Genomic DNA, 57671 nt, shown 5'->3' on the forward strand with positions numbered 1-57671 from the left:
ATACATCATAGGGCCGAGGTAGCTCCTCATTATGAGCCCGCATATAAGTACGCAGTCTAACAAAATTAACGAAGGGTATTGTGCAATAGGAGGAGTCCATATAAGGCACTTTAGTGCCGAAAGTGTCTGATATGCCCTTCACACATAACCACTGACATTCACGGCTAAAGCCGTTCCCACGCTTTGTAATCACGATGTTCAATCACGCTTTCCATGTTGTTTAATCATGATGACAAGAATGAAGGGGCTCTAAAATGGGCTACTTCACTTTAGCTAACCAAATTAGCGCGTAGTAGGGGGTACTTTAGTGCCGAAGTATCTCATTATGCCCTTCACACATAACCACTGGCATTCACGGTTAAAGCGGTTACTACGCTTTATGATCACGATGTATCGATCAAAGGTGATGTTGTGCGACCTCTGCGTCTATCCTTAATGAAGGAAACTTCGGCATATTTACATCCTATTTGAGTATGTCGCTCTTTCATTCATCATTTGCACGATGCTCAGCTTGCTTTTGCTCTGCTTTAGCTAATTGGATGTATTTGTTTTCAACCAATTGTGAAAGAGGCACAAGCTCAAAACCTTGCTGTTGAAGTTCTGGCAGGGCGTGATGTAAAAACGCGACTGTTTCTGGGTAGGGATGTGCAATAGCAATGGCATAATTAAAATGCGTCGCTTTTAGCTTAAGTTCTTCTAGTTGGTGCTTAAGCTGGCTTTCAGTCACGATATTGTCTAGGAATACATGTCGAGAAACATTGGCAACACCATAAAGATTAGCGATATTTTGTGCTTCACTTTGGCTTGTTGTTCGGCTATCTAAAAAGTATAAACCTCGTTTTTTGAGGAGCTCCATCGTCCACTTCATAGGCTCTGTTAATTGCGTTAACTCAGAGCCCATGTGATTGTTTACGCCTTTGACTTGTGGCAATGATGCGAGTGCGTGCCCCAGTGTGGTTTGCAGCTGTGTTTTGCTCATTGAGTCTGTTAAAGCACCAGGACCTAAAGCTTTTGTTTTATCTAGCGCCTGCATGGGGATATGCAAGAGAAGTTCTTTGTTGGTTTTGCTCGCTCTCTCGGCAAAAATTTGTGAGTAAGGTGTATGGGGCAAGATTGAAAAGGTCACTTGCCCTGGTAAATTCAAGATATCAAGATCGCGTTGGTGGTTGCCTATGTCATCTATAACGATGGCTATTTGCTTTGCTTGGCAAAATAGTGGTAAGCAACACAGCGTCAGTAGTAAGCCTTTGCGTAAATTCACTTTTTGTAATTATTATATCCATTGTGTGTGCTTACTTACTGCATAATAATTAACTGCTTTGCAGTAAGTTGCTTTTTATCTTGTTTATCAAGGAGTGAGCTAAAAAGCGACAACCCTTGTATATTTTTTATTATAACGTCTTGGTCAATTTCTGAAAGCATTGTTTGATTTATACTCACATCGGGTGCGATCCCTTTACCATCAATAGATTGCCCAGCAGGTGTATAATAACGTGCTGTGGTAAGTTTGAGAGCTGTATTTCCATTTCCTAGTGGAATCAAAGACTGTACTGAGCCTTTACCAAACGAGGTCTCTCCAACCAAGGTCGCTCTTTGGTTATCCCTCAACGCTGCGGCTAATATTTCTGCTGCAGATGCTGAGTTTTCATTAATTAATACGGCGATTGGCGCGCCAGAAAGAATATCACCGCTATGTGCTTTATAGTATTGATTTGCCTCATTGAAGCGTCCTTTTGTAGAAACAATCGTACCACTATCTAAAAACAGATCTGCAACTTCAATTGCACCTTGTAGTGTTCCTCCAGGATTATCTCGTAAATCAATAATTAACCCTGATAACGGAAAACCATTATTAATTTGCATTTTAGCCACGGTTCGTGCGACATCATGCAATGTATGGTTATTGAAAGCATTAATACTCAATAGCGCAACGCCTGTATCAGCAAGGTAGCTTTGCACGCTTTCTAGGTTTATCTGTTGTCGCTTTATTGAAAAGTTGAGTTCGGTTACTTGCTCTCGTTTTACGGAAACATCAACGGCAGCTTGGCCACTTTCACGAATAAGCCTTGCAACTTCTTCTATGCTTTTATTGACAATCGGTTGTTGATTTATAGCGGTTAGCTCATCATTTACTTGCAGACCAGCTTGCTCAGCAGGGGAGTTTTTAATCGTATTAACAATATATACGCGACCATCGGTAACTTTAACCTCGATGCCAAGCCCAGTGTAACGCCCATTGGTACTACTAAATATGGCATCGAGCTCAGTTTCGTCTAAATATTTAGAATAGGGGTCTAAACGCTCAAATAATGCTTCTACTTGTTGATTCGTTGGCTGAGATTCAAAGCTATTATGAAGTTGAAGATCGTCAACATAGTAAGTATTTATATTAAACAAAATTTCATTGAGTTGCTGGTGATGTAGTGACTTTAAAGATGGTTTAGCAACCCCATTAAATGATTGCATTAATAAGCATAGTAAGGCTAAGAGTAAAATAAGATGTAGCCCAAAGAAACGCTTAGATGGGATGAAATGGATTTTGTCTATGTGATTGATATTTAGCATCAGCTGCTCCTCATAGGGCGCAGCTGATTTAATCAATTAAAAACGTCTGCACCATTTTACAGGATTTACTGCGCGTCCTTTGTGGCGTATTTCAAAGTATAGACCAGGATCTGTTTGTCCGCCGCTTTGACCTACTAATGCAATGACTTCACCTTCTCTGACAAGGTCGCCAACATCACGAAGTAGGGTTTGTGCATGCCCATATAAGCTCATAAACCCATCGCCGTGGTCAATAGCAATAACCCAACCAAAGCCATTGAGCCAGTCAGCATAAACGACCTGACCATTTTGTACGCTTTTGACGTTACTCCCTTCCTTCGCGCCAATTAACACGCCTTTCCAATCGATATTTCCATGTTTGCGTTGGCCAAAACTGTGACGGAGTTTTCCTTTGGTCGGCCAGTCGAGTTTTCCTTTACTGCTTTGTAGTCCGAGAAGTTCAACTTTTTCGCTTCGTTCTTTTTCTAACTCTTCGATGGCGGTAACGAGGGTTTTCTCGTTCTCTTTTAAATAATCAATCGAACTTTTTGTTTCTTTAAGCGCTGATTGTAATTTGTTGAGATTGCGTTTTCGTTGTTCTTGAGCGGCAATTAAAGCTTGCTGGCGTTTTTTCTGCTTGTTGTGTAATTCAACTAAACGAAGTTTTGTTTGTTCTAGTTCCGCTTGATTTTCAGCAATTTTTATTTGCAACGCTTTCAGCTCTTCGAGTTGCTCAATGCGTGCTTTGTTTAAATAGTTATAGTAACTGAGCGTACGTTCAATTTTGGCCGTGTCTTGTTGGTTCAGCAGCATTTTTGAGTAATCATGGCTACCTGCCATATACGCACTTTTTAATTGTGCTGCGAGGAGGGTTTGACGTTTTGTTTGCTCTGCTTGAAGTTGCTGAGCTTTGGCCTGTTGTTCGCGCTGTTGTTGTTCGTTTTCTTTGACCGATTGTGCTGCTAGGTTTAATGCCTTAGCATTTTTAGCAATATCGAGTTCGTGAGCACGAAGATCTTTGCGCATATCGGCTATCGACTTGCGTTGACCTTCAAGCTCGGCCTTGGTTTTTTGTAGGGCCGATTGAATATCAGATAAGTCTTTTTTGGTTTGAGCTTCATTAGCAACAACCGAAGTTGCTACTAATGAAGTCAGTATTAAACCAGTTTTGAGTAAGTGGTTAATACGTCTGCTCATCGTTTATTTCAGCGTCATAATTGGAGTGCCAGTCATTTCGCTTGGCTGTTCTAAACCCATTAAGTGCAGCATGGTTGGTGCTACGTCACTGAGTGTTTTTCCATCTTGTGGGGTTGCGTCACGGCCTACATAAATGAATGGCACTGGCTCGCTGGTATGTGCGGTGTGTGCTTGGCCTGTTGCTGGGTTAGCCATTTGCTCAGCATTACCATGATCCGCAGTGATGAGTGCTTCGCCACCGTGCTCTTCAAGTGCGTTTATAACACGGCCAATACAGTGGTCGACTGCTTCACACGCTTTTACAGCGGCTTCAAACACACCTGAGTGACCTACCATATCACCATTAGGGTAGTTACAAATGATTGCGTCGTACTTGCCGCTGGCAATAGCTTCAACGAGCTTATCTGTCAGCATTTCAGAGTTCATCTCAGGTTGTAAATCATAAGTGGCCACTTGCGGAGAAGGAATTAACTCGCGTGTTTCACCCACAAATTCGTCTTCTCTACCACCACTGAAGAAGAATGTGACATGTGCATATTTTTCTGTTTCAGAAATACGTAGTTGTGTTTTGCCTTGCTTTTCTAACCATTCCCCAAACACATTGGTTAGTGGCTCTGGTGCAAAGGCGACAGGGGCTTTAATATCAGCGGCGTATTCTGTCATCATTACAAAGCCGCTCAGTGCTGGAGATTTCTTTTTCTCAAAACCACTAAAATCAGCATCAACAAATGCGCGCGTCATTTCGCGTGCTCTATCGGCCCTGAAGTTAGCGAAAATAACGGTATCGCCATCATTAATTTCAGCTGCCGTTTGTCCCTCAGGTACGAGGGTTGTTGCCGCTACAAATTCATCATTTTCATCACGTTCGTACGCTGCTTCAAGTGCGGTTACGCCGTCTGTGTAAGTGTGCTGCGCGATACCACTTACCATTACATCGTAGGCAAGCTCAACACGGTTCCAGCGATTATCGCGGTCCATTGCATAGTAACGGCCAACAAGGCTGGCTAAGCGGCCACAACCTAATTTTTCAAATAAAGCTTCGATGCGCTCAATAGACGCTTTAGCGCTGCGAGGTGGGGTGTCACGACCGTCTAAGAAACCATGAAAGTAGACGTTTTTTGCGCCACGCTCTGCAGCCAATTCAATGGTCGCTACAATGTGGTCTTCGTGACTGTGTACACCACCTGGGCTTAATAAACCCATAATATGCACTGCTTTTTCTGCCTTAACGGCTTTGTCTATGTTATCTACTAATGCAGGGTTACTCGCGAACTCTCCATCTTCGATTGCTTTTGTGATGCGAGTGAAATCTTGATAAACAATGCGACCTGCGCCTAAGTTTACGTGACCTACTTCAGAGTTACCCATTTGTCCTGCAGGTAGACCTACATCAAGTCCCGAACCTGAAATTAAGGTATGCGGACGTGTTGCCCACAGGTTATCGAGTACGGGTGTATTAGCAGCGAGTATTGCGTTACTTTCTGTGTCTTCACGGTATCCCCAACCGTCTAAGATCATTAATACCAATGGTTTTTTATGCTCTGTCATTATAGCTCCTGAAGATTGGCACTTATATATCACTAGCATACCGTGTTTTAAGGTTTTGATCAGCTATCAATATGTCATATTAAAATATTTCACGCCCTAGCATTTTCGGTTCAAGCACGTATACTTGCGTGGCATATTTTAATAATCCCATGGCTATGCGCTGTGGTACCCAATTTCTTAGTGGAAAACGCATGGATCAATATATTGAATTTATCTCAAATCATCCGGTTTTAAGTATCATCTGGCTGGCATTGGTAGCGATGCTGATCAGCAGTTGGTTTAAAAGTAAATTTTCAGCGATTCGCCAAATTAACCCGCAGCAAGTTACGTTGTTAATTAACCGCGAAGATGGTCAGGTTGTTGATATTCGAGCGCAAAAAGAATTCAACTCAGGTCGTATTGCAGGTGCAACGCACTTAAATCCAGAAAAAGCCAAACAATCTGATTTCTCAAGCCTTGAAAAGTTTAAGAGTAAACCCATTATACTAGTATGTACCACGGGCATGACCGCCTCAGGTATCGCAACGGCTATGCATAAAGCAGGTTTTGAACGTGTTTATGTATTATCTGGTGGTATGGGAGCTTGGCAATCTGCAAGTTTGCCAACAACGACTGGCCGCTAACAACACGTAACAGCCCGATAGAGGAATTATTATGACGAATGTTGTTCTTTACACAAAAGCATACTGTCCATATTGTCAACGCGCTATGGCGTTATTAGATAGTAAAGGTGTAAGTTACACAAACATTGATATTGGTGTGCAGCCTGAGCGTCGTGAAGAAATGATCGATAAAGCTAACGGTGGATATACCGTGCCACAAATCTTTATTAATGATGAGCATATCGGCGGTTGTGACGACATGATGGCAATTGAAGCGCAAGGCCTTTTAGACGCAAAGCTTAACGCTTAATAAATTTAATTATAAAAACGAATACAAGTTAGGAATTACAATGAACGAAGAAAACCAAAACGCAGCAGCAGAACAACAAGCAGGCGCTCAATTCACTATTCAACGCATCTACACGAAAGATGTTTCATTTGAAACGCCAAACTCACCAGCTATCTTTCAAAAAGAGTGGACTCCAGAAGTTAAACTTGATTTAGACACACGTTCTAACAAGTTAGAAGAAGGTGTTTTTGAAGTTATTCTTGCGCTGACAGTGACAGCAACAATTGGTGAAGAAACGGCATTCCTTTGTGAAATTCAGCAAGCCGGTATTTTCACGATTGCGGAAGTAGAAGAAATTCAATTAGCTCATATGCTAGGTGCTTTCTGCCCGAATGTACTTTTCCCATATGCGCGTGAAGCGGTGTCTAACCTTGTTAACCGTGGTACTTTCCCACAGTTAAATTTAGCACCTGTGAATTTTGATGCACTGTTTGCTCAATACATGCAACAGCGTGCAGCGCAAGATCAACAGGTTACTGCAGACGCATAAGTTATGACTACAGCACAGTCAGCTGTTACAGTTTTAGGGGCGGGGTCTTATGGCACCGCCCTTGCTATTTGTTTCGCCAGAAATGGTCACCCCGTTACTTTGTGGGGGCGAAATAGCGATGACGTTGCCACGCTTGCAGCTGAGCGAAAGAACCAACGTTATCTTCCCGATGTCAGCTTTCCTGAAACGCTTCAATTAGAAGCCGATTTAGAAACCGCTGTAAAAGCAAGCCAAATAGTGCTGGTTGTCGTGCCTAGCCATGCTTTTGGAGCAACGCTTCAACAAATTAAGCCTTGGCTGAATGATAATGCAGAAGTGGCGTGGGCAACGAAAGGTTTAGAACCTAATACGGGGCGTTTATTACAAGAAGTGGCGGTGCAAGAGCTTGGGGATGATATTCCTCTTGCTGTGTTGTCTGGTCCGACGTTTGCGAAAGAAATGGCGATGGGCTTACCAACCGCTATTTCGGTCTCTGCCACATCGACAGAGTTTGCCAAACAACTTGCTGAGTTATTGCATTGCGGACGCTCATTTAGGGTGTATAACAATAATGATTTTATTGGTATACAACTGGGTGGAGCCGTAAAAAATGTCATTGCTATTGGCGCGGGGATGTCGGATGGCTTTGGTTTTGGTGCGAATGCTCGTACAGCGCTTATTACCCGAGGCTTAGCTGAACTTTGCCGTTTAGGTTGTGCACTTGGAGCGCGTTCTGATACCTTTATGGGAATGGCGGGATTAGGTGATTTGATCTTAACCTGTACAGATAACCAATCACGCAACCGTCGATTTGGTTTAGCATTGGGTAAGGGTGAAGGAGTCGAGGCTGCAATTGACTCTATTGGTCAGGTTGTTGAAGGTTATCGAAATACCAAAGAAGTGTATTTACTGGCACAACGAACCGGTATTGAAATGCCCATCACTGAGCAAATTTACAAAGTACTTTATGAAAATAAAGATGTAAAAGAAGCGGCGATGGCTTTACTAGGTCGTGAGCAAAAATCTGAATAGCCACTGCTTGCTGAGTAACTATTTTGAAAGCCTTGTTTGAAACAAGGCTTTTTATTTTACAGATTGTTTATCTACTTCATTTTTATTAATAAAATTGGCTACTTGCTCTGCTTTAAGTGGCTTACAGTAATAATAACCTTGTTGATAATGACACCCCATAATATGGAGCATATACGCTTGCTCTTCGGTTTCAACGCCTTCTGCAACAACATTAATGTCTAGGTATTTAGCCAACCGGACAATGGTGGCGGTGATATTTCTATCTTGCTCATTTTTATCAATATCTTTTACGAACGATTTGTCTATTTTTAATGTGTCGATAGGAAAACGCTTAAGGTAGCTCAGCGAAGAGTGCCCCGTACCAAAGTCATCCAGCGTAATATTGACTCCTAAGGCTTTTATGCGTTTCATTTGCTGCTCTGCAAATTCGGGGTTATTCATCATAGCACTTTCTGTGATTTCTAACTCTAAACAACGAGCAGGTACATTATACTTTGTTAAATAATCAACGAGCATTTCGATTAAGCTATTTTGCTGAAAATGCAACGCAGAGATATTAATGGCAACATTGCCAAAAGGCACATCTTGTTTTTGCCAGTTTGCAAGTTGTTGAAGTAATTGCTTCATTAATAATTGGGTAAGGGGGATGATTGCACCATTCTGCTCTGCAAGCGGAATAAATTCATCTGGGTAAATTAGACTGCCATCATCTTGTGGCCAGCGAACGAGTGCTTCAAAGCCATGTAAGCGATTGTGTTGTACATCGTATTTTGGTTGAAAATACAGTACAAATTCATTGTTGGTGATTGCTTTAAAGAGGGCGCTTTCTTTTGTTAGCTCGGTGGGGTCTAACGTGTGGCGTTCTTTATCAAAAAATTGATAGGTGTTTCGGCCCAATTTTTTGGCGTGATTAAGTGCGCTGTTAGCGCTGCGCATTAAGTTTTCACCGTTGTAAGCATTGTCTGGATAGATGGCAATTCCGCAACACGCTGACAGTGAGGTTTCAATACCATCGAGCATGAATGGAGTCTTAAATTGTTGTAGCACTATATCTGCGGTCTTTTTAGCAAAGAAAATGGTTTTGCCAGCATAGAGATAAGGCGGCACTAAAATAGCAAATTCATCAGCTCCAAGCCGCGCAATAGTAAAGCCTGAATTAAGTGATGAAGTTAAACGACATGCCACTTCTTTTAATAATACATCGCCTAAAGTATGGCCGAGGGAATCATTTATCTTCTTAAAATTGTCGATGTCGATAAACATAATAAGCAGGCTAGGGTATTCGTCATTACAGGCTTTAATCGCTTTATCGAGCGATTCAATAAAAATGGCTCTATTTGAGAGTCCAGTTACAGAGTCGCGAGTTGTTAGCGTGAGCATGGTACGTTCGTTATTCTTACGAGCGGTGACATCACTAAAAAGCCCTACATAGTTAACAGCTCGTTTAGTAAATCGCGGTGTTGAGACTTTTGTGATTGATAAATCAAGTGCATAAGGCTGACCATCCTTGCGCAAGTTCCAGATTTCACCAGACCAATACCCATCTTGTGCGAGCTCTTGTTGGATTAGTGTTTCGAGTTGTCGATCGCGGCCATCTTGTGTGAGTGCTTTAAATTTTTTCCCTATAACATCCCCTCTTTTGTAGCCTGTTATTTCGCTGAAGGCACTGTTGATGTCTAGTATTCTAAATTGTTCATCGCAAACCCATATCGCATCTTTCGATTGTGATAAAAGAGCATCAATTAACATCATTTTTTGATTCTTCTGGTAATAAATAACCGCAATGAACAGTGCAATAATGACAAGTAAAATGAGAAAGAACAGCGGGGTTGGGTTGTGTGGTTGCGCTAAATTAAGGTCAGCTGTTGTTGCAGCGCCCACAGAGTGCTGCAAAAGTAAAATGAGACTGTATACAAGGGTTAAAAAGCGCATTAATAATCATCATTTAGAACAAAAAGCCATCTATTTAGATTAGTTCATAAAAAAAGGCCGTGCTAAATAATTATAAATTATTTATTTAATGCGCATTTTCAATGAGTTATTGACCGTTTACAAAACCAAGCTGACGCCATGATTCATAGACAAAAACGGCGACAGAATTTGATAAATTCATGCTTCTGCTGTCTTTTTGCATCGGAATACGCACACGCTGCTCTTTCGGTAATGACTGAATAAGCTCATCGGGTAGGCCGCGTGTTTCAGGGCCAAATACTAAACAATCGCCAGGTTGATATTGTGCTTGATGATGAAATTGGCTGCCTTTGGTCGTACAGGCATAGACTTTTTTTGGCTTGCACTTAGCAAGGTAATCTTCGAATGATGCATGACGTTGTACGTGGCTAAATTCATGATAATCAAGCCCTGCACGCTTTACGCGTTTATCATCCCACTCAAATCCTAATGGTTCAATTAGGTGTAAGGCATAGCCTGTATTGGCACATAAGCGAATGATATTACCTGTATTGGGCGGAATCTCTGGTTGGTATAAAACGATATCAAGCATGTTTGTCTCATTGTTAGCATTATGATCTGCGGCAGATTATACACAACTGCAGCGTGAGGATCTTGCAGGATTTAAGTTTGTTTACCGCCGATAGCTGTGCTTTATTTATTCTAAATAGCGCTATGTAACATGGGGTAAAACCCTCTAATATGATGATATACTAAAACCTTGTAATGTCTGAAGGTAAAATGTTGTGCAACATCGCAGTTATGAGTTTTGGGTAAAAACCGCCAGCATAGTCACCATTGCTATGGTGAGTTTAATGATTGCAGCAAAAAGTTGGGCATGGCTTGCTTCAGGCTCTGCATCGATGTTGGGCTCGCTCACCGATTCTTTAATGGATATTACCGCATCTTTAATGAGCTTTTTAGTGTTAGGTTATGCGCTACGCCCTGCTGATGATGACCACAGGTTTGGTCATGGCAAAGCGGAAGCTCTTGCTGGGCTTGCTCAAGCTGCATTTATCGCTGGTTCTGGTTGTTTTTTAGCGTTTCATGGTGTTGAACGTCTTTTTAACCCTGTGATACTTAAGCATTCAGACTTAGGTATTTGGGTGAGTTTATTTGCTATTGTTTGTACTTTGGTGGTGGTGTTTGTGCAAACCAAGGTTATTAATCATACCGAATCAATTGCAATAAAAGCGGATTCAGTTCACTACAAAGGCGACCTTATTTTAAATTTAGCTGTTTTGCTTGCCATCCTATTGGCAAAGTACGGCATGACGTATGCGGATCCTATTTTTGCTATTGGGGTGGCTGTTTACTTATTGTATAACAGTTGGGATATTGCCCGTGATAGTGCCGACCATCTGATGGACAAAGAGCTGCCAGAGGATGAAAAAACAGAAATTTTAACCATCGTTAACAGTCACCAAGATGTCTTTGGGGCCCACGATATCCGCACGCGACAAGGTGGTAAAATTAAGTTTATTCAAATGCACTTGGAACTTGAAGACAGTCTCTCGTTAATTCGTGCCCATCAGGTGGCCGATGAAGTTGAAACAATGATACAAACTCACTTTGCCTGCGAACTGGATATACTGGTGCACTTAGATCCACTTTCGGTGGTTAAAAAGTCTCGTCAGAGTGCCTCAAAAAACTGATATAAGTCACTCAATACTGCCTGCCTGATTTCATCTCGCTCGAAAAATAATTCGTGGCGAGCATCAGGGTAACTTTTTAATTTAGCCTGTGTTTGTTTATGCGCAAGCGCATGTTGCGCCGCATTATCGACAACAGTATCGCGCCCGGCACTGGCGATAAAAAGTGGAATATCTACTTTTCTATCGACCAATGAGGCGATAAATTCAAACGATGCATTGAGCCAGCCATACGTCACACCACCAAGTTGTAAGTCGGGCTCTGCAAGATAAAGCGCTCTAAATTGCTGGTACCTTATCTCACTGCTGGTTAATTCATTAACCGAAAAATCAACGGGCAAGTAGTCTGTTTGACCAAATGCATAACGATGACTTAAGCCTAATTGTGAGGCTATTTTCGCGGCTAGTTTTGCAATTGGTTTTGGTGTGCCTTTGGTATAAATATCAAACATGGGGGCAGATAAAAACGCGCCCGAAAAAGAATGTGTGTAGCGAGACAAGTAATCATAGGCAATTGCACTGCCCATTGAGTGTCCGAGTAATACTCGTTGGCCCTGCCAATGAGCATTGACTACCTGCTCGTTAAAAATGGCAAAGTCATCAGCATAATCAGTGAAACGTGTGACATGGCCTTTATGAGCGTTTTTTAAATGGCGATACGAACGGCCTTGACCTTGGTGATCAACAATAAAAACGGCATAACCATTTTGGTAAAACTCCCACAGTAACTCTTTGTATTTGAATAACGACTCAATTCTGCCACTACTAATAACAATGGCTTTTTTAGCTTGCTCTGGAATGGCAAAGCCATAATACAAGGTACCATGTTCAGTGCTTAAGAAATCTTGTTTTAATTGCTGATTAAAAAATGCATTTATCTGTTTAGCATTTATAGTAAGGTGTGCTTCATCGCTGTAAAACATTTACTCACTCTTTATTGGTAAGCGGATTTTAACGCAGAGTCCGCCATGTTCTTGGTTTTCGAGTGTTAGTGTACCATCATGTGCTGAGATCGCATTCTTTGCAATAGCCAGTCCTAAGCCTGTGCCACCCGAATTTCTATCACGAGCATGCTCTTGACGGAAAAATGGCTCACACAGTCTAGCTAAGTAGGCTTCTTTAACCCCATTTCCATCATCACAAATGGTGATATAGAGCGCATCAGACTCAGCTAAGCTCAAAGAGATATGATGGTGTGCATATTTAATCGCGTTGCGTAGTACATTTTCGAGTGCACTGGCGATTAAACTCTCGTCGCATGGTATATCTGTGTGTAATTGGCCATTAATCGTCAGCTCTTTGTGACATTGTTTGGCCTCAAAGCGAGCATCATTTAATACATGATCAACAATAACTTGAACCGATTGCTTGCTTAAGGATAAAGCTTGGCTTCGGGCTTCAAGCCTTGATAGTTGCAATACATCGGCAATCATTTTATCAAGCTGGTTTGCTTCTTTTTCTATTCGTTCGAGGTATGCCTGCTGACTATCATCAGCTTGCATTTGTGCCAGGCCTGTTGCCATTTTTAAGCGTGTAAGTGGTGAGCGTAGTTCATGAGAAATATCTGCAAGTAAGCGTTTTTGTGCTGTTATAAGCTGCTCAAGCTGGCTCGCCATTGTATTAAAGTCACGTCCTAACACCCCCAGTTCATCTTCGCGAGCCGTTGAGAAAACTGCTCGTGCGGTTAAGTCACCGTGGGAAAGTTTTTTTGCAGTTTCTTTTAAACTATTGATAGGGGCAATTAAGTTTCGGCTAAAGAAAAAGCTCAGCATAAGAGAGGCAATTACGGCAATCAATAACTTGAGCCAAGTAGGCATTAACCACAACCCGACAAAAAAAGGCTTTTTACGTTTTTCGTCAATTTCATATAAGTAAAACTTACCCTCGGGTACGTTAATTTCTACAGGACCATACGCTTGGTATTCATCAGTAAAAATAACTTGTGGGCGCATGTGCTTTGTAAAATTTAACAAGCTCAAATCAATCTCTTTCGAGATGGGTTCACTGAGCATTTCGACGCCATGAACTTCGCCATTTAAATACAGTAACTTATGTTTAGATAAGCGAGGGTGCGATACAATTTCTTGAGTCGGTTTACCATGCTTTGCCACAATACGTTCTATACTTTTCGCGGTGTATTCTAGGTTTTTAAGCATGGGGCCGCGTAACTCATCATTCCCTACATTGCTGGTTAATTGGCTTAAAAAGACTAGCAGAGTAATGGTTGCTATGACTGTAACCCAAAACCATGCAAAGATTTTTAAGAACAAATAATGATGTGGCTTTTTTATCCAACTCGGAAAGGTCATATTATTCACCTTGAATAAGTACGTAACCGCTACCACGCATGGTTTTGATACGCTCGCTATTTATAAACTCAGCAATTTTCTTTCGAATATTACTCACATGCATGTCAATGGAGCGGTCGAAAGGGGCTAGTCGTCTGCCAAGAACTTGCTCACTAATTTGCTCTTTACTGATCACTTCACCGGCATGGCGGACTAGCATGGCCAGTATTTCATACTCAGTTCCCGTTAAACTTAATACATTGCCACTGACAGACGCTTCACGAGTCGCAAAGTTAATGTGAATACTATTGACACTGAGTGAACTTGTTTGCTGGCTCGATAGACTATTAATATGTTCGATACGACGGGTTATTGCTTTAACTCGCGCCAGCAGTTCTCTGTGATTAAATGGCTTTGGTATGTAGTCATCTGCACCAAGCTCTAAACCAAAAATACGGTCAAAGTCTTCCCCTTTGGCTGTGAGCATAATGACAGGCGTGAGTTTATGTTGTCGAAGTTGCTTGAGTACTTCAAAGCCATCCATCGACGGTAGCATGACATCAAGCAAAATTAATTCGTAGTTGTATTTTAAGGCCTGATTTAGGCCTTGTGCGCCATCATGATAACAATCAACTGTAAAGCCTTGTGCTGTTAAATACTCGCTTAACAGCTCGCACAGCCCTGTATCATCGTCGATCATAAGTAATTTCATTGTGGCACCTATTGCACTGTTTCTTTAAGGCTATTCTACTCAGTAAATTGTGTAAAAGTGAATCTTTACACAACCTTTACACTGGTTTGCGTTCCTTTGCATTGAAGTGAGTATAGTGAATCCATCAGTTAAAAATAACGACAGAACACAACACCCAACAAAAGGTAATGACTATGACTATTTCAAATAAGCTTTCTAAATTCGTACTTGTTTGTGGTTTAGCTGCAGCAAGTGTTGGCGCAACATCAGTAATGGCAAAAGGGGATATGCACCGAGGCATGAATCCGCAAGCCGGTTTTTTATTGTCTGAGCGTGGAATTAATAAATTACAATTAACAGAAGCACAGCAAGTCCAGCTTAAAGCTATTTTTGCTGAGCAAACAACACAAATGAAGGCTCTTCGTGGTGATAAAGCCAGCATGAAAGACAATAGAATAGCCTACAAAGAGAAAATGGATGCACTCTTAGCGACCCACGCATTTGATGAAAATGCAGCACGCGAACTAATTAAAGCCCGCCAAGAAAAAGGTGAGCAATTTGCGTTAATTAAAATGAAATCAGAGCATGCAATCTGGCAAGTTCTTAACGCAGAGCAGCGTGAAAGCTATCAAGAAATTAAAAAACAGCTGCGTAAAAAAGGTCACAAAAAGGGGCTACACAGAGTTGATGGTGAGCGTAATAAGGCTGAAAGAACACATAGCTAATATGTTCCAGTGCATTCGTTAAACTAGAAAGCGCGGCTAATGAAGCCGCGTTTCTTAATACTTATTCTTTGAAAAATGAATCATCATTCTTAGCTAGCATAGCCTCGATATCTTCTATCATATCTTGGTTAAGTTCGTTTGCACTGGTGATGGGTGAAGAAATCTTGTTATTTTCAAATGACCACTCACCTAGATCGATCAGCTGACAGCGTTTTGAACAAAAAGGGCGATACGGGCTTTGTTCTGACCATTCTACTTTTTCTTTGCAGGTCGGGCAGTTTACAACGGTTGGCATGGTGTGATCTCTATTAAGCAATTTTAGCTGATCTTACTAAAGCTCAGCCTAAGAATCGAGTCGCGAGTTAAAAACTCGTGACCCGATTTATTTCAGCTAGCGAGGTGACACCATCCGCCGCTTTTTTTAATCCCGATAGACGTAAGTTATTAAATCCTGATTTTAAAGAAACCTCAGCAATTTCGAGTGAATTACCTCCACGCATAATAATTTGCGCAATTTCAGGGGTAATTTGCATGACTTCGTAAATACCTACTCGTCCCTTATAGCCATCGGTACAGCTATCACAGCCTTTTGGAGAAAACAGCGTGAGTTTACTCAATGTTGCGGGGTCAAAGCCTTGGCGAATAAGTTCTTCATCGGGCAGTTTTTCTGGGGTTTTACATTTCGGACATAAACGTCTGGCCAGTCGCTGTGCAATGATAAGACTAATTGAACTTGCAACGTTGTATGCCGGAACGCCCATGTTTAACAATCGAGTCAGTGTTTCTGGCGCTGAATTTGTGTGCAGCGTCGATAAGACTAGGTGGCCTGTTTGCGCTGCTTTAATGGAAATTTCAGCTGTTTCTAGATCTCGTATCTCACCGACCATGACGACATCGGGATCTTGACGCAAGAACGCTTTTAACGCGTTGGCGAACGTCATATCTGCTTTTGTGTTAATTTGTACTTGGTTAATGCCTTCAAGGTTGATCTCAACCGGATCTTCCGCAGTACTAATATTGCGCTCAGGTTGGTTCAAAATATTCAAGCCGGTGTAAAGAGATACTGTTTTACCAGAGCCTGTAGGACCTGTCACTAGTATCATCCCTTGCGGCTGTTCGAGCGCATCCATGTAGAGTTTTTTCTGTTCAGGCTCATAACCCAATACATCGATGCCAAGCATAGCACTTGATGAATCAAGAATACGCATTACAATTTTTTCGCCCCACAGCGTTGGCAGGGTACTGACACGAAAGTCGATACTTTTACGTTCAGTAATTTTTAATTTAATGCGACCATCTTGTGGTTTACGTTTTTCGGCGATATCTAAGCGTGACATAACTTTTATGCGCGCAGATAATCGACTTGCTAAGCTATTCGGTGGGCTTGCCATTTCGTGTAAAATGCCATCAATCCGAAAGCGCACTCGATAACGATGCTCGTATGGCTCGAAGTGTAAATCTGATGCCCCTTTTTTGATTGCATCCATCAAAATCTTATTGATGTAGACAATAATAGGCGCATCGTCTTTGTCTTCATCACTACTTGGCATATCGCGTGGTTTATCGGTGTCGAGATCGCCAAGCTCTTTAAATTCGTCATCCGTTAAATGTAAGCTACCGGCCGCATCAAGCAGCTGCTCTATTTTATTTTCTAGCTGGTTGTAATCAACCACAACAACTTCACAAGACAGACCTGTACTAAATTCAAAGTTTTCAAACGCTCCGTAATCAGTAGGGTCCGATGCCGCTATATAGAGCTTACGGCCTTTCTTTATCAGCGGGAGGATATGATGCTCGCGAATGAGCTTTTCTTTAACTAACTCATCAGAAATAAGTGATACATCGAAGTCTTTGATATCAAAATAGGGAACACGGAACAAGTCAGTGCATTGCTCTGCTAATTCATGCGCGTCTATACCGCAGCTCTTAGAAATGAGCTCAGCTGTGGAGTTATATTCTCGTTGCTTTAATTTGACGGTCTCTGCATCAATGCGACCTAATGTGATAAATTTTCTCAGTAACGGTGAGTTAATATTCATTGCGCACCTTAATTTGATCCTTTCTATGCCAAATCTATCAGAAAAAAGCAGGGTATAACATCAGTCTTGTCGATTTAGGCAAAATTGCAAAATAAATTCACCCTTTAACTCAGGTATTTATAATCTGTATTAATGTTTTTGTATTAGATGGATATGTGTTTTTTAGCATATAGTTTAAGCATGAGTTAAATATTTTTGATGCAGCTTTTTCACATCAATCGCAACTTCAGATAGAGCGCGATCATTGTCTAAAATATCATCGGCTTTTAGCTGTTTATCGGCACGAGACATTTGTGATGTAATAATTTTTTTCGCTTGAGCCTCAGAGACATTGTCGCGTGCGCTGGTTCTAGTAATTTGAGTTGTGACGGGGACATCGATGAGCAACGTATGGTTGCACAATTTTTCTAAACCGTTTTCAAATAATAAGGGCGCAACTAAAATTACATAGTCGCTGGTGGCTTGTTGCAGTTGCTTAAGCATGGATTCCCTTATTAACGGGTGTAGTAAAGCATTGAGCCATGCTTTTTCTGTTTCATTATCAAAAATAATGCCCCTAAGCTTCGCGCGGTCAAGCACTCCCTCGCTGGTGAGAATAGTTTTGCCAAAATGCTCAACAATTTTTTTAAGACCTGCACTGCCTGGCTCGACGACCTCTCTTGCGACGATGTCGGCATCAACAACAGTGATCCCTAACTTTTCAAACATCGCACTCACAGCACTTTTGCCAGAGCCAATACCACCCGTTAAGCCTAAAATCCAGTTTGCCATATTTAATGACCTAAATAGCTAAAATAGATAGTTTGAATTTGCTCACCCCACAATAAGGTTACCCAACCGGCTATCGCAAGGTAGGGGCCAAAGGGAATAGGCGTGGTTTTATCTTTGCCTTGAATAATAATTTGCAGCATACCAATAAGAGCGCCAACGACACTCGAAAGCAACACGATAGTTAAAATAGCCTGCCAACCAAGTAACGCTCCAAATACGGCGAGTAATTTAAAATCGCCATACCCCATGCCTTCTTTGCCAGTAGCAAGTTTAAAGAGCCAATACACACTCCATAAACTTAAATAGCCAATTGCAGCGCCAATAATCGCATCAGAAGGGGCGATTGTGATGTTCATCACGGCTGCAATCAATGCTAGCCAAACAAGCGGTAAGGTAAGTTGGTCAGGCAGCAGCATATGATCAATATCAATGAACGTAAGCGCAATGAGCACCCATGTAATTACAATATAAAGTAAGGCAAGTTCAGATGCGCCAAATATAATTGCAACCGCGAGGCTTAAGCTGGCTGTTAGCATTTCAACAATAGGGTAGCGAACAGAAATTGGCGCCTTACAACTTGCACAGCGGCCTTTGAGTATTAACCAGCTGATAACAGGAATGTTCTGCCAAATCTTAATCGGTGCCTTACATTGTGGGCAGGTTGAATTGGGTGTGACTAAATTAAAGGGAGTAGGCTCTTCAGTATGGTTAATTGTTAGCTCATCGGCCAATAACAGACGGCACTCTGATTGCCATTCTCGTTTCATCATCAGTGGTAACCTGTAAATAACGACATTTAAAAAGCTACCAATACACAGACTCACAAGTCCTACAGTTAACAAATAAAACCACTGTTGAGATTGCATCACGGTGGCTATATCAAGGAAAAAATTTTGCATTAAACTACCTAAAATACAACATTGAACTAAGAATCAAGAGCTTAAAGCTTGATTGCTTAAAATTACATGTTTGGGTTATACAACAGAGCCTAACTGGAAAATAGGTAAATACATGGCAATAATTAAACCACCGACCAGCACGCCAAGTACAGCCATGATCAGCGGCTCTAATAAGCTTGAAAGACCATCGACCGCATCATCAACCTCTTGCTCGTAAATAGTAGCTACTTTGGCAAGCATGCCATCTAATGAACCTGACTCTTCACCAATTGCAACCATTTGGATCACCATATCAGGAAAAATTTTTGTATTTCGCATTGCCCAGTTCATCAAATTACCTGAGCTTACTTCTGCTTTAATTTCTAAAATAGCGTAACGGTACACCGCATTACCTGAGGCTCCAGCGGCTGAATCGAGCGCATCAACCAAGGGTACACCCGCAGCAAAGGTTGTTGAAAGAGTTCGTGCATAACGAGCCACTGCTGCTTTATTTAAAATCATACCAATAACAGGCAGCTTTAATATAGCTCTGTCGTTGGCATCTCTGAGCTTTTTGCTTTTAAGCAGGGCTTCTTTATAGGCATAACCAAAAGCAATAACAGCAATCAGCATCATCCACCAATATTCTTGCATAAATTCAGATATACCTATCACCATTAAAGTAAAGGCGGGAAGCTCAGCACCAAAGCCACTAAAAATATCTTGGAATTGAGGCACCACAAAAATAAGTAAGATTGAGGTAACAATTAAGGCCACAACTAATACCGCAATCGGGTAAAACATTGCTTTTTTGATTTTAGACTTTAATGCTTCGGCTTTTTCTTTATAAAGTGCGACACGGTCGAAAATTTTATCAAGGGCACCCGATTGTTCACCCGATGCAACGAGGTCGCAATATAAATCATCAAAATAACGGGGGTGTCTGCGTAAAGCTTGCGAGAGTGGCACACCCGCTTTTACTTGGTCGCCAATTTCTTCCATCAGCCTAGCAACACTTTTATTCTTAGCGCCAGAGCCTATCATTTCAATAGATTGAATGAGGGGGACACCTGCCATCAGCATGGTCGCTATTTGGCGTGTAATTAAAGCAATGTCTTTAGCAGAAACTTTTTGCGTACGAGTACCAAACAAGGGTTTTGGTTTTCGTTTTACCTTTGAGGGGGTTATTCCTTGCTTTCTGAGTTGGGCTTTTACAAGAGCTATACTAACTCCTGATATTTCACCTTCCAATTTTTTGCCACGGCTATTAACACCTACCCATAGGAAAGTGTCTAGTGATTCTGAGATAGGGGTTGATTTCATAGGATATAGGATGCTGAGAGAATTCTCTCAGCATATATTTAAGTTATTAGCGACAGCTTGCTGGAAGGTATTTTGTTTCAATACCATTAGTCGTTGAAGCTTGACACTTCCAACTGCGAACAGGTGCAAGAGTCGAACTATTAAAGTCAGCAGCTGTAGAAGCTACAGTTCTGTTAGCGTCAGAGTAAGGTTTAAATTCTAAATTTACATTAGTGCCCAGTTGAGATATATTTCTGGCAGTCACTGTGATTGTGCCATCAGCAGCAGTTGTAATAGTTTGTACGTACTGAGAAACAGGGCCAACTGCATCTTCACCACACCCAAAACCATTTGCTGCAGCATCGGCAGAGAAGCCTGTTTGAGAGGCTTCAGAAATTGCTGTTCTACAAGCGGATGCAGCAAGAGTAACTTCTGAAACTTTAGCTCGAGCAGTATAATCTTGATACGCTGGCAGTGCTACTGCGGCCAAAATACCGATGATTGCTACTACAATCATTAATTCAATTAGGGTGAAACCCTGTTGCTTTTGTTGTGTCATTTTGTTCCTCTCCTAAAGGATATGATGTTATGTAAGTTTAGCTGTTAGATCAGCATTGTAAAATCGATGCTAAACATACAGGACTATTCTTACAGTTTTACTTAAAACTTCTGTTAAAAATCGTGATTGTTAACAAGTTGATTTTAAACTTTTGTTCATTAAGTGTTTGTTAATTTACTTTAGCATCAATTAATGTATTTGAAAGCAATTTTCCGGCTAGATAACTGGTTTTTCAGAAGTTTCCTACTTTAGTTTGAGACAGATCAAGCTTAAAAATCCATAATTGAACTATTTATACACATGCATCCTTGCTGGAACTTATTGAATTAATTGTAAACTTACGTAAGTCATTAGGACACAATGATACTAAAGAACTAAAAGCACTGAAAAGTTATTGATTTTTTGTTACCGATTCAGGCTTTTTACGTATTTAATGCTTTTTTTATTTCTTTGTCAACGAATTAGGTAAACATTAAATACGCAAAAATGGGGTGGGGTTACGCGTTAAAGCGCATCGATAGGTCGATTGATTGTAAATTTTTTGTAAGTGCGCCGCTTGAGATAAAATCAACACCTGCTTGCGAATAAGCTTTTAGTGTTTCAAGGGTCATATTGCCAGACACTTCTAATTTTGCTCGCTTATCAGTAAGGATGACGGCTTGCTGTATTTGCTCCACAGTAAAGTTATCAAGCATGATGATATCAGCACCGGCATGAATGGCTTGCTCAAGCTCATTTAAAGATTCAACTTCGACTTCTACAGGTTTTGATGGATGATTAACTTTTGCTTGTGCCACGGCTTTATCAATGCCACCACATGCTGCAATGTGGTTTTCTTTAATTAAGAATGCATCGAATAAACCAATACGATGGTTCGCGCCGCCGCCGCATTTGACAGCGTACTTCTGCAACGCACGTAAGCCCGGAATCGTTTTACGGGTATCAAGTAACTGCGTGGTTGTTCCTGCAAGTTCTTTAACGTAGTGGGCTGTGGTTGTTGCTGTACCCGAAAGCGTTTGCACAAAATTAAGCGCTGTACGCTCTGCGGTTAAAATGGCACGTGCAGAACCAGACGCTGTAAATAAGGTGGCATTTGCAGCGACTTTATCACCATCGTTTACTAATACATCAACTTTTACCGTTGCATCTACTTGCTTGAACACTTCTAAAATAATGTCTTTGCCACAAAATACACAGTCTTCACGAGTAATTACTTTGGCATTCGCTTGCTCGTTTTCAGGGATGAGTTGAGCCGTGATATCACCGTCGTTTGCATTTTGGTAATCCAAATCTTCATCAAGGGCGAGTTTAACCAGTTGGCTAATTAAAGAGTGAGGGACTGACATGTCGAAAGCTCATTGTTTATTAATAAATTGGCTAAATTTTACTATGTTTGACCTTGTATTAGAAGTTAAAGATTTATCGCTAACGTGGATTAAAAGTCCTTGTGGGTGGCTACACAAATGAATGCAGCTAGACCCTGAGTAGCGAACCATTTACACTGTTTAACTTTATTGTCATTGTTAGTTTTTAATATGCATATAAACGAATTAGGCCAGTTAAACAGTGTGTTACAGCGGCCATGCAGGCATCATGATGCGCGTCCTGATAATGAAGTATCATTACTTGTGATTCACAATATTTCGCTACCCGCAGGGCAGTTTGGCACGCGATATGTGGATGATTTATTCATGGGTTGCATAGACTGTGAGGCACACGATAGTTTTGTTGACTTAAAGGGGCTTAGAGTATCTGCGCATTGTTTTATTCGTCGCACGGGTGAAGTGATTCAATATGTGCCATTTGAAAAGCGTGCTTGGCATGCCGGTGTGTCTGAGTTTAATGGCCGCCAGCAATGCAATGACTTTAGTGTAGGTATTGAGCTTGAAGGTACTGATACTGAGCCGTATACCCAAGCACAATATAATGCATTACACTTAGTGACAAAGGCACTTATGGATAAATACCCAAAAATAACTCGCTCTCGTATTGTCGGCCACTGCGATATTGCACCCGGTAGAAAAACGGATCCGGGCGAGAGTTTTGATTGGCCATACTTTTTTGATTTAGTGTTTTAATTTAAAGGATATAGGTAACAAGCATGATCTTGATTTCAATTATAGTTGCGCTAGTCATTGAGCGTCTTGGCGCGCGGGCTGATTACTGGCAAATTGGTTTTTATGCCGATCACTACCTAAAGCACTCTAAAAAACACTTATCAGATAAAGGCTTATTTAATTCGCCCGTTGGTTTTCTGATCTGGTTAATGTTACCAGTGATTGCTATTGCCTTAGTTTATAAGTTATCAGATTTTATAGTATGGCAATTAGCGGTTAACACCGTGGTGTTATTAACGTGTTTTGGCTGTGCTAAGCAACGAGCACTGTATAAGTCTTATCTCAATGCCCTAACGCGAAACGATCAAGAAGCTGCGACATTATTTGCATTACAAATGGGCCAAAAGAAAACAGAAGCTGAGCCCCAAGGGGAAACATTCGGGCAAACACTCGCGTGGCTTAATTTCCGCTTTTATTGTGCTGTTATTTTTTGGTTTGTGATATTGGGTGTACCGGGCGCAATACTCTATGCCTTAGTGCGTACTTACGCTGACAAGGTAAGAGAAAACCATAATATGGTGTATGCAAAACGCTTTAAACTAATTCATACCTTATTATTTTGGTTAGATTGGTTACCTGCGCGCATTGCAAGTTTTGGTTATCTTGTTATTGGCAACTTTAATAAAGGAACCAGTTGCTGGTTGAAATACGTGTTGGACTTTTCAGTAAGCAATCGCAAAGTTGTTACTCAAACAGCTTTGGCTGCAGAGCAAATTGAGCAGCAGTTTGTTGGTTGCACTTATGAGGCAACCTGTATGATGAAACTCGTAAAACGTAATGTGTTGTTCTTTTTAGTCATTATTGCCGCACTCACTCTATTTGGTGGGTTGGCGTAGTATAGTTAGCGAGTTGCAAGGGCTGGCTTTAGCCGAGAACGGCTTTTAAAGTCAGCAAGTTGCAAGAGTAAAGCTTGTAGGAATGATTTCAGTCATGAATCATTCTGTTAATGTACGTCGTTTGAGTTTTGATTTTTCAGCACTGAAATGCTTCCTACTTTGCCTTTCTACAAAGCCACTCAAATCAGCTAACATCGAATAGCTGACTTCTAAGAGCGTGCTTGTTAATCTGGTCTGACCATTTATTTTTTATTGTTTTCTTCTTCCGAAATAGCGACTTTCTTCCATACTGTTTAATCTTTATGCAAAATGGAGTACCGTGTCAGTTGGCGCTGAGCGCAGTGAAATTGACAGAAATACCGGTTTTTGATAACGTATGCTACAAATTTGGTATGACCAATTTACCTTTTGGTTGAGTCTTATGGCTAAAAACCCTGTGTTTAGCGGGCTTGGCCGAAACAACGCGGACGTTGATAAATGTCTTTAAAGATAAAAGCAGCAAAATTATCTGATGTAATTTTACAACAACTTGAGAATATGATTCTTGAGGGGTCGTTAGCGCCAGGCGAAAAATTACCTCCTGAACGTGAGTTAGCGAAACAGTTTGAAGTATCGCGTCCATCACTTCGAGAGGCTATTCAAAAGCTGGAAGCTAAAGGCTTAGTCACGCGTCGTCAAGGGGGTGGCACGTTTGTAAAAAATCAGCTTGAAGAGGGGCTTACTGATCCACTCTTTGATTTGATAAGTAAACATCCTGAATCACAATTTGATTTACTTGAATTTCGTCATGCTCTTGAGGGAATCGCAGCTTATTATGCTGCAATGCGTGGTACGACGAATGATTTTAAAAAAGTAAAACAAAGCTTTGACAATATTGCGCTTGTAAATGATGACATTGTGCAAAAAGCAAAAGCAATTAATGCATTTCATTTCAGCGTAGCTGAAGCGTCTCATAATGTCGTGTTGCTGCACTTAGTGCGTGGTATGCAAGCATTGCTTGAGCAAAATGTATTACAAAATTTAACTGTACTGTTAAAAAAGCCGCAAATCAGCCAGCAGCTCGCAGAGCATAGACGACTGTTAATGGATGCGGTTATTGAAGGAAACCCAGAGCAAGCACGCCTTGCTAGTAATGCTCACTTGGCCTTTATCGAAGAAGCCTTACTTGAGGCTGGCAAAGAGCATTCGCGGATTGAACGTAGTTTAAGACGCACCAAACAACATTAAGCAAGTGATTAGCTAAGTTTAGTTAACTACTTAATTTAAGATTTATTAAAATAATTAGTATTTTAAACATAAGGAAACCTCCATATGTCTGAAGTCAATAAAATTGACGTAGACGCGCTAGAAACACAAGAGTGGTTACAAGCCCTTGAGTCTGTTGTGCGTGAAGAAGGTGTAGAACGTGCTCAATTCTTACTTGAGCAAGTGTTAGAGCAAGCCCGTTTAGACGGTGTTGATATGCCTACTGGCACAACTACTAACTACGTTAATACCATTCCAGTAGATCAAGAACCAGCCTACCCAGGTGATGTGAATGTTGAGCGTCGTATTCGTTCAATCATTCGTTGGAATGCGATTATGATCGTATTACGCGCGTCGAAAAAAGATCTCGACTTAGGCGGCCATATGGCGTCTTACCAGTCTTCAGCGGCTTTTTATGAAGTTTGTTTTAATCACTTCTTTAAAGCGCCAAACGATGTAGACGGCGGTGACTTAGTTTATTATCAAGGTCATATTTCTCCAGGTATCTATGCGCGTGCATTCGTTGAGGGTCGTTTAACAGCTGAGCAGCTTGATAACTTCCGTCAAGAAGTTGATGGTAAAGGTCTTCCTTCGTACCCACACCCGAAATTAATGCCTGAATTCTGGCAGTTCCCTACGGTATCGATGGGTCTGGGTCCAATTGCTTCAATTTACCAAGCGCGTTTCTTAAAGTACTTAGATGGTCGCGGCTTAAAAGACACTAAAAACCAACGCGTATATGCTTTCTTAGGCGATGGTGAGATGGATGAGCCAGAATCACGTGGTGCAATCTCATTCGCTGCACGTGAAAAATTAGATAACCTATGTTACCTAATCAACTGTAACTTACAGCGTTTAGATGGCCCAGTAATGGGTAATGGTAAAATCATTCAAGAGCTTGAAGGCCTATTTAAAGGTGCAGGCTGGAACGTGATTAAAGTTGTATGGGGCAGTGGTTGGGATATCTTACTTGCTAAAGATACAACCGGTAAGTTACTACAGTTAATGAACGAAACTATTGACGGTGACTACCAAACATATAAAGCAAAAGACGGTGCCTACGTGCGTGAGCACTTCTTTGGTCGTTATCCAGAAACAGCAGCACTTGTTGCTGATATGACAGACGAAGAAATCTTCGCACTTAAGCGTGGTGGTCATGAGCCATCAAAGCTTTACGCAGCATTCAAAAAAGCAGAAGAAACGAAAGACCGTCCAACTGTTATCCTAGCGAAAACGGTTAAAGGTTACGGCATGGGTGAAGCGGCTGAAGGTAAAAACATCGCACACCAAGTTAAGAAAATGGACATGACACACGTAGCACACTTACGTTCGCGTCTTGGTTTACAAGATCTTGTGTCAGATGATCAATTAGCTGATCTTCCATACTTAACACTTGAAGAAGGCTCAGAAGAGTACAAATACTTACACGCTCGCCGTGAAGCACTTCAAGGTTACACACCGAAGCGTATTGCTAAATTCTCTGAAAAGTTAGTCTTACCAGAAGTAGAGGCATTTAAACCATTACTTGAAGAGCAAAAGCGCGACATTTCTACAACAATGGGCTTTGTTCGTGCACTTAATGTGTTGCTTAAAGACAAAGGTATTGGCAAAAATATTGTGCCTATCATTGCTGACGAAGCACGTACATTTGGTATGGAAGGTTTATTCCGTCAAATCGGTATTTATAACCCACATGGCCAAAATTACACGCCTCAAGACCGTGACATCGTTTCTTACTACAAAGAAGCTACATCAGGTCAAGTATTACAAGAAGGTATCAATGAGTTAGGTGCAATGTCGTCATGGGTTGCTGCTGCAACATCATACAGCACCAACGATTTACCTATGATCCCATTCTATATCTACTATTCTATGTTTGGTTTCCAACGTGTTGGTGATATGGCATGGATGGCGGGTGACCAACAAGCACGTGGTTTCTTATTAGGTGCCACTGCAGGTCGTACAACGTTAAATGGTGAAGGTTTGCAGCACGAAGATGGTCACAGCCATATTCTTGCTAACACAGTGCCTAACTGTATTTCTTATGACCCAACTTACGCTTACGAAGTTGCAGTTATTATGCAAGACGGTATTCGTCGTATGTACGGTGAAGATCAAGAGAACGTGTTCTATTACCTAACACTGATGAACGAAAACTACCATCAACCAGCAATGCCTGAAGGCGCTGAAGAAGGTATTCGTAAAGGTATCTATAAGCTTGAAACCGTGGCTGGCGATAAAGCGAAAGTACAGTTGCTAAGCTCGGGTACTATCATGATTGAAGTACGTAAAGCTGCCCAAATCTTAAGTGAAGAGTACGGTATTGGTTCAGATGTATTCTCAGTGACTTCATTCAATGAATTAACACGTGATGGTCAAGATGTTGAGCGTTTCAATATGCTTAACCCAGATGCAGAGCAAAAGACTGCTTACATCACTGAAGCATTGTCAGACGCTGTAACAGTTGCCGCAACGGATTACATGAAGAACTACGCAGAGCAAGTTCGTTCATTTGTACCAAGCAGTAACTACAAAGTACTTGGTACAGACGGTTTCGGTCGTTCTGATAGCCGTGAAAATTTACGTCGTCACTTTGAAGTTAATGCAGGTTATGTTGTTGTTGCAACATTATCTGAACTTGCTAAACGTGGTGAAGTTGAGAAGTCTGTGGTTGCAGAAGCAATCAAGAAGTTCGACATCGACACTAACAAAGTTAACCCGCTATACGCATAAGAGGTTCCAATGAGTATTGAAATTAAAGTACCAGATATCGGTGGCGATGACGTTGAAGTAACCGAAATCCTTGTTAGCGTTGGTGATAAGGTTGAGGTTGATCAGTCGTTATTAACGGTTGAAGGCGATAAAGCATCAATGGAAGTGCCTGCTGCACAAGCAGGAACGGTTAAAGAAATTAAAGTAGCCGAAGGGGACACTGTTACGACGGGGTCACTTATTATGATCTTCGAAGGTGAAGAGCAAGCTTCTGCATCTTCTGAAGCAAAAGAAGAATCAAAGCCAGAGCCTGCTAAGCAACCTTCAGGTTCAGCGACGCAAGACGTAACGGTACCAGATATCGGTGACGACGAAGTTGAAGTGACTGACATCATGGTTGCTGTTGGTGATACGGTTGAAGAAGAGCAATCTTTATTAAGCGTTGAAGGTGACAAAGCGTCAATGGAAGTACCTGCACCATTTGCGGGTACCGTTAAAGAGATCAAAATCGCGACAGGCGATAAAGTTAAAACAGGCTCTTTAATCTTTGTTTTCGAAACAGCATCAAGTGACTCTGACGCTCCGACAGCAGAGTCTGCACCTGCTGACGAAGCGGCCGCTGACACTGCATCAAGCACAAAAGAAGTTAACGTGCCTGATATCGGTGGTGATGAAGTTGAAGTAACCGAAGTCATGGTTGCTGTTGGCGATAGCGTGTCAGAAGATCAATCAATCTTAAACGTTGAAGGTGATAAGGCTTCAATGGAAGTACCAGCACCCTTTGCTGGTACGGTTAAAGAAATCAAAGTTGCTGCAGGCGATAAAGTTTCAACAGGTTCTCTTATCTTTGTATTTGAAGTTGCGGGCAGTGCAAAAGCATCAGCGCCTAAAGCGAAAACAGAGTCGGCACCTGCGCCAGCAGCAAAAGCAGAGGCAGCCCCTGCGGCTAAGCCAGCTTCAGCACAAGCTAGCAAAGAAGAGTTTGCCGATAACAACGCGTATGCACATGCATCGCCAGTTGTTCGTCGTTTAGCGCGTGAGTTTGGTATTAACTTAGCAAACGTTAAAGGCACGGGTCGTAAAAATCGTGTTGTTAAAGAAGACGTGCAAAACTACGTTAAAGAACTTGTGAAGCAAGTTGAATCAGGTAATGCAGGCAAAGGCAATACAGGCGGTGGTGAGCTGGGTCTTATTCCATGGCCAAAAGTTGACTTTAGCAAGTTTGGTGAGATTGAAGAGAAGAAATTATCACGTATTCAAAAACTGTCAGGTGCTAACTTACACCGTAACTGGGTGCAAATCCCACACGTTACACAGTTTGATGAAGCTGATATCACCAGTCTTGAAGCATTCCGCAAAGAGCAAAATGCACTGGCTGAGAAGAAAAAGCTGGGTGTTAAAATCACGCCACTTGTGTTTGTCATGAAGGCAGCAGCGAAAGCTCTGGCTGAGTTCCCGACATTTAACTCTTCGTTGTCTGAAGACGGTGAAAGTTTAATCTTGAAGAAATACATCAACATTGGTGTTGCAGTCGATACACCTAATGGTTTGGTTGTGCCAGTATTCAAAGATGTTGATAAGAAAGGCATCATTGAGCTTTCTCGCGAGCTAATGGACGTGTCGGCTAAGGCGCGTGATGGCAAACTAACGTCATCTGACATGCAAGGCGGTTGTTTTACAATTTCAAGCCTTGGTGGTATCGGTGGTACCGCATTCACGCCTATCGTAAATGCACCAGAAGTGGCTATTTTAGGTGTCTCTAAATCGGAGATGAAACCTAAATGGAATGGCAAAGAGTTTGAACCTAAGTTAATGGTTCCATTATCAATGTCATACGACCATAGGGTTATTGACGGTGCACTAGCAGCACGCTTTACTGTGACGCTAGCAAGCTATATGAGCGATATTCGCCAATTGGTGATGTAATCGCGTCATAATTTATAAGAATCAAATCCCAGCAAGGTGTTTTTTGCTGGGATTTTTACCATTGGCAATGATACAATCTTTGTCATAGAACAATCTTTGTATAGATATCTGCTCTCACTTTCTGCCTTGCAGAAACATGGCAGTTTAACTTAGGGGCAGTGTTCCCGTTCAAACATTTAAGGTAATAGCATGAGCAACGAATTAAAAACTCAAGTTGTTGTACTAGGCGGTGGTCCTGGTGGTTATTCTGCAGCTTTCCGTGCTGCTGACTTGGGCTTAGAAGTCACATTGGTAGAGTCTCGCAACACATTAGGCGGTGTATGTCTAAACGTGGGTTGTATTCCTTCAAAAGCACTTTTACACGTAGCTAAAGTGATTGATGACGCAGCAGAAATGTCATCTCATGGCGTTACTTTTGGTAAGCCTGAAATTGACCTAGACAAAATCCGTGATTGGAAAGAGTCTGTAATCGGTCAATTAACTGGCGGCCTAGACGGCATGGCTAAAATGCGTAAAGTGAAAGTGGTTTATGGTTACGGTAAATTCACTGGTAGCAACACCCTGGCTGTTGAAGGTGAAGAAGGTACAACAACAATCACATTCGACAATGCTATTATTGCTGCAGGTTCACAACCAGTAAATCTACCTTTCATCCCTGAAGATGACCGTGTAATTGATTCGACTGGTGCGCTTGAGCTTAAAGACGTTCCTGAGAAACTACTTGTACTAGGTGGTGGTATCATCGGTCTTGAAATGGGTACGGTGTACCGTGCACTGGGTTCTGAAATCGACGTTGTTGAGTTTGCTGATCAATTAGTACCCGCTGCTGATAAAGACGTTATCAAGATTTACCAAAAATACGTTAAGAACAAGTTTAACGTAATGCTATCTACTAAAGTAACTGGCGTTGAAGCAAAAGACGACGGTTTATATGTAACATTTGAAGGTAAAAACGCACCTGCTGAGCCTGTACGTTACGACAAAGTACTTGTTGCTGTTGGCCGTACTCCAAACGGTAAACTACTTGATGCAGATAAAGCGGGCGTTAACGTTGATGAGCGTGGTTTCATTAATGTTGATAAGCAACTTAAAACAAACGTTGATCACATCTTCGCTATCGGTGATATCGTTGGTCAACCAATGCTTGCGCACAAAGCGGTTCATGAAGCACACGTTGCGGCAGAAGTTATCTCTGGTCAGAAGCACTACTTCGATCCTAAGTGTATCCCTTCAATCGCTTACACAGATCCAGAAATTGCATGGGTTGGTGTAACTGAAAAAGAAGCGAAAGAGCAAGGTTTAAGCATCGAAACAGCTGTATTCCCATGGGCTGCGTCTGGTCGTGCAATCGCTTCAGCACGTACTGAAGGTCAAACTAAGCTTATCTTCGATAAAGACTCTGGTCGTGTTATCGGTGGTGCTATGGTGGGTATCAATGCTGGTGAGATGCTAGGCGAAATCGGCTTAGCAGTTGAAATGGGCGCAGACGGTGAAGACCTTGCGTTAACTATTCACGCTCACCCAACGCTAAACGAATCAATCGGTCTAGCTGCTGAAATCTTCGAAGGTTCAATTACTGACCTTCCAAACAAAAAAGCAGTTAAAAAGAAGTAAGTTCTTTTGACTAATCGTTTTAAAAACCCAGCTCCGGCTGGGTTTTTTGTTATTTATAGGGATTAAGTATTAGGAATTAGAATTTAGAGGTTAGAAATTAGAAGTTAGAGATTAGAAGTTAGAGATTAGAAGTTAGAGATTAGAAGTTAGAGATTAGAAGTTAGAGATTAGAAGTTAGAGATTAGAAGTTAGAAGTTTGATCTGACCCCGATAAAGTAGAAGGTAGATTACACACATAAAAAATGTGGGGTTATTTTTTCTAACCACTAACCACTAACCACTAACCACTAACCACTCGCATTGATTTCTATTCCTGCTATTTTTAGCTACAATACGCGCCGTTCAATTTTCTGGTAAACACAGTGGCTACTATCTCAAATAACTCCGTCTTGGTACTTCGTGCTAAACAATTGGGCGAATCTCGCCGAGAATTTAAAGCCCGAGGAGCAAAACTCACACGCTGCGAACGGTGCTTATTAGCAGAACACTACTGCATTTGTGAAGGTGTTCAACAGGCTGAATGTGAAGCCGCTGTATGCCTATTGATGTATCATAACGAGAGTTTTAAACCCTCTAATACAGGGCGCTTAATTGCCGAAATCATTCCCGATAACCACGCATTTAAATGGGATCGAACAAACCCTGATGCCGCGCTTCTAAGTTTATTGGCCGATCCTCAGTATCAGCCGATGGTTATTTTTCCTGCCAGTGATGTTGAGGACGAAAACCGTGTGATTACCGAGGTGATACCTGAACAAGGCAAGCGTCCGCTTTTTATCTTTTTAGATGGCACTTGGCGTGAAGCTAAAAAGATGATCCGTAAAAGTCCTTACTTAGATCACTTACCCGTGCTGTCTATCACGCCTGAAAAGTTGTCTGATTATCGTTTACGTGTCGCTCCCCATGAACACCAGCTAGGAACGGCTGAAGTCGCTATTATGGTTTTGGCACTTGCCGGTGAAGAAGAAGCAACCAACAGGCTAGAAGAGCACTTTATTAACTTTAGAGATGCCTATTTGCTTGGTAAAAGAAACAAAGGTCGCCCAGAGTAATTCTTGTATCAATTTGATTTATTGAGCGCTCTATTTTGAGGCAATAAAAGTTGAGGCAATAAAAGTCAGAGGTAAAAAAGCGCGTCGGTAACAAGGTATCAGTTTTGTGATTAGGTTTTATTAAATGAGAAACTTTTAACGTTGTTTACGTCAGCTTTTAATCCTTCAAAATGATTGAGTATTATTGCGGGTAGGTAGTATGCAAAAGAAAAGCGCGAACTATCTCTAGTCGCGCTTGCGGAATCTTCTTAATTTTCTGCATCCTGCAATTGAATCTAATCAACTCCATAAACTTTGCAAATCCATGCCATTACACTGTACTTAGTTGTTCTGTGTAATAAAGACTCTCCGGGTCTATATCCTGTCCATTCCTTTACATCCGTGCTGGTAAATACTTTACCTTTCCATTACGCATCATCGTGATGCTATCCCTTTATTAGCAATTCCCTTGCGTTGTCCTTACGACCTGTCCTTTATTCCACTTTTTGAACTCCTGTATAACAACACCCTGTTGTTATTCCATTTCACATCATCCTGATGCTGTCCATAAGCTGTCATTCCCTTGCGTTACTCTTCCTGAGCCTGTCCTAATATCCTTACTATCCTAATGAACCTTATCCGAGGTTTGATATGAGTAATGCTTCCCTATCCATCTACTCATAAAGCTTCATGCTTAGCTGATAAGTTAATTATAGAGAAATTGCCAAGCGCGAGTAGGTCAAAATCGTGCTTAAAATAGCGGTCATTTTATTGTCATTTTAATTAAATTGTTTATTTTCAGTTTGTTATGGGTTTTTATGTGGTTTTTGCTGTCTGCTTTTACTCAATAGCTGCCATGTAGGTAAGATATCTCTCACAAGTAACTTCCTAAATGGCAGCTAACATGATTGTTTTATGACTATTAACAGGTGCACTTTGCCTTAAGTGTAGGTAAAATATTTTGAGAATTGTTTTTATTTAGGTGTTAAATAATGAAAAAAACAGCGTTAGTCTTATTCACGGCTTTACTAAGCACACCTGCACTTTCAGCGGATGTCGTTAATATATATTCATTCCGACAACCTTTTTTAATTCAACCAATTTTAGATGATTTCACTCAGCAAACGGGCATAAAAACCAATGTTGTTTTTGCTAAAAAGGGCCTGATTGAACGCGTAAAGCGCGAAGGTAAGCATAGCAAGGCTGATCTCGTTTTGACGTCAAATTTTAGTGCGCTTGTACAGTTAGAAGAGCTTGGTTTAACGCAATCAATTAACAGTGATATTGTTAATGCAAATGTCCCCAGTACTTTTCGTGATGAACAAGGGCAGTGGATTGCACTTACTAAACGAGTGCGCAATGTCTACTCAGCAAAAGAGCGAGTTGGCGCGTTACCCACACTGAGTTATGAAGACTTAGCCGATCCAAAATACAAAGGCAAATTATGTACGCGCCCTGGTAAGCACCCTTATAACTTAGGCCTAGTAGCGTCTATGGTGGCGCATCACGGTGAAGTAAAAACAAAAGAATGGCTTGAAGGCGTAAAATCAAATTTAGCTCGTAAACCACAAGGTAACGACCGTGCACAAGTTAAAGCGGTAAAAGAAGGGCTGTGTGATATTGCCTTAGGTAATAGTTATTACTTTGGTAAAATGTTGCAGGATGAGCAGCAAAAGTCATGGGCTGAAGCGGTGCATATTAACTTCCCTAATCAAACAAACCGAGGCTCACATATTAATGTATCGGGGGTGGTGATGACGAAATATGCCAAAAACCCTGAAAATGCCTTGAAACTGATTGAGTATATGACCGACAATAAAGCGCAAAATATGTATGCCTCAGTTAATATGGAGTACCCAGTAAAACAAGGGGTTGCTTTATCTGATATGGTGGCATCATGGGGCAAATTTAAAGAAGATACTTTGTCGCTTGATGAAATTAGCAAATATCGCCCTGTGGCACTTAAGCTAATTGATGAAGTGAAGTTTGATTTATAACGCACAAAGCGTTATTCCAGCTTAAAAATTTGAAAAAGCTGTTTAAGCGGCATTGCTTAAACAGCTTTTGTTTTATATCGCCCTGTTATTAATGAAGGAATAACAGCCTCGTATGCATGTGAAGTTTTCGTTGTCTCGCTGGCAGTTAATAGCTTGGTTTATCGGGTTATTGCTTGTAACACCTCTTGGCTTTTTATTAGTGGAGTCTCTGCAAGGAGGCTCTGATGTGTTTCAGCACTTGTTTGATACTGTGTTGTGGGATTACACCCGCAATACTCTATTCTTGATTGCTGGAGTCGGGCTTTTAAGTTGCCTCATCGCGCTGCCATTAGCGTGGTTGACTGCGTATTGTGAGTTTCCGGGGCGAAAGCAATTTGAGTGGGCGCTCATGCTGCCACTTGCCATGCCGACCTACTTAATTGCTTATGTTTACACGGACTTACTCGATTATGCAGGTCCCGTACAAATTGCGCTACGTGATTGGTTTGGTTGGCAATCGCCGGATGACTATTGGTTTTTCGATATTCGTACCTTAACAGGAGCAATTGTGATGATTGCCCTTGTGTTGTATCCCTACCTGTATTTAATTTTCAAAACAGCACTGAGAGAGCAATCATTTAAACTTGTGCAAGCCAGCCAGTTAATGGGGTTGTCCCCTTTGCAAAGCTTCTTACGAGTAAGCTTGCCACTTGGCCGCGGCGCTATTGTGGCGGGTATTACCTTAATTAGCATGGAGGCGATGGCTGACTTTGCAACAGTGAATTATTTTGCTGTGAGTACATTGACGACCGCCGTTTACGATACCTGGTTGGGGTATTACTCTCTCACTGCGGCTGCAAAAATTTCTGGCATTATGTTGCTCATTTTATTCTTAACCCTGATGCTTGAGCGCTACAGCCGAAGAAACCAAGCCGTATATGAGCGCCAATCAAGTGTTAATAGTGCGACGTTATACAGCTTAAAAGGCAGCGCAGCCTGGGGGGCAACAATAGCCTGTAGCCTTACTTTGCTGCTGGCGTTTTTATTACCCGTGGCAGTGCTTGTGAAGTACGCTATTGTGTATGCGGAAGATGCGTGGAATGGTGCATTTTTTAATTATGCATGGCAAAGCCTCAAGGTTGCTGTCGTCGTGAGCCTGGCGACTATTATACTGAGCTTATGTGTGCTGTTTTATCAACGCATAAGTAAAGACCGTTACCCCCTTATTCCTGGACGTCTAGCGAGTACAGGGTACGCACTACCAGGCACGGTGCTTGCTATCGCCGTTTTACTGCCTTTAACGCAGCTTGATGACTTACTGAATGCATGGTTAGAGCCGCACGGTTTTTCGTTAGGCCTAGTATTAAGTGGTACTCTATTTGCGATGGTTTTTGCTTATATAGTGCGTTTCTATGCAATTGCGCATGGAGCGCTTGAAAGTAGTTTCTTACGTATCAGCCCCTCACTCGATATGGCGAGTCAATCAATGGGCAAAGGGCCTTTTACAACCCTGTATAAAGTTCATTTACCCTTGCTAAAACGCGGTATATTAACCGCAGGATTATTAGTATTTATTGAATGTATGAAAGAGCTACCCGCCGCATTGCTCTTGCGTCCATTTAACTTTGAAACTTTGGCCACGCATGTTTTTCAGTATGTCAGTGATGAACAATTAGAGTTAGCGTCTATTTCGGCCTTGTTTATTGTTTTAGTAGGACTAATTCCTTTGTATTTCGTTAATCGTTCGATGGAGCACAATCACTCATGAGTCATTTGATAATTAAAGACTTAGCCTACCAATATAATGGCACTAAGGTATTGAGTGAGCTTACTCTAAATGTGAAGCAAGACGAAATAGTCTGTTTATTAGGCGCCAGTGGGTGTGGTAAAACCACCACGTTAAAAGCAATTGCAGGTATTTTACAGCCATCGCAAGGATACATGAGTATCGACTCACAAGTGGTCAATGACAATCATCATTTTATTGCGCCAGAAAAACGAAATATCGGCATGATGTTTCAAGATTACGCTTTGTTTCCGCATCTAACAGTAAGCGATAACATTGCCTTTGGTTTGAGCAATATGAGTAAAGCACAAAAACGTGAGCGCGTGAGTGAAATGCTCAGGTTGGTTAAACTAGATGGCTGTGCAAAACGATACCCACATCAACTCTCCGGTGGGCAGCAACAACGTGTCGCAATAGCGAGAGCTTTGGCATATAAACCCAGTTTATTACTACTTGATGAGCCATTTTCGAACATTGATACCCAAGTGCGTTTTGAATTAATTGCTGATATTCGTCGGATTATAAAAGACCAACAAGTTTCCGCTGTTTTTGTGACGCACTCAAAAGAAGAAGCGTTTGCCTTTGCTGATACGCTTGCGGTGATGCACGGTGGAAAAATAGCGCAACAAGGCACTCCCGAGCAGTTATTTAGCCAACCTAACTCAAAGGAGGTTGCAGAGTTTCTTGGTACGGGCATATACTTAACGGCAAAAGTCTTAACGCCAACTGAATATGAAACGACGTATGGTGTCATACATTCGCTAACCGAAAGCAAGCATCAAGGTCAACACGGTGTGGTGTATGTACGACCTCATCATATTAAGTTATGTGAGGCAGAGCACGGCGATGTAAGTAGTCAAGCCATACTAAACAGACGTTTTATCGGTACGCGTTATGTGTATAAGGTACGTATTGCTGGGCAGGAGCTAGAAGTTGCTGCCGAAAATGATCGTGTACTAGCGGTCGAGCAACCAGTAAAAATAAAAATAATGCCACATACGGTCAATTTTTTCGAAGATTAAACAGAACGTTATAATCCTGAATTCCTTGTCTGTATGTTTGATAACGAGTAGCTAAGGATTCATTATGGCGCAAGCGCAATCTGGGATTTGTGCTGAAGCAAACTTACACGGTTTGCACCTGTTTTTTAATGTTTATGATGGTCACGATGAGTCATTACGCAAAAAACTTAAACGCGTAAGCGTCATTCAAGACGAGTTTGCAGACCAATTCTCTGAAGCCATGTTGTCATGTGTGGTTGCGCTTGGTGCGCAGTACTGGCCACATATACTGCCAGAGTTTATTCCAAGCCAATTACAAAGCTTTCCAAATGTGACGCACAGTGAGCACGTCATGAGTGCGCAGCCATTCGATTTGTTTGTGCAAATTCGCTCTGATCGTGAAGATGTAAATCACCTTTTTGCTCTACAAATCATTAAATTATTTACACCTGATGTTGAGTTGGTGGAACAAGTTCGTAACTTTCGCTTTTTAGATGGCCGCGATTTTAATGGCTTTATTTATGCGGGAGACACTCCGCATGGGCGACAAAAGCGAAGCACCGCACTGATTGATAAGCCGGGTCATTTTGAAGATCAGGGAAGTTATATTCATGTGCAGCGTTTTGTGCATGACCTAAGCGTGTGGCAACATTTGTCGTTATCTGAGCAAGAGCAAATCATGGGGCGTACACGTCTTGATAACACGTTAATAATGCCAGCTGTTGAAACGAGTCATGCAGTACGAAGTGAATTAAAAGATGAAAAGGGTCAGCCTCTCATACTCAATCAAAGCATGCCGTTTGGTGACGTTCATAAACAGGGCATTTTAATGGTGTCGTGTGCAGCGCAAGGTGATGCGTTTGAACAGGTACTCAAAAGCCGATTAGGGCAGGGCGAATGTTATGACCATTGGCTCGATTTTACACAAGCCGACATGGGGTCTGCATTTTTCGCCCCGTCAGTAAACTTTTTGAAGCAGCTTTAACGTTAAACTGTATCGAATAATGTTCTAACGCGGTCTAGCGTGACATCGATTTCAGAAATTTTTGCAGGGGCGATAAAAATAGTGTCGTCGCCTGCAATTGTACCCAGTACACCGTCTGCCTTACCTAATGAATCAAGTAATCGGGCAATCAGCTGTGCAGCCCCTGGGCTGGTACGAATAATAATCATCATTTCGTTGTGCATGATGTCGATAACAAGCTGACGAAGAGGGCTCTTTGCGGTTGGCACACCCATTTCGGCAGGTAAACAATACACCATCTCTTGTTTTGCATTGCGTGTGCGTACAGCACCAAATTTACTCAACATGCGTGAGACTTTACTTTGGCTAATATTATCAAAGCCTTGGTCTTTTAATGCTTCGACAATCTCACCTTGTGAGCCAAAGTTTTCTTCTTTTAATAACGATTTAAACGCTTTGATCAGTGCTTCTTGTTTGTCTTGTGGTTGCATGTTGTCGTTTCTTTTATTCATCAAATATGAAGTAATTCTACACAATTCTGCATAGTTATGCAGTATTTGTTTGCATTTGTCGTCCAAATACCGTCACGTTACAGCTAAGTTTACAACTATGGTCGAAATTATACGCGAAATAAGCAGGATAAATTTGTTTTTAGTCGCTAATTTCATTATCTTTAGGGCCACAAATATTTCCTACCTCAAATTACGGAGAATTCCAATGAAAGTTGCTGTTTTAGGCGCAGCTGGCGGTATCGGCCAAGCATTGTCTTTATTATTAAAAACAAGTTTACCTGCAGGTTCTGAATTATCGTTATACGATGTTGCCCCTGTTGTTCCTGGTGTAGCGGTTGATCTTTCTCACATCCCAACTGACGTTAAAGTTGAAGGCTTTGGTGCAGACAGCTTGGACGCTGCATTAGTAGGTTGTGATATCGTTCTTATTCCAGCGGGTATGCCACGTAAGCCGGGCATGGACCGTGCGGACCTTTTCAACGTAAACGCAGGTATCATCAAAACATTAGCTGAAGGCATCGTTAAAAACTGCCCTAAAGCGTTAGTAGGTATCATCACTAACCCAGTAAATGGCACTGTGCCAATCGTTGCTGAAGTATTCAAAAAAGCGGGTACTTACGATGCTAGCCGTGTATTCGGTATTACGACTCTTGACGTGATCCGTTCTGAAGCGTTTGTAGCTGAGCTTAAAGGCTTAAGCGCAACTGACGTTAAAGTCCCTGTTATTGGTGGTCACTCTGGTACAACAATTCTGCCACTTCTTTCACAAGTTGAAGGCGTTACTTTCACTGATGAAGAAGTTGCAGCACTTACTCCACGTATCCAAAATGCAGGTACTGAAGTTGTTAACGCTAAAGCTGGTGGCGGTTCAGCAACACTTTCAATGGGTGCCGCAGCGGCTCGTTTTTGTATGTCTTTAGTGAAAGGCTTACAAGGTGAAGACGTGGTAGATTACGCATACGTTGCTGTTGAAAATGGTGATGCTGCTTACTTCGCACACCCAGTACGTTTAGGTAAGAACGGTGTTGAAGAAATTCTTTCTTACGGTGAGTTAAGTGCATTCGAAGAGCAAGCTAAGAACGACATGCTAGCGACACTTAACAAAGACATCCAAGAAGGTGTTGATTTCATCAACGGTTAATCTCGATTGATGCTAAGCGCTTCACATGCATGTTGAAGCGCTTAAAACAAAAAAGCCTGCAATTGCAGGCTTTTTTAATGGCTCGAATAAAGTATCGCTTAATGATCGCGGGCGACCGCAATCCGCGCTAAGCTTTCTAATGCTTGTTTGTATGGCGTGTCGGGTAAAAAAGCAATGCATGCAATGGCTTTATCAGCTTCTTGCTCTGCTTTTTGCATTGTAAACTCAAGGGCTTTGGTATCAGCGAGCGTCGCTAGAATGCTGTCTAAGTGATCCATACCATTGCCTAGCTCAATGGCTTCACGAACTAGTTTTACTTGCGCTGGTGTGCCTTTTTGTATCGCGTAAATAAGCGGTAAAGTTGGTTTACCTTCAGCTAAGTCATCACCAATATTTTTGCCAAGTTGCTGTGCATCAGCATTGTAATCAAGTACATCATCTACTAGTTGAAAAGCAGTTCCTAAATGCATGCCGTATAGGTTTAATGCGTCGAGGACTTTTTCGTCTTGCTCGGTAATGATAGCGGCAAGACCCGTTGCGGCTTCGAAAAGCTTGGCGGTTTTGCTGTAAATAACCTGCATATAGCTTTGTTCGGTGGTGTTAGGGTCATTACAGTTCATAAGCTGCAACACTTCACCTTCAGCAATGACATTGGTCGCATCAGCTAAAATTTGCATGATCGGCATTTTGCCAAGCCCAACCATAAGCTGGAATGAGCGAGTGTAAATAAAATCACCCACGAGCACACTGGCTGCATTGCCAAACTCTGCGTTTGCGGTAGGTGTACCTCGACGCAAATTAGACTCATCAACCACGTCATCATGCAGCAAAGTTGCTGTGTGAATAAACTCAATGATGGTTGCTAGGGTAATGTGATCTTTACCCTCATAGCCTAAAGCTTTAGCTGCTAAAATAGCCAACATGGGGCGAACACGCTTGCCACCACTGTTAACTATGTATAAACCAAGTTGATTAACCAACGCGACATCTGAGCGCATTTGGGCATGTATAAGTTGATTGACGTCATCCATTTCATTTTCGATTAACGCCTGGATAGCTTTTATATCCATTGATCTCCGAGCCAATTTTTATGGGTATACGAGGCTGATTGTACATCAAAAATTGCGCTTGCTCGATATTTTGTGATGATTCAATAAAAAAACACGTTAAAGTTTCTGTTTTCGGCTCAATTATAACGACTTAATTTTATCTGCTTGTTTAATAAGTGAACATTCTAGACTGATTTATTAGCTATATTTGTCTCGGTCATTTAATTGTCACAAGATCGCAAAAACCGCTTGGCAAGCGGTGTTTTTAGGATAAAATAAGGGAAAATATTGAATTGCCCTTAATGCAGCTATTTTTTATTCATTTTATCTAAAAAGAGGCTTGCTAGTTTTTGCGCATTAGCGTAAACTTCGCGCCCTATTGAAGAATATTTTAGTTGCGTCGATTTGAGGGCGCACAGACGGAGTTAATTATGTACGCGGTTTTCCAAAGTGGTGGTAAACAGCACCGTGTGACTGAAGGTCAAACAATTCGTCTTGAGAAATTAGACGTTGAAACTGGTGCAGCAGTTGAATTTGATTCAGTACTTTTAGTTGCTGATGGTGAGAAAATCGAGATCGGTGTACCGTTCGTAAACGGTGGTAAAGTGACAGCTGAGGTTGTTTCACACGGTCGCGGTGAGAAAGTGAAGATTGTTAAATTTAGACGTCGTAAGCATTCTCGTAAGCAAATGGGCCATCGTCAATGGTTCACTGAAGTTAAAATCACTGGCATTAGCGCTTAATTAGAGGTACTTAGAAATGGCACATAAAAAAGCAGCTGGTAGTACTCGTAACGGTCGCGATTCAGAAAGCAAACGCCTAGGTGTTAAGCGTTTTGGTGGCGAATCAGTTCTAGCGGGTAGCATCATTGTTCGTCAACGTGGTACTAAGTTCCACGCTGGTGCAAACGTAGGTATCGGTAAAGACCACACTATCTTCGCAAAAGCAGATGGTAAAGTTCAATTCGAACAGAAAGGTCCTTTAAACCGTAAATACGTAAATATCGTAGCTGAGTAATCATCTCGATATTTGAAAAACCCCGCCTTTGCGGGGTTTTTTGTTTTAAGGCACTCGATTATATAGCTAAGCATCTTCGGCACTGTACGAAGATGCTTAGCTATATAATTAGGTGTATAATACAGTTATTAACAAGCCAATCTTAAAGTGAGTAATCATGAAGTTTGTAGATGAAGTGGAAATTCGTTGTGACGCGGGTGATGGCGGCAGCGGTGTCGTATCTTTCCGACGTGAAAAATATGTGCCGGATGGCGGTCCTGATGGCGGCGATGGCGGCGATGGTGGCAGTGTCTATCTACAGGCCGATGAAAACTTAAATACCTTAATTGATTATCAGTTTGAGCGTTTTCATAAAGCAGAGCGTGGCACCAATGGTCACGGTCGCAATATGACCGGTAAGAAGGGCAATGATTTAGTCCTTAAAGTGCCTGTTGGAACCCGTATTACAGATGTTGATACTGAAGAGTCATTAGGTGATTTAACGATGCATGGCCAGAAACTGGTTGTTGCAAAAGGAGGCTTCCATGGCTTGGGGAATGCACGCTTTAAATCAAGTACGAACCGTGCTCCGCGCCAAAAAACATTAGGTACGCCTGGCGAAGTAAGAAATTTACGTTTAGAACTGATGTTACTTGCTGATGTTGGCTTACTGGGGTTACCTAATGCGGGCAAATCAACATTTATTCGCAGTGTATCTGCGGCTAAACCTAAAGTTGCTGACTATCCATTTACAACGCTTATTCCTAATTTAGGGGTTGTGCGTCCTGATGCTAATAAGTCATTTGTCATAGCCGATATTCCAGGATTAATCGAAGGTGCCTCTGATGGAGCGGGTCTTGGTATTCGCTTCTTAAAACACTTAGAGCGTTGTCGTGTGCTGTTACATATCATCGATATTATGCCTGTCGATGGCACTAACCCAGTGGACAATGCGTTTGCGATTGTTAATGAGCTTCATCAGTACAGCCCTAAACTTGCTGATAAGCCGCGTTGGTTAGTGTTTAATAAAATAGATTTGCTGCCAGAAGACGAAGCTGAAGCACTTTGCCAACAAATAGCTGAAGAGCTGGGTGAAGAAACCAATGTTTACCGAATTTCTGCCGCAAACAAGCAAAATACCCAAGCACTTTGTCACGATATCATGGCGTTGCTTGATAGTATGCCGAAAGAAAAATTCGCTGAAGAAGAGAAAGAAGAAGTTGAATTTAAATGGGATACATACCATCAAAAAGCAACGTCGAAAGATGACGACGACGATTGGGGTGATTGGGACGATGATGACTACGATGTTGAAGTTATCTACCAACGTTAAAGTTTAAAACGGAAAAGGAGCCTCGCGCTCCTTTTTTATTAATAAGAAAAAAGTATTAAAGGTGTAGTGTGAAAATTTCAATGATTGCTGCAATGGCAAATAATCGTATTATTGGTCAAGACAATCAAATGCCTTGGCATTTGCCTGCCGACTTACAGCACTTTAAACAGGTTACTATGGCTAAACCTGTGATTATGGGACGTAAAACCTTTGAGTCTATAGGTCGACCATTACCAGGGCGTCAAAACATAATTATTAGCCGTAATGCTGATTATAAAGCGGAAGGGATTGAGGTTGTAACGTCGCCAGATGCGGCGCTAGCCCTAGTAAAAGAGGCAGATGAAGTGATGATCATCGGTGGAGGAAATATTTATCAGCAGTTTCTTCCTCACGCAGAGCGACTTTATTTAACCTTCATTGATCTTGATGTAGAGGGAGATACGCAGTTCCCAGATTACGAAAGTGTTGCTAACTGGACAGTTGTCGAGCAGGAAGAGAAACTGCCAGATAACAACAATCCACACCCGTATACTTTTGTTACTTTGTATAAAAAACCTTAACAATATTGCGATAAAATGGTTTGATTGGTACAATAATAGTCAAGCTTGGTAAGCTAAAAGTATTACATAAGGGCAAAATATGATGAAGTTACCAAATATGTTATTAGCCGCAGCAGTTGTTACGGCTTCAGTTGCGTACACAGCACCTGTTAAAGCCGACGATCAACAGTTGGCGCTTTCACTTTGTGAGTACATTGCTGCAGATGATAAGAATCGTTTACGTGATAAACTAAAAAGTTCACGCGTAAAGATCCGTAATATCATCGACGCTTTTAAGTGCAATGACAACAACATGCTTCGTCATGCAATTGTGAGTGGTGCAAACGATACGGGTGAGTATATTGTTAAGCGTTTACCATCTTCTTCATTTGAAGACGGTGCAGACATCGCATGGGCTGAAGCCAATGGCTTTGGTGGCTCGCCAGTTGTTGCTGCTATTAAAGAGCGCGCAGGTCTTTAATAGTAAAGCCAAACAGATTTATAAAAACCGCACTCGTTGCGGTTTTTTTATGTCTGTGAATAATACCAATTCAAAATCATACTAATACCTATCTGCAATAATACTTACTCATTTTGAGTGATTACACCAGTCGCTAGCTGCGTTAAAAATGTCTGATTTACGACTGCATGGATGCCGGAGGGAGAGCAATGCAGGAGCAATTGCCGAGAACAACTAAATAACGAAATTTTTGTCTTGTTATCAACGCGGTTTTATTGCCTCAAAATAGACCTCTTAATTAAGCACAGTGGTATGAATGGGGATCATTGAATGAGCTGAAGGGGGAATAAAAAAACCGTGTTTGCAATGCTAAACACGGTTTTTCTATTTAGGTATAGCGAAGGCTATTTAAACTTTAAAGGCATCCACCGACAGTCGTAACTCTTCAGCTAATTTAGCGACTTCTGAGCTTGAAATGTTCGTCTGGTTAGCCCCTTCAGCTGTTTGTTCAGCAATAGCAACGATTGACTCTAAGCGCTCACTGATCTCTTGCGAGACTTGTTGTTGTTCGTGCGCAGCTGTCGATATTTCTTCACTTACGTTATGTGCTTGGGCAACAGCTGCGGTGATTGAGTCAAGTGCAGTGTTGGCTTGGTCTGATTGCTCAACACATGATTCAGCTTGTTGCTTACCTTTAGACATTGCGGCAACAGCGGCTTCAGCACCAATTTGCAGTGATTCAATCATGGCTTGGATTTCCTGCGTAGACTCTTGAGTTTTGCTCGCAAGAGAGCGTACTTCGTCTGCGACAACAGCAAAGCCACGGCCTTGTTCACCTGCGCGTGCTGCCTCAATAGCGGCATTAAGTGCAAGAAGGTTTGTTTGCTCTGCAATGCCACGTATCACATCTAAGATACCGCCAATTGATGCACTGTCTTTATGCAGCTTATTAATGACTTGAGACGCGTCATCGACTTCACGAGCAAGCTGTTCAATCGTCGCTTTGTTTTGCGATGAGATACCCTTAACACGCTCGGCTTCTTTATCTGCGTTTTTAATTTCACTCAGCGCTTGTTGAGCACTGCTGCTAACCGCTTGAGAGGTACTGCTCATTTCTGTCGTCGCCGTTGCTGCTTGTTCTACTTGTGCTTGCTGGTTACGAATGGCTTGGCTTGACTCTTCGGTAATCGCCGATGTTTCCTCAGACGCAGCGGCAAGTTGCGTAGAACGAGAAATAATACCTTGGATTAGCGTACGTAAGCTTTCTATTAATGTATTACAGCTACGTGAAAGCTCACCAAATTCATCTTTTGCAGTGTCATCTAAACGTTGTGTCATATCACCACTGGCAACGATATCTAGAATACGGTTTACTTCAGAAAGTGGCTTAGTGATACGGTTTACAGTCATGGCTGCAACAACGATTGCAATGAGCGTTGCAATAATCATAGCGACCCAAGTCCAAAGCGTAGCCGTTGTTACGTTACCACTGACGTCTTGCTGTAAATCAAAGGCAAGCACTGTGGCATGATCAACGAGTTCACGCAGTTGTGTTAATGCTTCTGTTGTCGAGTTTTCGGCATTAGCAAGCTCCGCTTCAGTTTGAGCAATGGCATCAATTAAACGTTTTTTGTTGGCCGATAAACTATTTGAACCTTTTACATTGTTGGCAAGTGTTTCAAAGTAGCCGTTTAAATCATTGTATAGGCTTGCATTCGACTCAATAACAGCGGGGCGAATTAAGCTTAAGCTGCGCTCAATTTCTTCAAGGTAATATATTTGCTCTTTTTTAATGATTTCTAGCGTATTCAGTGTTTTCACTGTGAGCATATCAGTGCTGTTAGTCACTAATGATTGAAAATGATTTTCTAAGTTATTTGCCGCTTGATAAGCACGTGAGTGATTCTCTTCTAAGCCATCAATATCAATAATATCGAGTACCACAGAGTTTGCATCTTCAGCGCTAAGCTCAATACTTTCAAGTTGAGTACTGAGAGTTTTGTTAAGTTCAAGCTGCGTTTTTTTATCTTTAAACAGGTTATCAACCGATTTAGCAAAACGTTTATAGGTTTGTTCTACTTGTTGACTACTTTGTTTTAGTTTTGGGTCATCACTAACCACGTTTTGTAAATCTTGATAAGAATTATCATAACGTTTTTTCTGTTCATTAAAGCTGCTACGTGTCGCTGCTAGCTCATCTTGTGATGCTGTGTAAAAGCTCGCTTGTGCGGATTTACTCATTAAGATGAATTCGACCTGTAGCTCATAGCTTTTATCGAGAGCAGGGAGTGACAGCTGATTAACTCGCTGTGTAGATTGATCAATATTGGTAATTCTGATCAATGAGTTACCACCAATAAATAGCAAGAGTAGGGTAATGACAATAAAGCCGCCCCAAATACGCTGTCTAACGGTCAAGTTCATATGTAATTCCACTAATAGTACTAATCAGTATTTATCGGCAGGGTTGCTGATAAGTTAAGTATTTAAATTAAATTGGCTTTTATTTAAATTTACTTTAATTGATATAAATCTAACAGATGTTCAGTTATTTTTCAGTTAATTTAGATAAAAGAGTGAGAACTTTCGACAAAACGCTCTTTTTTACTGAGTTCCATGAGAGTCATTTCTCCTCCCCACACACAGCCTGTATCAAGGCCATGTATATTTGCTCGTTGGGTTTTTCCTTCAATTGCCGCCCAGTGACCAAAAACAATCTGCTGCGTTAATTGCGTTATATTCGGGTGTTCAAACCACGGTATTGTTGAGCTATTTGCACTGGTACTGGTTTTGTTTGTGAGGTCTAAATGGGCCTCTTTGTCTACAAAACGCATGCGTGTGAAGTAATTTACAATGTAGCGAAACTTAGCTTCATTACTGAGTGTTGACTGCCATTTAGGCGGATGAGTATCGTACATATGGCTAAAAAAATGTCGAGCATCAGCACCTTGATAGCAATTCTTTGCAAAGCGAGCGCGTTTCAATGCTTTCTTAATCGACCAATTGGGGTTTAAACCGGCATGACTTATGAACATGTCATACTTTTCAAGCCATAGAGCAAGTGGTTGTTGCTGTAAAAATTGAATATAGTCAGTGAGTTTAGAGCTGCTAAAAACAGCACTGAGCTTATCTTTTGGGTTGTGTGGTTTATTTAAATGATAACACGCGATCATGTGCAGGTCATGATTGCCAAGCGTAATGCTGACACTGCCTTGCATTGCATAGAGTCGCTCAAGGCACCCAAGGGAATCTGGGCCTCGAGCAACTATGTCACCAACTAGGTATAGGTGGTCTTTGCTAGGATTAAAATTAACGCGCTTGAGTAGTGCGTCAAATTCACTGTAGCACCCTTGCAAATCCCCTATCGCGTAGTCAGCCATCGATACTTAATGCAGTATGTTAGGGCGTGCTAGACGAAACACGTCTATCGGGGCTTCAAATTCAGTGCCGAATTCGTTACGCATGGTGTAATAACCTTGCATTGTCCCTACAGGGGTGTCGAGCACTGCGCCGCTGGTGTATTTATAACTTTCACCTGGGGCAATAGTGGGGGTTTCACCAACGACACCTTCGCCTTGAACTTCGACTTCCTTGCCATTGGCATCGGTAATTAACCAGTAGCGACTTAATAGCTTAGCACTGCACAAACTATGATTTTTAATCGTGATAGAGTAAGCAAAAACGTATTTATCTTGTTCAGGCTCCGATTGACCTTCAACGTAGAAGGTCTCAACAGAGACCTTAATTGGCGAACCTAAATTACTGCTTGTTGTCATAAATCCAATTAGCTATATCAATAAATTGTTGTAAAGACAGACTTTCTGCACGAAGTGTAATATCAATACCAATGCCTGTAAGTTCTTCAGCAGTCAGTAGGTTTGATAAACTGTTGCGCAGTGTTTTACGACGTTGGTTAAACGCTTCTAAGCACACAGTGTTTAAAAGCTTGGTACTTTTAGCTGTACGTTGCTCAGGCTTCTTAGGGATCAAGCGAATGACCGCTGAATCAACTTTAGGTGCAGGTTTAAAGCACTCTGGGGGCACATCAATCACTGGCATTGCATGGCAGTAATACTGTGTCATGACAGTTAAGCGGCCAAATGCTTTGCTACCAGGGCTTGCTACCATGCGCTTAACAACCTCTTTTTGAAGCATAAAGTGCATATGCTCAACGTTGTCAGCAAATTCAAATAAATGAAACAGCAGAGGAGTCGAAACATTGTATGGCAAGTTACCAAAAATCTTTAGTTTTTCGTCTTCTTTAATCAGGGTGCTAAAATCAAACTTCATTGCATCACCTTGATGCACTGTTAGTTTTGGCCCTAAAAAAGGATGACTTACTAAACGCTCTGCTAAGTCTTTATCTAGCTCAACAACAGTTAGATGGCCACTTAAGTCTGCAACGGGTTCGGTGATAGCACCAAGACCAGGGCCGATTTCTACTAAATTGTCTTCGGGTTTAGGATCGATAGCCGTCACAATTTTATCGATGATCATGTCATCATTTAAAAAGTTTTGGCCAAAACGCTTTCTGGCGCGGTGTCCTAAATGTACTTTATCAGTCATTAATTTTGTGCTTTTTCATGGGCGAGCTTAATTGCTTCGCGGATCGCTAATTCAAAACTACCCACATCGGCGGTTCCTGTACCGGCTAAATCAAGTGCCGTACCGTGATCCACTGATGTGCGAATAAATGGCAAGCCAAGGGTGATGTTCACCGAGTTGCCGAAACCTTTGTATTTTAGCACAGGTAATCCCTGATCGTGATACATAGCAAGCACGGCGTCGGCCTGTGACAGGTATTTATCTTGAAATAATGTATCAGCGGGCAGCGGACCAATTAAATTCATACCCTGATTATTTAATAATTCGAGGGTGGGGGCTATCGTATCTATTTCTTCGCGGCCTAAATGACCATCTTCACCAGCATGTGGGTTTAAACCACACACCAAAATACGGGGTTTTTCGATACCAAATTTAGTCTGTAGATCGTGGTTTAAAATCGTTGCCACTTTGCTTAGGCGCTCAACGGTGATAGCACGTGACACATAAGCTAATGGAATATGCGTAGTGACAAGGGCAACACGTAATCCCTCGGTTGCAAGCAGCATCACTACATCTGCTGTATTAGATTGCTGCGCAAAGTACTCGGTATGACCGCTAAACGAAATACCCGCTTTGTTGATAATGCCTTTGTGTACAGGGCCTGTGACTACTGCCGCAAAGGTGCCATCCATATTTTTTTCACTGGCGATACGAAGCGTATCTAACACATATTGACCGTTTGCATCATTTAAGACACCCACTTCAACTTCTTCAGCTAGGTCAACCTGATGCAAATAGACACTGCCTGCCGGTGCAATTGCTGGAGCTTGGTCTTCATCAAATTTGATCAGGTCGATGTTTAAACCAAGCTGTTTGGCGCGTTGTTTTAATAACGCACCATCAGCAATTACGACAAGTTGGGCATCCCACGCGTGTTGCGCTAACTTAATTAATAAATCAGGGCCTATACCTGCGGGTTCACCTGGGGTGATTGCTACTCTTATTGTCATAATGATTATTCTACAGGGAAGATATCAACATGAGCTTGCTCACGCATTTCTTGCTGCCAGTTGAAGCTTTCTTCTTTAAACTTACGATTAAACAGCAGTTGATGCGCACGGTTACGTTTAGCAAGTTCAGTCTTATCTGCGACACGTTTATCAAGCAACTGCACAATATGCCAGCCAAATTGCGTTCTGAATGGCTCACTGATCTCGTTTTTATCAAGTGACAACAAGGTGTTTTTGAACTCAGGCACATAGGTGCTTGGGTCTGTCCAATCGTATTCGCCGCCTTTTAGCGCAGAACCTGGATCTTCAGAGTACTCTTTTGCAAGTTCAGCAAAGTCGGCGTTACCTTCACGCAAGTCTTTCGCAAAGCCTTTAAGCATCTCGCGCGCTTTTTCTTCGCTTAAAATGATAGACGGTTTAATAAGGATGTGACGAGAGCGAACTTCTGTGGTTTCAACTACTTGGCGACCACGTACATCTTGTACTTTAATAATGTGGAAACCTGCGCCTGAGCGAAGTGGACCAACGATATCGTCTTTTTTCTGACCTTTTACAGCCTCTGCAAAGAGTGAAGGCATTTCATTGATACCCATCCAGCCTAACTGACCACCTTCAAGCGCTTTTGAGCCACTTGATGATGAAATTGCAATGCGCTTGAACTCTTTACCTTCTTTTAAAAATTCAATGACTTTGTCAGCACGTGTTTTAGCGCTGGCAATTTCATCGGGTGTTGCATCACTTGGAATATCAATCAAGATGTGGCCGATATTGTACTCTTCGGCATTTTTACCTTGTGTTTCCATTATTTTTAAAAGGTTATCAATTTCTTGTGGGCTGATGTAAATACGGCGATCGACGTTAGCACGTGTAACTTGCTGGGTGGTGATCTCTTTACGTATTTCTTCGCGGTAAGCGGGAAAACTTTCACCAGCCGCTTCAATCGTGCGACGCAAATCAGCAATCGTGCCACCTTGCTCGCGCGCCATGTTTTCTAGCGTTTGGTCAAGCTGTGAATCCGAAATCTCAAGGCCCATACGCTCTGCAAGTTGCATCATAAGAGTTTGGCTTACAAGTCGTTCAATCGCTTGAATGCGCAACGTATCATCCGATGGGAGCTCTTGGCCTTGCTCGGCTGCTTGTGCTTTTACGCGATTAATAATTGTGTCGACTTCGCTTTGTAAGATAACACCTTGGTTAACGATGCCGACGACTTTGTCTATTTCGACAGGTTTTGCGAAAACGCTTTGGCATAAGCCAACTGTTAATAATGCTGATGCAAATAATTTTTTTAAATTCATACTTTTTCTAATACTCTTGCTAATAGTACTGCGGTACTAGTTATTAAGAAAATACGGTCTACGATAGCCAAAAATACCTTGTTGTAATAATTTTTGTGCATCATAACGGCTTTTACTACCAAGTCCTTTTAACACGATATTGAAGCCAATACTGGTATCAAAAGTGGCTTGCTCTTGGCCAATCGCTTGATTCAAATCGGTTTCGATTTGACGACGGCCAGTGATTTGAAACGCCCAGCAGCACGATTCATACTGCAGGCCGCTGAAAACCTCAATGCTACGACCACTTTCTAAATCGCGGTGATAGCTGCCAACAAACTGCCAATCATGTGTTAGCGGAATGCTGGTAAATAGACCAACTTGCTCGATTGTATTGCCTGAGACATCATTTGCATAGCGATGGTTCAATTGTACGAGCTGTTTATCGTCACCTTTATAATCTAAAGTGATATTTGACTGGATTATTTCTTTACCATCGGTGTCATATTGAATCCCCCCAGATAAATACCAGCGACGGTGCCAATGTAACATGGTTTGCGCGGCAAACAAGGCATTGTAGTTTGTATCAGACTGAATCCCTTGCGAAGTCGGTTTGGCATCATCGCTTAAATAAAAGATTTGCCCAGCACTGAAATTAAACACTTCTTCATTGTCGCTGCTAAATAAGCGCGTTGTTGCACCTAAAGTAAATTGGTTTGCGGTTGCTATGCGGTCGATGCTCGAAAAGCGACGATCTCTAAACAAACCAAAAAAGTCATCTTGTAACTTGGTGGTATCGTAAAGGCCAATATTCGACTGGTCTTTATTGGGTGTATACAAATACTGAATTTGAGGTTCTAACGTTTGAATGCCTTCTTTGAAGAAAAAAGCGGTTTCACGTTCAAAGTTTAGTTGGCTGTATAAACGTACTTTTGGCAGTGTACGTGTGACTTTTTCTTCAAAGTCAGTGCCTGTTAGATCACCGTGTTGATTATAAGTGGTGTGTAATAGGCTTACTTCAGATAAAAAAGACCACGCATACTCTTGATACCCCAAACTGGCTTTTGGTTCAATGTGAAGGCGGCTTGCTTCATCAATCACTGCATTGTTATTGGTAAAGTAGCTAAGTTCACCGTCGAGTGTTAAATCGACACCATAAAAGTCGTATGGGTTAGTTTGTGAAAAACTAATTTGTGGTAATGCTGCATAAGATTCACGGTGATCACCGAGCACTTCAAAGCTTTGAAGTTTGATGTCGGTACGCCACGTATCACCTAAATGCGTTAGTGAGCCTGTACGATATAACTGGGTATCTGTGCGAGTGGCATAACTCGAGTTTAAATCGGTTAAGTAGTTATCATCACTCACATTGGTAATATCAATGTTGCCACGCCAGTTCTCACCAAAATAACTTTGCTGTTGCCAGTGAAATAAATAGCGCGAGTCAACACTTGGCTCTTCGTCGTCTTTATCAAGGTACTCTACAGCGATTAAACCGTTATTTTGTTCTGTTAAATAACGAAACTCACCAATCATTTGTAAGCCACGCTTAGACATATAGCGTGGCGTAATTGTTGCGTCGTAATTTGGCGCTATATTCCAATAATACGGCGTGATAGTTTCAAGACCGTAGCGACCAGAGCTTGAGAAATTAGGTGTTAATAACCCTGACTTACGGCGGTCATCTAATGGAAAAGTGAAATAAGGGATATACAACACGGGCGTATCGAATACGCGTAATACGGTATTGTGAGTTTCACCCCAGCCATCTTCACTCGATAAATCAATTTCATCTGCTTCAATTGCCCATACCGGTGTTTCGCCCGGACAGGTAGTAAAGCTTGCGTTCATGAGGTTTAGGCCAGACTCATTGACTGTCAGTTTTTCTGCGCCACCATGACCGAGCTGGTCGGTGAGCTTATAGTCAGCGCCAAGTAGGCTTAATTCAGAGTTATTTAAATCTGCGTTGAGCCCAGAGCTATTAATTTGGCTAACTTTATCGCGATAAACGATAGGGCCGGTTGCATTAAGTAGACCACGTTGTTTGTCAATCAGTGCACTTTGTGCGGACAAATTCATCGTTAGGGTGTTAATATCTACATTACCGGTAAATTCTGCGCTTTGGGTACCCAATAGTTCAATATCATCGGATTTGATATCGATCATATTAAGTTCAAGGCCAGGGAGCGGTTGCCAAGCTCTGGTTTGCATTGAAGTGCCACAAAAGTTGTGTGCCAGTTCAGTTTCGGCGAACGATGGTGCGCTAAGTACGCTTAGCATCATTATGCCCCAGGTTTTGCTCATTTAATGACCTTAATGCTCTTTGGTTGGATATAAGCTAGACATAATAAAGGAAAACAATGGCAAATACAGTAATTGACTTAGTGAAAAATAGATATCTTACTAAATGAATCGTTATAAAAGTTTACAGCAGTTTTTAAATCCTCATTTTAAGGAGGATGAATATCAATTAGCAGCCATCACTGGCGATGCGAGTTTTCGTCGGTATTTTCGTATTAATACCGCAGAACAAAGCTTCATTGTGATGGATTCTGATCCTGATAAATTAGATAACACGCCCTATATTGAACTAAACAAAGTGTTCTCTAAACATGGTTTTAAATTACCAAAAATTCTTCAGGCTGATGAAAAGCAAGGCTTCTTTTTACTGAGTGATTTAGGCAATACACATTTAGCTGACTTACTTGGCGATGAAGACCGCACGCTACATTATAAGCATCTCATAAAGCTCAGTGCACAATGGGCGCAAACACCGCCTGCTCAATATATGAAAGTGTTTGATGATGACTTTTTGCAATTTGAATTGAGCATTTTTAGCGAATGGCTTGCCGATGCGTTTATTGATTGTTCGTTGTCGGATGAGCAAACACAGATGTGGCAAGATGCCTGTCAACTGCTGGTCAATAATGCGCTGGCGCAACCTATAGTGACCGTACACCGTGATTTTCATAGTAGAAATATTATGCGTACAGGACAGCAGTGGGCGATTATTGACTACCAAGATGCAGTGCAAGGGCCAGTGTGTTATGACTTAGTGTCGTTACTTCGAGATTGCTACTTTCAACTTCCTGAACATGAACTCGACTATTTACTGCATTTTGCCTATGACGAATTTACCAAGCAGCAGTTAATTCACGGAATTACGTTTGAGGTGTTCAAACGGTGGTTTGATTTAACAGGAATACAGCGTCACTTGAAAGCGGCCGGTATTTTTTGTCGTTTAAAATTACGCGATGGAAAATCTGGCTATTTAAATAATGTGCTGCCAACGCTTCAGTATATTAGTAATGTAAGTAAAGATTACCCAGAGTTAAGTGCACTCAGTGAGTGGATTGAACACACTATCATTGTGCAGACTAAAAAGCGGTTAGACAAAGAGATTAAATGAAAGCAATGATTTTAGCGGCAGGCCGTGGAAAACGCATGATGCCGTTGACTAGTACGCTGCCTAAACCGATGTTAAAAGTGGCAGGTAAACCATTATTAGCACACCACATTATTAACTTACGCCAAGCAGGCATTGTTGATATTGTCATAAACCTTGCATGGCAAGGAGATAAAATAAAGCAGTACTTTGGCAATGGCGAAGCGTTTGGCGTCACCATACAGTACAGCCAAGAGTGCGAAGGTGGGCTTGAAACAGCCGGTGGCATACTTCACGCTTTGCCCTTGCTTGGCGAGCACTTTGTGGTGATTAACGGGGATGTATTTACTGATTACGATATGACGTCACTCACACAACTGCATTTAGAACCCGGCGAAGCGCACCTTGTTTTGGTTGAAAACCCAGCCCACAATCCTGACGGTGATTTTGCGTTACGCCATTTAGGTCCCGATAGTCAAAAGTACACGTTTTCAGGTATTAGCCGTTTTCATGCTGACTTTTTTAAAGGCCTAACACCGGGTGTGCTTGCACTAGGGCCTATCCTGCGTGAGAAGCTGGCAGAGTATCAAGTATCCACTGAGCTGTACCTTGGTCAGTGGGACGACATAGGCACACCAGCCAGACTCGACGAACTAAACCAGCGCTTAGCTGTAAAATAACAACGAGGGTTTATCATTATGTGGGGAAAAGTACTGGGATTCTGTTTTGGCTTTATGTTTGGCCGGTTTGTTGGCGCTTTGCTGGGGTTGTACCTTGGTCACATGTTTGATCGCAGCTTAAAACAAGACTTTGATAAAGCGGGCGGTTTCTCCGGCCTGTTTAAAGGTGATGATATTAATGAACGTCAAGCGCTGTTTTTTTCAAGCTGCTTTGCGGTTATGGGTCATATTGCCAAATCAAATGGTCGAGTCAGTGAAACGCACATTAAAGCTGCGAGTGTCTTTATGAATGAAATGGGCTTGTCGGGTGATGAGCGCCGTGAAGCACAAGATGCATTTCGAAGCGGTAAAGAAGCCGATTTTTCACTAAAAGAAACGGTTCATGATTTTAAAGAACGTTTTGCCCGTCGTCATGACTTGCTGCAATTGTTTCTAGAAATTCAAATTCAAATGGCATTCTCTGATGGTCATCTTGCAGAACAAGAAAAACAATTATTGCACGAGGTGAGTAAACAGTTAGGAATTTCGCGCACACAATTTTCATTCTTACTAAAACGTTACCAAGCTGAATTTGCATTTCGTCAGCAGCAACAGCGCTTTTATGAGCAACAAAACCAACAACACAGTACTCATAATGAGCAACATGGTCATCGAGTCCCGCCAAACAATAGCATGAACCGTGCTCAGGCACTTGCGTTACTTGGCTTAAGTAAGGATGCGTCTGCGCGTGATATTAAAGTAGCTTATCGTAAGCTCATGGCACAGCATCACCCTGATAAGCTGGTATCGCAAGGGCTACCTAAGCACATGATGGAAGTCGCGGTGAAGAAAAGCCAAGATATTCAAGCCGCTTATGAATATTTAAAGAAGGCGGCGTAAAAAGCCGTCGACTTCTTTGAGCAACCGCTCGTGTTGCTCAGGTTCTGTGGGGGTTCCGAACAATTCTCGTTGTCGATAATCATATTTAGCGTTGCGCCTAACCCAGCGTTTTCTATCGTTGACGCTTTGAAGTGTGTCTGGGTTACCTTCACTGTAGAAAATATCTAATAGTGGTGGGCTAATGGTCGACAACGTGGCATTGAGATGCTGGTTTCGAATACTGTTTGGAAGGTAGCTTCCTAAACTAATAAAGGCATTCAACTCGTTATTGGGAAAGCTTGCATAGTGCTCAATAAGTAGCCCAGCACTGGCACCCTGTGCCAGTACTATAATGTTGCCACCTTCATCCATCGCGCTGTTATACAAAGCATTGAATCTAGCAATTAACTTTAGTTTGTAATCATCAAGTATCGCTTCACTTATGTTTGGCTTCGCTGAGACAAAGTGAGGCGCTTGTTGTGTTTGGGCTGGTGGAGCTGAGTCAGCTTGCTGATTATTTTGCGTTGTTGACTCAGTTTCAGAGTTATCAGTGGGCTCTGGCATCGCCATATCGGCAGGGTGCCAGTCAATATCAGGCATAGTCATAGCGAGTGTCGCATAGCCAATATCATTTAATTGCTTACGTAAAAAGTTGATCCCCGCATTATTGGTAGGCACGTCTTGCCAGTCTGGAATAATTAACACGATGCCACGTTGTGTTGGCGCCATAGATTGACGATATAAACTAATGAACTCATCGTCACCGGCCAGTAAAGTACGCACTTCATCGCTGGGTAAAAAACGTTGAATATCGTTTGTAACGAGGCTTGACCAAGGCGAAGGTTTAATAAAATCAGCCCCATTCACTGTGCTAACTAGCGCAAAACTGGCTGCGAAAAGTAACGTCTGTAAAGGGGATAAAGTCATGCCGATATCACTTAATTAAGGTCTAGGTATGTATCGGCAAGTCGGCGTAAATATTTAGTTTAAAATTCTGGAGCAGCTTCAAACACCATTTTTTCATCACTGGCAGGGTGAGTTAAACTCAGCATTTCTGCATGAAGTTGCAAACGAGGAGCCAGCGCTAATGCTTCTGAGTGGGCATACAGTCTATCCCCTAAAATTGGGTGACCTAAAGACAGCATGTGCACACGTAGTTGGTGAGAGCGCCCTGTAATTGGGGTCAGCTCAACGCGCGTTGCCTGAGCTTCATGCTCAAGTACTTTAAAGTGTGTTAATGAAGGCTTGCCTTTGTCGTGATCAACCATTTGTTTAGGGCGGTTCGGCCAATCACAAATAAGCGGTAAATCGACGGAACCTGTTTGCTGTTCAAGCTTTCCAAATACACGCGCAACATAGCGTTTGGCGGTTTTTCTATCTTGAAACTGAATACTCAGATTGCGATGTGCTTCTTTATGCATCGCTAAACAAATAATCCCTGAGGTTGCCATATCTAAGCGATGAACAATTTTAGCGTTAGGAAATACGCGGTTAACGCGTGCAATAAGGCAATCGGCATGTTTTGGGTCCTTACCCGGCACCGTAAGTAAACCACTTGGTTTATTGACGATCAGTAAATCATCATCTTGATAAACAATGCTCAAATAGGGGGTCATTGGGGGATTATAATTGAGTAACACAGCCAGCCTCGATGATATGCAAGGGCGTTATTTTAAAGGAGTATCAATGCTTACACAATGCTAGGAGTGGTTTTGAATTGTTATCCGATATACAGTTGCTTACTTAGCGAATTTGCAAAACAGGAGTCATTGAATGTTTTTTTTGGGCCGTATTCGCAGTAAGCCTTGCACACGATGCGGATTACACGTTAACGACCGCGAACCTGAGTGTTGGCACTGCAAAGACCTTACTGACTTACAAGCTGTGTATTTAAAAAAAGCTTACACAGAAGATGTCATTAAGAAAAATAAAGGCTTAGCCGCTCTCTTTTGCAAATTAGCCGCCGTCGCGTTGGTGATAAGCCTCGCTGCGTTTTTAATATAAAAAACGCGATGTGGGATGACATCGCGTTGCTTATTTATACGTTTTACGTCACTCGCTCTAGTGCGACACAACAATCAA

General features: G+C 41.8%; 55 protein-coding genes (1 of these 55 running past the window's edge). 27 read left to right on the forward strand and 28 right to left on the reverse strand.

All coding sequences use genetic code 11. The features are described 5' to 3' along the window. Positions 1-484: 484 nt before the first annotated feature. Genes JIG41_RS10625 through gpmM form a run of 4 tightly spaced genes read right to left on the reverse strand, consistent with a single transcriptional unit; the run spans position 485 to position 5289 of the window. Positions 485-1261 carry a divergent polysaccharide deacetylase family protein gene (locus JIG41_RS10625; protein WP_312000489.1) on the reverse strand — a complete coding sequence of 259 codons (777 nt, stop codon included), beginning with the start codon at positions 1259-1261 and terminating at the stop codon, positions 485-487. 35 nt (positions 1262-1296) lie between these two features. After that, the gene (locus tag JIG41_RS10630; RefSeq protein ID WP_118844631.1) at positions 1297-2565 is read right to left on the reverse strand and encodes a S41 family peptidase; all 1269 of its coding nucleotides are present in this window, start codon (positions 2563-2565) and stop codon (positions 1297-1299) included. A gap of 36 nt (positions 2566-2601) precedes the next feature. Next, positions 2602-3741 carry a murein hydrolase activator EnvC gene (locus JIG41_RS10635; RefSeq protein ID WP_199524721.1) on the reverse strand — a complete coding sequence of 380 codons (1140 nt, stop codon included), beginning with the start codon at positions 3739-3741 and terminating at the stop codon, positions 2602-2604. A gap of 3 nt (positions 3742-3744) precedes the next feature. After that, complete coding sequence (gene gpmM, locus JIG41_RS10640; RefSeq protein ID WP_036965871.1) at positions 3745-5289, reverse strand: 2,3-bisphosphoglycerate-independent phosphoglycerate mutase; 1545 nt, start codon at positions 5287-5289, stop codon at positions 3745-3747. Between the two features lie 191 nt (positions 5290-5480). On the opposite strand from gpmM, the gene JIG41_RS10645 reads away from it, so the two are divergent. Genes JIG41_RS10645 through gpsA form a run of 4 tightly spaced genes read left to right on the forward strand, consistent with a single transcriptional unit; the run spans position 5481 to position 7741 of the window. Then, entirely contained in the window at positions 5481-5912 is a 432-nt protein-coding gene (locus tag JIG41_RS10645) for a rhodanese-like domain-containing protein (RefSeq protein ID WP_036965874.1), read from the forward strand. A gap of 31 nt (positions 5913-5943) precedes the next feature. After that, a complete protein-coding gene (gene grxC / locus JIG41_RS10650; RefSeq protein ID WP_036965877.1) occupies positions 5944-6201 on the forward strand; it encodes a glutaredoxin 3 in 258 nt (85 codons plus the stop codon). 40 nt (positions 6202-6241) lie between these two features. Continuing rightward, positions 6242-6730 carry a protein-export chaperone SecB gene (gene secB, locus JIG41_RS10655; protein ID WP_036965880.1) on the forward strand — a complete coding sequence of 163 codons (489 nt, stop codon included), beginning with the start codon at positions 6242-6244 and terminating at the stop codon, positions 6728-6730. A 3-nt stretch (positions 6731-6733) separates the two neighbouring features. Further along, positions 6734-7741, forward strand: a complete 1008-nt coding sequence (gene gpsA, locus JIG41_RS10660; protein WP_199524722.1) for an NAD(P)H-dependent glycerol-3-phosphate dehydrogenase — start codon at positions 6734-6736, stop codon at positions 7739-7741. A 51-nt stretch (positions 7742-7792) separates the two neighbouring features. Here the strand turns inward: gpsA and JIG41_RS10665 are convergent, their stop codons facing one another. Next, positions 7793-9673 carry a bifunctional diguanylate cyclase/phosphodiesterase gene (locus tag JIG41_RS10665; RefSeq protein ID WP_199524723.1) on the reverse strand — a complete coding sequence of 627 codons (1881 nt, stop codon included), beginning with the start codon at positions 9671-9673 and terminating at the stop codon, positions 7793-7795. Positions 9674-9779: 106 nt separating this feature from the next. Next, positions 9780-10244, reverse strand: a complete 465-nt coding sequence (gene trmL, locus JIG41_RS10670) for a tRNA (uridine(34)/cytosine(34)/5-carboxymethylaminomethyluridine(34)-2'-O)-methyltransferase TrmL (protein WP_036965886.1) — start codon at positions 10242-10244, stop codon at positions 9780-9782. 193 nt (positions 10245-10437) lie between these two features. On the opposite strand from trmL, the gene JIG41_RS10675 reads away from it, so the two are divergent. Then, the gene (locus tag JIG41_RS10675; RefSeq protein WP_074988960.1) at positions 10438-11346 is read left to right on the forward strand and encodes a cation diffusion facilitator family transporter; all 909 of its coding nucleotides are present in this window, start codon (positions 10438-10440) and stop codon (positions 11344-11346) included. Here the strand turns inward: JIG41_RS10675 and JIG41_RS10680 are convergent. Genes JIG41_RS10680 through JIG41_RS10690 form a run of 3 tightly spaced genes read right to left on the reverse strand, consistent with a single transcriptional unit; the run spans position 11325 to position 14343 of the window. After that, positions 11325-12266: an alpha/beta fold hydrolase gene (locus tag JIG41_RS10680; protein WP_074988959.1), complete on the reverse strand. Its 942-nt coding sequence runs from the start codon at positions 12264-12266 to the stop codon at positions 11325-11327. The two genes, JIG41_RS10675 and JIG41_RS10680, sit on opposite strands and share 22 nt — an antisense overlap. Beyond that, positions 12267-13652 (reverse strand): ATP-binding protein, encoded by a 1386-nt coding sequence (locus tag JIG41_RS10685; RefSeq protein ID WP_083422888.1) that lies wholly within the window; start codon positions 13650-13652, stop codon positions 12267-12269. A 1-nt stretch (position 13653) separates the two neighbouring features. Next, positions 13654-14343, reverse strand: coding sequence for a response regulator (locus JIG41_RS10690; protein ID WP_074988958.1), 690 nt, complete (start codon positions 14341-14343; stop codon positions 13654-13656). Positions 14344-14516: 173 nt separating this feature from the next. Here JIG41_RS10690 and JIG41_RS10695 point away from each other — a divergent pair, with 173 nt between their 5' ends. After that, entirely contained in the window at positions 14517-15047 is a 531-nt protein-coding gene (locus JIG41_RS10695) for a Spy/CpxP family protein refolding chaperone (RefSeq protein WP_199524724.1), read from the forward strand. Between the two features lie 61 nt (positions 15048-15108). Here JIG41_RS10695 and yacG read toward each other — a convergent pair whose 3' ends face one another. The 7 genes from yacG to nadC form a co-directional block, all read right to left on the reverse strand. After that, the gene (yacG, locus tag JIG41_RS10700) at positions 15109-15342 is read right to left on the reverse strand and encodes a DNA gyrase inhibitor YacG (RefSeq protein WP_036965896.1); all 234 of its coding nucleotides are present in this window, start codon (positions 15340-15342) and stop codon (positions 15109-15111) included. 67 nt (positions 15343-15409) lie between these two features. Beyond that, entirely contained in the window at positions 15410-17086 is a 1677-nt protein-coding gene (gene pilB / locus JIG41_RS10705; RefSeq protein ID WP_036965899.1) for a type IV-A pilus assembly ATPase PilB, read from the reverse strand. A 174-nt stretch (positions 17087-17260) separates the two neighbouring features. Then, positions 17261-17857 (reverse strand): dephospho-CoA kinase, encoded by a 597-nt coding sequence (gene coaE / locus JIG41_RS10710; protein ID WP_199524725.1) that lies wholly within the window; start codon positions 17855-17857, stop codon positions 17261-17263. 2 nt (positions 17858-17859) lie between these two features. Continuing rightward, positions 17860-18756 (reverse strand): A24 family peptidase, encoded by an 897-nt coding sequence (locus JIG41_RS10715; protein ID WP_199524726.1) that lies wholly within the window; start codon positions 18754-18756, stop codon positions 17860-17862. A gap of 75 nt (positions 18757-18831) precedes the next feature. Next, entirely contained in the window at positions 18832-20058 is a 1227-nt protein-coding gene (locus JIG41_RS10720) for a type II secretion system F family protein (protein WP_199524727.1), read from the reverse strand. Between the two features lie 46 nt (positions 20059-20104). Beyond that, positions 20105-20596, reverse strand: a complete 492-nt coding sequence (locus JIG41_RS10725; protein WP_199524728.1) for a prepilin-type N-terminal cleavage/methylation domain-containing protein — start codon at positions 20594-20596, stop codon at positions 20105-20107. 497 nt (positions 20597-21093) lie between these two features. After that, positions 21094-21942, reverse strand: a complete 849-nt coding sequence (gene nadC, locus JIG41_RS10730; RefSeq protein ID WP_074988951.1) for a carboxylating nicotinate-nucleotide diphosphorylase — start codon at positions 21940-21942, stop codon at positions 21094-21096. Positions 21943-22131: 189 nt separating this feature from the next. On the opposite strand from nadC, the gene ampD reads away from it, so the two are divergent. The 11 genes from ampD (at position 22132) to JIG41_RS10785 (ending at position 37825) form a co-directional block, all read left to right on the forward strand. Then, entirely contained in the window at positions 22132-22674 is a 543-nt protein-coding gene (ampD, locus tag JIG41_RS10735) for a 1,6-anhydro-N-acetylmuramyl-L-alanine amidase AmpD (RefSeq protein WP_036965918.1), read from the forward strand. A gap of 23 nt (positions 22675-22697) precedes the next feature. Continuing rightward, on the forward strand, positions 22698-23549 hold the full coding sequence (gene ampE, locus JIG41_RS10740; RefSeq protein ID WP_199524729.1) for a beta-lactamase regulator AmpE: 852 nt from the start codon (positions 22698-22700) through the stop codon (positions 23547-23549). A 477-nt stretch (positions 23550-24026) separates the two neighbouring features. Next, positions 24027-24776 carry a pyruvate dehydrogenase complex transcriptional repressor PdhR gene (gene pdhR / locus JIG41_RS10745; protein WP_036965924.1) on the forward strand — a complete coding sequence of 250 codons (750 nt, stop codon included), beginning with the start codon at positions 24027-24029 and terminating at the stop codon, positions 24774-24776. A gap of 84 nt (positions 24777-24860) precedes the next feature. After that, positions 24861-27527 carry a pyruvate dehydrogenase (acetyl-transferring), homodimeric type gene (gene aceE / locus JIG41_RS10750; protein WP_074988948.1) on the forward strand — a complete coding sequence of 889 codons (2667 nt, stop codon included), beginning with the start codon at positions 24861-24863 and terminating at the stop codon, positions 27525-27527. 9 nt (positions 27528-27536) lie between these two features. Then, complete coding sequence (gene aceF / locus JIG41_RS10755; protein ID WP_196857405.1) at positions 27537-29432, forward strand: pyruvate dehydrogenase complex dihydrolipoyllysine-residue acetyltransferase; 1896 nt, start codon at positions 27537-27539, stop codon at positions 29430-29432. 189 nt (positions 29433-29621) lie between these two features. Next, positions 29622-31046, forward strand: a complete 1425-nt coding sequence (gene lpdA, locus JIG41_RS10760; RefSeq protein WP_036965933.1) for a dihydrolipoyl dehydrogenase — start codon at positions 29622-29624, stop codon at positions 31044-31046. A 362-nt stretch (positions 31047-31408) separates the two neighbouring features. Then, entirely contained in the window at positions 31409-32098 is a 690-nt protein-coding gene (locus JIG41_RS10765; protein WP_065979648.1) for a tRNA-uridine aminocarboxypropyltransferase, read from the forward strand. A gap of 971 nt (positions 32099-33069) precedes the next feature. Continuing rightward, positions 33070-34074 (forward strand): Fe(3+) ABC transporter substrate-binding protein, encoded by a 1005-nt coding sequence (locus tag JIG41_RS10770; RefSeq protein WP_036965938.1) that lies wholly within the window; start codon positions 33070-33072, stop codon positions 34072-34074. A 112-nt stretch (positions 34075-34186) separates the two neighbouring features. Next, a complete protein-coding gene (locus JIG41_RS10775) occupies positions 34187-35821 on the forward strand; it encodes an iron ABC transporter permease (RefSeq protein WP_196857404.1) in 1635 nt (544 codons plus the stop codon). Beyond that, complete coding sequence (locus tag JIG41_RS10780) at positions 35818-36861, forward strand: ABC transporter ATP-binding protein (RefSeq protein WP_065979650.1); 1044 nt, start codon at positions 35818-35820, stop codon at positions 36859-36861. Before JIG41_RS10775 ends, JIG41_RS10780 begins: the two co-directional genes overlap by 4 nt. 64 nt (positions 36862-36925) lie before the next feature. Beyond that, positions 36926-37825 (forward strand): Dyp-type peroxidase, encoded by a 900-nt coding sequence (locus JIG41_RS10785; RefSeq protein ID WP_118844615.1) that lies wholly within the window; start codon positions 36926-36928, stop codon positions 37823-37825. A 2-nt stretch (positions 37826-37827) separates the two neighbouring features. Here the strand turns inward: JIG41_RS10785 and argR are convergent, their stop codons facing one another. Further along, entirely contained in the window at positions 37828-38295 is a 468-nt protein-coding gene (gene argR, locus JIG41_RS10790; RefSeq protein WP_036965948.1) for a transcriptional regulator ArgR, read from the reverse strand. A gap of 226 nt (positions 38296-38521) precedes the next feature. On the opposite strand from argR, the gene mdh reads away from it, so the two are divergent. After that, positions 38522-39457: a malate dehydrogenase gene (gene mdh / locus JIG41_RS10795; RefSeq protein WP_199524730.1), complete on the forward strand. Its 936-nt coding sequence runs from the start codon at positions 38522-38524 to the stop codon at positions 39455-39457. A gap of 98 nt (positions 39458-39555) precedes the next feature. Here mdh and ispB read toward each other — a convergent pair whose 3' ends face one another. Beyond that, a complete protein-coding gene (gene ispB, locus JIG41_RS10800) occupies positions 39556-40527 on the reverse strand; it encodes an octaprenyl diphosphate synthase (RefSeq protein ID WP_036965954.1) in 972 nt (323 codons plus the stop codon). Between the two features lie 410 nt (positions 40528-40937). Here ispB and rplU point away from each other — a divergent pair, with 410 nt between their 5' ends. The 5 genes from rplU to JIG41_RS10825 all read left to right on the forward strand — a co-directional run bounded on the left by rplU (position 40938) and on the right by JIG41_RS10825 (position 43855). After that, positions 40938-41249, forward strand: coding sequence for a 50S ribosomal protein L21 (gene rplU / locus JIG41_RS10805; protein ID WP_036965957.1), 312 nt, complete (start codon positions 40938-40940; stop codon positions 41247-41249). Positions 41250-41265: 16 nt separating this feature from the next. Then, positions 41266-41523 (forward strand): 50S ribosomal protein L27, encoded by a 258-nt coding sequence (gene rpmA / locus JIG41_RS10810; protein ID WP_036965960.1) that lies wholly within the window; start codon positions 41266-41268, stop codon positions 41521-41523. A gap of 157 nt (positions 41524-41680) precedes the next feature. Beyond that, complete coding sequence (gene cgtA, locus JIG41_RS10815) at positions 41681-42835, forward strand: Obg family GTPase CgtA (RefSeq protein ID WP_199524731.1); 1155 nt, start codon at positions 41681-41683, stop codon at positions 42833-42835. A gap of 80 nt (positions 42836-42915) precedes the next feature. Then, the gene (gene folA, locus JIG41_RS10820; protein WP_036969051.1) at positions 42916-43395 is read left to right on the forward strand and encodes a type 3 dihydrofolate reductase; all 480 of its coding nucleotides are present in this window, start codon (positions 42916-42918) and stop codon (positions 43393-43395) included. 79 nt (positions 43396-43474) lie between these two features. Continuing rightward, positions 43475-43855 (forward strand): DUF3718 domain-containing protein, encoded by a 381-nt coding sequence (locus JIG41_RS10825; RefSeq protein ID WP_036965965.1) that lies wholly within the window; start codon positions 43475-43477, stop codon positions 43853-43855. Positions 43856-44242: 387 nt separating this feature from the next. On the opposite strand, the gene JIG41_RS10830 is transcribed toward JIG41_RS10825, so the two are convergent. From JIG41_RS10830 to lptD, 7 genes are all read right to left on the reverse strand, one after another. Beyond that, positions 44243-46258, reverse strand: a complete 2016-nt coding sequence (locus tag JIG41_RS10830; protein ID WP_036965967.1) for a methyl-accepting chemotaxis protein — start codon at positions 46256-46258, stop codon at positions 44243-44245. Between the two features lie 140 nt (positions 46259-46398). Continuing rightward, the gene (locus tag JIG41_RS10835; RefSeq protein ID WP_036965970.1) at positions 46399-47214 is read right to left on the reverse strand and encodes a symmetrical bis(5'-nucleosyl)-tetraphosphatase; all 816 of its coding nucleotides are present in this window, start codon (positions 47212-47214) and stop codon (positions 46399-46401) included. 6 nt (positions 47215-47220) lie between these two features. Continuing rightward, a complete protein-coding gene (gene apaG / locus JIG41_RS10840; protein ID WP_036965974.1) occupies positions 47221-47610 on the reverse strand; it encodes a Co2+/Mg2+ efflux protein ApaG in 390 nt (129 codons plus the stop codon). Beyond that, positions 47594-48400: a 16S rRNA (adenine(1518)-N(6)/adenine(1519)-N(6))-dimethyltransferase RsmA gene (gene rsmA, locus JIG41_RS10845; protein WP_036965978.1), complete on the reverse strand. Its 807-nt coding sequence runs from the start codon at positions 48398-48400 to the stop codon at positions 47594-47596. Before rsmA ends, apaG begins: the two co-directional genes overlap by 17 nt. Beyond that, entirely contained in the window at positions 48400-49389 is a 990-nt protein-coding gene (pdxA, locus tag JIG41_RS10850; RefSeq protein WP_065979655.1) for a 4-hydroxythreonine-4-phosphate dehydrogenase PdxA, read from the reverse strand. The genes rsmA and pdxA overlap by 1 nt, the downstream gene beginning before the upstream one ends. A gap of 5 nt (positions 49390-49394) precedes the next feature. After that, a complete protein-coding gene (gene surA / locus JIG41_RS10855; RefSeq protein ID WP_036965983.1) occupies positions 49395-50687 on the reverse strand; it encodes a peptidylprolyl isomerase SurA in 1293 nt (430 codons plus the stop codon). Positions 50688-50723: 36 nt separating this feature from the next. Continuing rightward, positions 50724-52970: an LPS assembly protein LptD gene (lptD, locus tag JIG41_RS10860; RefSeq protein WP_036965986.1), complete on the reverse strand. Its 2247-nt coding sequence runs from the start codon at positions 52968-52970 to the stop codon at positions 50724-50726. A 103-nt stretch (positions 52971-53073) separates the two neighbouring features. Here lptD and JIG41_RS10865 point away from each other — a divergent pair, with 103 nt between their 5' ends. From JIG41_RS10865 to djlA, 3 genes are read left to right on the forward strand one after another with little or no spacing between them, the layout of a single operon-like run. Beyond that, entirely contained in the window at positions 53074-54075 is a 1002-nt protein-coding gene (locus tag JIG41_RS10865; RefSeq protein ID WP_196857403.1) for an aminoglycoside phosphotransferase family protein, read from the forward strand. Further along, a complete protein-coding gene (murU, locus tag JIG41_RS10870) occupies positions 54072-54731 on the forward strand; it encodes an N-acetylmuramate alpha-1-phosphate uridylyltransferase MurU (RefSeq protein WP_065979658.1) in 660 nt (219 codons plus the stop codon). The genes JIG41_RS10865 and murU overlap by 4 nt, the downstream gene beginning before the upstream one ends. 18 nt (positions 54732-54749) lie before the next feature. After that, positions 54750-55610 (forward strand): co-chaperone DjlA, encoded by an 861-nt coding sequence (gene djlA, locus JIG41_RS10875; protein WP_065979659.1) that lies wholly within the window; start codon positions 54750-54752, stop codon positions 55608-55610. Here the strand turns inward: djlA and JIG41_RS10880 are convergent. After that, positions 55593-56516 carry a DUF3530 family protein gene (locus JIG41_RS10880; RefSeq protein ID WP_199524732.1) on the reverse strand — a complete coding sequence of 308 codons (924 nt, stop codon included), beginning with the start codon at positions 56514-56516 and terminating at the stop codon, positions 55593-55595. The genes djlA and JIG41_RS10880 overlap by 18 nt on opposite strands. Before the next feature lie 59 nt (positions 56517-56575). After that, positions 56576-57229, reverse strand: coding sequence for a bifunctional tRNA pseudouridine(32) synthase/23S rRNA pseudouridine(746) synthase RluA (gene rluA, locus JIG41_RS10885; protein WP_074988943.1), 654 nt, complete (start codon positions 57227-57229; stop codon positions 56576-56578). 133 nt (positions 57230-57362) lie between these two features. Between rluA and JIG41_RS10890 the strand changes: the two genes are divergently transcribed. Next, positions 57363-57593, forward strand: coding sequence for a hypothetical protein (locus JIG41_RS10890; protein WP_036966004.1), 231 nt, complete (start codon positions 57363-57365; stop codon positions 57591-57593). A gap of 57 nt (positions 57594-57650) precedes the next feature. Here the strand turns inward: JIG41_RS10890 and rapA are convergent, their stop codons facing one another. Next, a protein-coding gene (rapA, locus tag JIG41_RS10895) for an RNA polymerase-associated protein RapA (RefSeq protein WP_074988942.1) crosses the window boundary here: on the reverse strand, positions 57651-57671 show its end. Its footprint extends 2874 nt past the window's final position; the window shows 21 of its 2895 coding nt (coding positions 2875-2895); its start codon lies beyond the right edge, outside the window; its stop codon occupies positions 57651-57653.

Source organism: Pseudoalteromonas sp. bablab_jr011, assembly GCF_016464045.1.
GTDB classification, from domain to species: Bacteria; Pseudomonadota; Gammaproteobacteria; order Enterobacterales; family Alteromonadaceae; genus Pseudoalteromonas; species Pseudoalteromonas lipolytica.

Coding starts and splice junctions, on each gene's coding strand:
- JIG41_RS10630 (WP_118844631.1), bottom strand. CDS start 2,565: ATGCTAAATATCAATCACATAGACAAAATCCATTTCATCCCATCTAAG.
- JIG41_RS10635 (WP_199524721.1), bottom strand. CDS start 3,741: ATGAGCAGACGTATTAACCACTTACTCAAAACTGGTTTAATACTGACT.
- gpmM (WP_036965871.1), bottom strand. CDS start 5,289: ATGACAGAGCATAAAAAACCATTGGTATTAATGATCTTAGACGGTTGG.
- JIG41_RS10645 (WP_036965874.1), top strand. CDS start 5,481: ATGGATCAATATATTGAATTTATCTCAAATCATCCGGTTTTAAGTATC.
- grxC (WP_036965877.1), top strand. CDS start 5,944: ATGACGAATGTTGTTCTTTACACAAAAGCATACTGTCCATATTGTCAA.
- secB (WP_036965880.1), top strand. CDS start 6,242: ATGAACGAAGAAAACCAAAACGCAGCAGCAGAACAACAAGCAGGCGCT.
- gpsA (WP_199524722.1), top strand. CDS start 6,734: ATGACTACAGCACAGTCAGCTGTTACAGTTTTAGGGGCGGGGTCTTAT.
- JIG41_RS10665 (WP_199524723.1), bottom strand. CDS start 9,673: ATGCGCTTTTTAACCCTTGTATACAGTCTCATTTTACTTTTGCAGCAC.
- trmL (WP_036965886.1), bottom strand. CDS start 10,244: ATGCTTGATATCGTTTTATACCAACCAGAGATTCCGCCCAATACAGGT.
- JIG41_RS10680 (WP_074988959.1), bottom strand. CDS start 12,266: ATGTTTTACAGCGATGAAGCACACCTTACTATAAATGCTAAACAGATA.
- JIG41_RS10685 (WP_083422888.1), bottom strand. CDS start 13,652: ATGACCTTTCCGAGTTGGATAAAAAAGCCACATCATTATTTGTTCTTA.
- JIG41_RS10690 (WP_074988958.1), bottom strand. CDS start 14,343: ATGAAATTACTTATGATCGACGATGATACAGGGCTGTGCGAGCTGTTA.
- JIG41_RS10695 (WP_199524724.1), top strand. CDS start 14,517: ATGACTATTTCAAATAAGCTTTCTAAATTCGTACTTGTTTGTGGTTTA.
- yacG (WP_036965896.1), bottom strand. CDS start 15,342: ATGCCAACCGTTGTAAACTGCCCGACCTGCAAAGAAAAAGTAGAATGG.
- pilB (WP_036965899.1), bottom strand. CDS start 17,086: ATGAATATTAACTCACCGTTACTGAGAAAATTTATCACATTAGGTCGC.
- coaE (WP_199524725.1), bottom strand. CDS start 17,857: ATGGCAAACTGGATTTTAGGCTTAACGGGTGGTATTGGCTCTGGCAAA.
- JIG41_RS10715 (WP_199524726.1), bottom strand. CDS start 18,756: ATGCAAAATTTTTTCCTTGATATAGCCACCGTGATGCAATCTCAACAG.
- JIG41_RS10720 (WP_199524727.1), bottom strand. CDS start 20,058: ATGAAATCAACCCCTATCTCAGAATCACTAGACACTTTCCTATGGGTA.
- JIG41_RS10725 (WP_199524728.1), bottom strand. CDS start 20,596: ATGACACAACAAAAGCAACAGGGTTTCACCCTAATTGAATTAATGATT.
- nadC (WP_074988951.1), bottom strand. CDS start 21,942: ATGTCAGTCCCTCACTCTTTAATTAGCCAACTGGTTAAACTCGCCCTT.
- ampD (WP_036965918.1), top strand. CDS start 22,132: ATGCATATAAACGAATTAGGCCAGTTAAACAGTGTGTTACAGCGGCCA.
- ampE (WP_199524729.1), top strand. CDS start 22,698: ATGATCTTGATTTCAATTATAGTTGCGCTAGTCATTGAGCGTCTTGGC.
- pdhR (WP_036965924.1), top strand. CDS start 24,027: ATGTCTTTAAAGATAAAAGCAGCAAAATTATCTGATGTAATTTTACAA.
- aceE (WP_074988948.1), top strand. CDS start 24,861: ATGTCTGAAGTCAATAAAATTGACGTAGACGCGCTAGAAACACAAGAG.
- aceF (WP_196857405.1), top strand. CDS start 27,537: ATGAGTATTGAAATTAAAGTACCAGATATCGGTGGCGATGACGTTGAA.
- lpdA (WP_036965933.1), top strand. CDS start 29,622: ATGAGCAACGAATTAAAAACTCAAGTTGTTGTACTAGGCGGTGGTCCT.
- JIG41_RS10770 (WP_036965938.1), top strand. CDS start 33,070: ATGAAAAAAACAGCGTTAGTCTTATTCACGGCTTTACTAAGCACACCT.
- JIG41_RS10775 (WP_196857404.1), top strand. CDS start 34,187: ATGCATGTGAAGTTTTCGTTGTCTCGCTGGCAGTTAATAGCTTGGTTT.
- JIG41_RS10780 (WP_065979650.1), top strand. CDS start 35,818: ATGAGTCATTTGATAATTAAAGACTTAGCCTACCAATATAATGGCACT.
- JIG41_RS10785 (WP_118844615.1), top strand. CDS start 36,926: ATGGCGCAAGCGCAATCTGGGATTTGTGCTGAAGCAAACTTACACGGT.
- argR (WP_036965948.1), bottom strand. CDS start 38,295: ATGCAACCACAAGACAAACAAGAAGCACTGATCAAAGCGTTTAAATCG.
- mdh (WP_199524730.1), top strand. CDS start 38,522: ATGAAAGTTGCTGTTTTAGGCGCAGCTGGCGGTATCGGCCAAGCATTG.
- ispB (WP_036965954.1), bottom strand. CDS start 40,527: ATGGATATAAAAGCTATCCAGGCGTTAATCGAAAATGAAATGGATGAC.
- rplU (WP_036965957.1), top strand. CDS start 40,938: ATGTACGCGGTTTTCCAAAGTGGTGGTAAACAGCACCGTGTGACTGAA.
- rpmA (WP_036965960.1), top strand. CDS start 41,266: ATGGCACATAAAAAAGCAGCTGGTAGTACTCGTAACGGTCGCGATTCA.
- cgtA (WP_199524731.1), top strand. CDS start 41,681: ATGAAGTTTGTAGATGAAGTGGAAATTCGTTGTGACGCGGGTGATGGC.
- folA (WP_036969051.1), top strand. CDS start 42,916: ATGATTGCTGCAATGGCAAATAATCGTATTATTGGTCAAGACAATCAA.
- JIG41_RS10825 (WP_036965965.1), top strand. CDS start 43,475: ATGATGAAGTTACCAAATATGTTATTAGCCGCAGCAGTTGTTACGGCT.
- JIG41_RS10830 (WP_036965967.1), bottom strand. CDS start 46,258: ATGAACTTGACCGTTAGACAGCGTATTTGGGGCGGCTTTATTGTCATT.
- JIG41_RS10835 (WP_036965970.1), bottom strand. CDS start 47,214: ATGGCTGACTACGCGATAGGGGATTTGCAAGGGTGCTACAGTGAATTT.
- apaG (WP_036965974.1), bottom strand. CDS start 47,610: ATGACAACAAGCAGTAATTTAGGTTCGCCAATTAAGGTCTCTGTTGAG.
- rsmA (WP_036965978.1), bottom strand. CDS start 48,400: ATGACTGATAAAGTACATTTAGGACACCGCGCCAGAAAGCGTTTTGGC.
- pdxA (WP_065979655.1), bottom strand. CDS start 49,389: ATGACAATAAGAGTAGCAATCACCCCAGGTGAACCCGCAGGTATAGGC.
- surA (WP_036965983.1), bottom strand. CDS start 50,687: ATGAATTTAAAAAAATTATTTGCATCAGCATTATTAACAGTTGGCTTA.
- lptD (WP_036965986.1), bottom strand. CDS start 52,970: ATGAGCAAAACCTGGGGCATAATGATGCTAAGCGTACTTAGCGCACCA.
- JIG41_RS10865 (WP_196857403.1), top strand. CDS start 53,074: ATGAATCGTTATAAAAGTTTACAGCAGTTTTTAAATCCTCATTTTAAG.
- murU (WP_065979658.1), top strand. CDS start 54,072: ATGAAAGCAATGATTTTAGCGGCAGGCCGTGGAAAACGCATGATGCCG.
- djlA (WP_065979659.1), top strand. CDS start 54,750: ATGTGGGGAAAAGTACTGGGATTCTGTTTTGGCTTTATGTTTGGCCGG.
- JIG41_RS10880 (WP_199524732.1), bottom strand. CDS start 56,516: ATGACTTTATCCCCTTTACAGACGTTACTTTTCGCAGCCAGTTTTGCG.
- JIG41_RS10890 (WP_036966004.1), top strand. CDS start 57,363: ATGTTTTTTTTGGGCCGTATTCGCAGTAAGCCTTGCACACGATGCGGA.